The following is a 56489-nucleotide window of genomic DNA, read 5'->3' as shown; positions in this document are numbered from 1 at the left end:
AACAGACCTGCCGTTCGTCGCACAAAATGCCACCGCTCCAAGCGTCGCAAGCCCCGTGCCTACGGCTTATTGCGGCTTGAGGGGCGACACTTGCTTCAGAGCAGGAGCGGGCGGCCAGCCTTACGCTGCTGGCATGAATGCAAAGAAGTCAGGCAAGAGGCCTGACAACTACGGCCCCTTGAGTGGGCCGCGAGAGCTTAGGGGGTGGCAGTTGGCGGGGTGCTGCCTTGCGGCCACAGGATCCAGATGCGCCCCTGCTGGCGCATGCGGCCGGCCTGGGACCCGGCTTCCGCGCCGAAGCCCCAGTAGAAGTCTGCACGCACGCGGCCAGTGATCGCGCCACCCGTGTCTTGCGCAAGCATCAGGCGTTGCATTGGCTTGCCATCGGGCATGTTGAACGACAGGAACATCGGCGCGCCTAGCGGGATGGTTCTTGGATCCACGGCAGTCGAGCGCATGGCGGTGAGCTCTACCCCTTGCGCGCCCTGGACTCCATCGCCAGAAGAGACGTCTTCGCGGAAAAACGTGTAGCTTGGATTGGCGGAAATGAGTTCGAGCAAGCGTTTTGGGTTGGCGCGTGCCCAAGCCTGTATGCCCTGCATGCTGGCCTTGTCCAAGGTCAGTTCCCCCCTGTCGATCAGCCAGCGGCCAATGGACTTGTAAGGGTGACCGTTCTGGTCTGCATAGGCGATGCGTACGCGGCTGCCGTCGCTGAACTTGGCAAAGCCCGAGCCCTGAATCTGCAGAAACATGAACTCGATGCTGTCCTCTACCCACATCAGCGGTTTAGACGGGAGTTGCTGAGGATCGGTTATGGCCGCGAGTTGACCGTTCGACCAGTACGGCACCAGCTTGTGTCCGTCGAGCCTGCCACGCACTCGTTTGCCTTTTAGTTCGGGATAGAGCTCGCCCAGATCTACCGTAATAAGATCATCGGGGACGCCTAATACCGGCGTGCGAAAACGATCGGTTTGTGTGCGGCTGGCTTGAATCAACGGTGCGTAGTAGCCGGTGATGAGGCCTGTCTCGCTGCCGTCGACGTTGATGAGCTGCCACGGCGTAAGGCGTGCCTGAAGGAACTGGCGGACCGCCGCATCGCTGGCTTGCGGGCCCAACTCACGAGCCGCATCGCAGGTTGCGGACCATGCTTTCAGCATGTCGCTGCGCAGGGCCTTGCATGATGCCAGCAACGCGGGCCAGGCTTGAGCAGGCTTGTCTTGCTGCCAGCCCGGCAGCGCGGACCAGTCGGCGCTGCGCCAGGGAGCGGCGGGCGGTTGCACGGGAGGTTTGGGTTCCGGGCCGGGGCAGACGACAGGTGCGGGTAGAACGGGCGCAGGGCAGTTGGCGGCGGGCGTGGGTTCCTGCTCGCGAACCGGCGCCGGCGTGGTCGTCGAGCACGCGGCCAGCAACGCGCCGAGTGCGGCACACAGGAGAGCTGTTGCGGCTGGCCTATACTGCCGGTCTTGTTTGAATGGATTGAGCGCTGGAGCGGTTATGGACGATGGTTTGTGGGTCATTTTGCTGGAGGCATTGCTGGCGTTATGCATGTTGCTGGGGATTGTGTGGGCAACGTGGCCTAAAGGAAAGCCTGAGTCGTCTTCGTCGCAAGCTGCGGACCCGAAGGGCCCCGCGACACCGGCAGAAACAGAGGAGCCCAAATGAGTCCCGCTGATATTGAACGTCTCGTTGCGCGTGCAGAACATCTCATGGCGCGTTTCGAAGCCATCTTGCCGCCGGCCCCGCCGCTGCCGGACTGGAGCGCACTCGCACAACGCTGGCGCACGCATCAGGGGCGTGGCTGGCTGGAGCCCTTGCACAACCTGCAGCCGATCCATCTCGCCGACCTGCAGGACATCGATGACCAGAAAGGGCGCGTTGACGCCAACACGCGTCAGTTCGTGCGTGGGCAGCGTGCCAACAACGTGCTGCTGACCGGCGCGCGCGGCACGGGCAAGAGTTCCATCGTGCGCGCCGTGCTGACCGAGTATGCGAGCGAAGGGCTGCGCGTCATCGAAGTCGACAAGAGCGACCTCGTCGATCTGCCGCACATCGTCGACCTGGTCCGCAAGCGTGCCGAGCGCTTCATCATCTTCTGCGACGACCTGAGTTTCGAGGATGGCGAGCCGGGCTACAAGGCGCTCAAGACCGTGCTCGATGGCAGCTTCGCATCGGTGCCCGACAATGTGCTGATCTATGCCACCAGTAATCGCCGCCACCTCATGCCGGAGTACTTCGCCGACAACCTGGGCACGAAGCATGGCGACGATGGCGAGCTGCATCCGGGCGAGGCGGTGGAGGAGAAAGTTTCGCTGTCAGACCGCTTCGGCCTGTGGGTGTCGTTCTACAGCTTCAATCAGGAAGCCTATCTGCAGATCGTTCGTCACTGGCTGGGCGTATTCGGTGTCGATCTGACGGACTGGGAAGACAGCATCCGCCGTGAAGCCCTGCAGTGGTCGATGATGCGCGCCTCGCGCAGTGGCCGCGTGGCCTGGCAGTTTGCGCGAGATTACTCCGGCAAGAGTGTGAAGTAAGGCGATGCGTAGCCCGGAGGAAGGCCGCAGGCCGGAATCCGGGACTACGAATCCAGGGATCAGCGCCGTGTCGCCAGCCTGGCTGACAGTGCAATCGCATCGGCCGCCAGCGCGTCCTCCGGAAAGTGGCTGACCAGCGCGCCGAGGAGCGCCTGTGCCGCGCCATTCTTGCCCAGGCCGCCGAGTGCCTGGGCTGACATGAAAAATGCCTTGGGAATATCCGGGTGCGCCGGGTGGCGAGCGTCGAAGTGTTTGAGCAGGCGTAGCGCGGTGGTGTGCCGGCCGAGCATGATGGCGCTACGGGCAAGGCTCAGCGAATCGTCCATGGGCGGGTAGTAGCTTGCATCCATTCGCATGCATTCTTCCGCGACGTTGAGTGCCAGATCATTGCGATCCGCCTTGCGCAGGGCGACGATGAGGTCTTCCGCATGCAGCATCAGCGCCAACTGCTGTGTCTCGTCGTTACGCAGGCGGTTGTGCAGGGCGAGGCGCGCGGCGATGTTGTTGGGTTCGCGCAGGACAAGATCACGCAGCATGCGGTGCGCCGGGCTGACCTGTTCGAGTGCGCTCGACAGGCGCGTGGTAAGGCCGGTCTGGGCGAGGCGTGGCCCCGCTTGCGGACGCGGGCGTGGCGCCGTTTCGATGACCATCTCGGTCATGGCGTTGTGCAGTTCCGCTTCCAGCGCGCGTACCGCCTGTTCCTTGCTGCGCGCCAGATTGCTCAGCGCCTGCCACAGGCCGACTATCAGCAGGGCCTGCGAGATCTGCGCCAGCAGTTCGCAGGTGGCGCTATCAATGCCGATTGCATGGGCAATGGCGCCGGCGTGACCGGGCAAACCGCCGCGCGTCAGCAGCAAGGTCAGCAGCGCAGCGAGGATCAGCCATTGGCCGTGAATGCCGAACGCGGGCACGCTGCGCAGCCTCCGCGTCATGCGGATCAGGGCTGCTGCGAAGACCGCAACGAGCGTCAGTTGCAGCCAGCTCGCGCCGATGAACAGGTCGTCGCCGAGCAGGTTGATACTGTTCTGCATCAGCGCGGTGAGCGCCAGCCAGAGCATGATCACAGTGCGCCCTCCGCGTGCTCGCTGGCCGGTTGGGTCTGCACGGCGACGAGGCAGAAGAGTGCGAACAGGGCCAGCCGCAGGACCGCAGCAAGGGTGTCGCCGGCCTCAAGCGGCAGGGGCGTCAGCGTTTGCGTCAGGGGTAACAGGCTTACCAGCAGGCCGCAGCCAGCGAAGGTGTGCAGCCATGCCGGCGAACCGGCATGGCGACGGCGAAACTGGGTCAGCCAGGCCAGGGCTGCGGCACAGGCAAGGGCCAGCGCGACGGCGAGGAGGCTTGCCTGCGTGGCTGGCATCCCGGTCAGCCAATCCAGCGGTCCGGCGAAGGCCATGGAGAACATGCCGGTCATGCCGAGGGTGAAGCTCAGGGGTTTGAATGACTTCATGTTCAGTTTGACGCGCGCCGGAGGCGCTTTTGCCCGCTCGCTGGCAGGTCTGGATGAAGAGCAGCAGTATACCCAGCCCGCCGCGAGCCAAGCTTGGTTCGGGCGTGGGGCGCGGGTATTCTTCGTCAAGACTCCGTCAAAGGCGTCATGACTCGACGCAAATTTCCTGCGCTTCCCTCATCTATCTTCGTCTCGTACCCGGATCTCATGGTTAAACAGGTTGCAGTGGCCGCCGCCGTCATTACCCGCCCCGATGGCAGTTTCCTGCTCGGGCAACGTGCCGCCGACACGGTCTATTCCGGCTATTGGGAGTTTCCGGGTGGCAAGGTCGAGGCCGGCGAGACGCCGCGTGACGCGCTGGTGCGTGAGTTGTCGGAAGAGCTGGGCATCGTCGTCGATCTGGCCTGTCCGTGGCTCATGCGCGAGCATGTCTATGAGCACGCGCATGTCCGCCTGCACTTCTTCGAGGTGCCGCAGTGGCACGGCGAGCTGCAGCCCAACGTGCATGCTGCGATGACCTGGCAGCAAGCCGATCAGCTCGACGTCGGGCCGATGCTGCCGGCCAACGGTCCCATCCTCAAGGCACTGCGCCTGCCGCGCGTGATGGCGCTGACGCATGCATTCGAGATCGGCGTTGACGCGCAACTGGCGGCGCTGGATCAAGCCCTGGCGGCGGGGCTCAAATGCGTGCAGGTGCGTGAGCCGGGCATGCCGCCTGATGCGCGCGATGCTTTTGCACAAGCCGTTCTGGCGCGTTGCAAGGAGCATGGGGCGCTGGTCCTGTTGAATGGCGATGCTGCGCGAGCCGCGGACCTGGGCATGGATGGCGTGCATCTCTCTGCGCAGCAATTGCTGGCCTTGCATGAGCGACCGAAGCTGGAGTGGGTGGGTGCGTCCTGCCATAACCGCGCGGAGCTCGAACATGCCGCGAAGCTGGAGCTCGACTACGCTGTGCTCGGCGCGGTCAAACCAACAGCCAGCCACCCGGGCCAGCCCGCCATTGGCTGGCAGACGTTTCATGACCTGACGCGTGAGCTATCGATTCCCGTCCTGGCGATCGGCGGCCTGGCACCGCACGATCTGTCCGAGGCGAAGCAGGCTGGTGCCCACGGCATTGCCTGCATCCGTGCGGCATGGGGTTCCGGAGCATGACGTCGCCTGGCGAGATCGAGGCTTATCTGAAGTATCTCGCCACGCAGCGGCGTGCCAGTCCGCACACGCTCGACAACTACGCGCGCGATCTGGCGCGCTTGCAGGAGCTTGCCGCGACGCGTGCGCTGACTTCGCTCAATGCGCATGACATCCGGCGTTTTGTCGCGAAGCTGCATGCCGGTGGGCTGCAGGCGCGCTCCATCGCACGCACGCTGTCGGCATGGCGTGGCCTGTATCGCTGGCTGGTGCGGCAGGGCAGGGCCGAGGCCAATCCTGCGCTGACCGTGCGGCCGCCACGTGCGCCCAAAAAGCTGCCACAGGTGTTGTCGCCGGATCAGGCCGCGACCTTGCTCAATGCGCAGCCGGAAGATGCGCTCGAAGTGCGCGACCATGCAATATTCGAGCTGTTCTACTCGTCAGGATTGCGCATCGCTGAACTGGCTGGACTGGACCTGTCCGGCACCTACAGCGTGGCCGATGGCGAAGTCACCGTGTTCGGCAAGCGCGCGAAGACGCGTCGCGTTCCGGTGGGCAGCAAGGCGCTGGATGCGATCGCGGCATGGTTGCCGATCCGCGCGCAACTCGCCGCAGCGGGTGAAGAGGCCTTGTTCGTCAGCCAGCGCGGCACGCGCCTGTCGATGGGCATGATCCGCAAGCGACTCGAGCGTTGGGCGCAGTTGCAGGGCATGCCGGTGCACGTCTATCCGCACATGCTGCGCCACAGTTTTGCCAGCCACGTGCTGCAATCGTCAGGCGACTTGCGTGCCGTGCAGGAATTGCTCGGCCACGCCAGCATCAGCACCACCCAGATCTACACCCATCTCGATTTCCAGCATCTGGCCAAGGTGTACGACACGGCACATCCACGCGCCAAGAAAGGCTGAGGCGCCGCTCCGCGACCGGGTCAGTCGCCGTTATGCGCTTGCAGCCAGTCCAGCCATTGCGAATGCAGCGATGGGTTTGCGCCGAGCACCACTGCGTGTTTCTTGCGCGGCTCGGCCACCACCGCATTGCCATCGAGCAGGCTGCTCGTACCACCCGCTTCGGCGAGGATCAGGCGGCCTGCCGCGTAGTCCCATAGCGCTTGTCCGCCATGCAGGTACACGTCGAGCCGACCAGCCGCTACAAAACACCATTCCAGCGCGCTGGAGCCGAAGTTGCGTTGCGAGTAGACGGGTTTGTGCGTGACTAGCGCCGCAGCCAGCCCTGGCGGCAGACGCTTGAAGTCGACGCCGGCGACGGCGCCCGCGAGCTGTTTGGCGGGCTTGCGCAAGGGCAGGCGCGTGCCATTGAGCCATGCTCCCTGACCCTGGCTGGCGTAGAAGGCCTCGTCGGTGACCGGGTTGTAAACCACGCCGAACTGTGTCTCGCCATTGACCATCCAGGCGACCGATACGGCAAACAGCGGAATGCCATTGGCAAAGTTGGTGGTGCCGTCGATGGGGTCGATGCACCAGATGCCTTCGGCGCCGTTGCGCCAGCGCTCACGGTGCTGGGCGGGGCTCATTTCCTCACCGATGATGGGCGCGTCACGGATCTCCGGCAGGCGCGCGATGAGGGCTTTCTGCGTGAACAGGTCTGCTTCCGTGAGCGAGCTGCCATCACTCTTGTGCTGGCGTACTGCCTTCATGAAGCGCGGCAGGATGACGTCGCGTGCCACATCGCGGACGAGGGATTCGAGTGCCCGTGCTTGCGCCAGTTGGGATGATTGAATGCCCGAAGATGCCATGCCTCAGCCATTCCTCCACTTGATCGAACAGCCCATGCTGGGTGTCTGCTCCGCCGGGCCGCGACCGCTCCGGGCGATCTGCAGCATGGCGTCGAACAGTTCGCGCGCTGCGCCATCGGGCGCCGCTTCCTTGCGCGAAGCATCGAGGCGGCCGCGATACTGCAGTTGCAGGCCGGCATTGAAGCCGAAGAAGTCCGGCGTGCACACGGCACCGTACTCGTGCGCCACGCGCTGGCTCTCATCGATTACATAAGGAAAGGGGAAATCCAGCGTGTCGGCCAGTTGCAGCATGTGCTCGGGACCATCCTCCGGATAGTCCTCGACCGCGTTGGGCATGATGGCGATGCTGCCGATGCCGTGTTGCGCCAGTTCGCGGCAGTCACGCACGATGCGGGGCAGGACGGCTTTCACGTAGGGGCAATGATTGCAGATGAACATCACCAGCAAGCCCTTCGGACCACGTGCGCTATCGGGGGTGTGGATGATTTGCCGGCCGGGAGTGTGGCGCAGGTCGGGCAGGGCGAAGTCCGGTGCCGGGCGGCCGAAATCGCAGATCGGGGTATTCAGGCTTACCATTGGCTCCTAACGTACCTTCCTCGAGCACCTGTTTTCAGCGTCTTTGCTACGTACGTCTATTACGTCAATTGCCGTCGCTTACTTGCGCCCCACATTGATGCAAAAACCGGGGAAAATGCCCGTTTGCAGTCTTGTTCCCCAACGGGCTCTTGCCCGTCCGTCATCAATACTGCCGCCTCCGGAAAATGACAGGCACTTCCTGCCAGGCCCGGAGTCTTCAAAGATCATAGCCCATGCTTCCTCGCTTTTATTGCCCCATGCCCTTGAGCGTGGGTGCCGAAGTCACCTTGCCGCGCGAAATGGCACATCACGCAGGTCAGGTATTGCGCTTGCGAGAGGGCGATGAGCTGGTGCTGTTCAACGGAGAAGGCGGTGAATTCCGGGGCAGCTTGCAGGGGGCTGGGCGTGAGCTTCGTGTAAGTTTGCAGGAATACGCTGCGGCAGACCGTCTGGCGCCGCTGGACGTCACGCTCGTGCAAGCGCTGGCGGTTGCCGACAAGATGGACTGGATCGTGCAGAAAGCGGCCGAGCTGGGTGTGCGCTGCGTGCAGCCCGTTTCTGCCGAGCGCAGCGTACTGAAACTAGCCGGAGACCGCGAAGCCAAACGCCTCGCGCACTGGCGCCAGGTGGCCGTGTCGGCAGCCGAGCAGTGTGGTTGCAACCGGCCTTTGCAGGTGGGGGCACTGCAGAGCCTGACTGGCTGGTTGGGCAGGAATGTTGAAGCGGGCGCGCAGCGCTGGATACTGCACCCTGAAGAGGGGCAAGCGCTGTCGTCGCTGCCACGTCCGGCAGGGCCCGTCGCATTGCTGATCGGGCCGGAGGGGGGCTGGAGCCCGGCGGAAATGGCGGCGGCGCAGCGCGCCGGATGCTTGCCGGTGGCGATGGGGCCGCGCGTGTTGCGCACTGAGACGGCTGGGCTGGCGGCAATGGCTGCGATGCTGGCCTTGTGGGGTGATTTCTGAGCGCGAATCCTGTGAGGGATTCTGCGTGTGAGTTGCATTGAAGGGGTAAGTCTTGAACGCAAGCAGCAACGGGGCAAACGATCCGGTCGATATCGGGCCTGACGGCACGGCAGACAATCATTCGAAAGGCTTGTCTGCCAGCGGCCCGCGCGTGTTCCGTGAGGGCGTCGCAGCGGCAACCCGCATGGCCAATGACGAAGCCATACGTTTCGTCGACTGGGTGCGCGGCGCGGCGCCGTACTTCCATGCCTTCCGCGGCAAGACCTTCGTGCTGGCCTTCGGCGGCGAAGTGGCGCAGGGCGAGCTGCTGCAAGACCTGTGTCACGACGTGAACCTGCTGGCCGCGCTTGGCGTGCGCCTGGTGCTGGTGCACGGCTCGCGCCCGCACATCGAGCAGGAAGTGGCGCGTCGCGGTCTCGAGTCGAAGTATCACAATGGCCTGCGCATTACCGACGTACGTGCCCTCGAAGCCGTGAAGGCCGGCATGGGTATCACGCGTATCGAGATCGAGGCCTGTCTGTCGCAAGGCTTGCCCAACACGCCGATGGCAGGCGCATGGATGCGCGTCACCGGCGGCAACTTCATTACGGCGCGCCCGATCGGTGTGGTCGATGGCATCGACTATCAATTTACGGGGTCGGTGCGCAAGGTCATTGCCGACGAAATCGCGGCTGACCTCGATCAACAGAACGTCGTGCTCATTACCCCGCTGGGCGTGTCCCCTGCGGGTGAGATCTTCAATCTGGCGATGGAAGAGGTCGCCGAGGCGGTGGCGGTCGCGCTCAAGGCCGAGAAGCTGATCTATCTGTGCGACGCGCCGGGGCTGCTCGACGATGAAGGCCGGCTCATTGAAGCGATTACTGCCGATGAAGCCGAACGCATGTTCACTGCCGGCAAGGGGCTGACAGAGGACCTGCACCTGTTCCTGCCACGTGCCGTGCGTGCTGTGCGCAAGGGTGTGGCGCGCGCCCACCTGATTGATCGCGACAAGGACGGCGGCCTGCTGCTTGAGTTCTTCACACGCCAGGGCGTGGGCACCATGGTCACGCGTGATCCCTTGTATCGCTTGCGCGAGGGCAACAACGAGGACGTGGCCTCGCTGGTGTCGATGATCGCACCGCTGGAGGCCGACGGTACGCTGGTACGGCGCCCGCGCGAACTGCTGGAGCAGGAGATCGAACGCTTCACGCTGGCCGAGAACGATGGTGTCGTCGTCGGATGCGTGGCGCTGTATCCCTTCGCCGAGGACGACATGGCCGAGATGGCCTGCCTGGCAGTCACCGGCGAGTATCGTCGTGCCGGGCTGGGCGAACGGCTGTTGCAACACGTCGAGCAGCGCGCACGTGCGCAAGGCCTGAGCAAGTTGTTCGTGCTGACCACCCGGACAGAACACTGGTTTCGCGAGCGCGGCTTCGCCGAGGTCGGGCCCGATGCTTTGCCCGGGCGCAAGCGTGATCTCTACAATTTCCAGCGCCGCTCCAAGGTGTTGATGAAGTCTCTCTGAGCCGCGATGATCGTCCCCTTCCTGTTCGACAAGTCAGGCCACCAGGCAGCGATGCAATCGCCGCTGCGTTGGCGCATGGCGCGCCGGATCTATGCGGGGGGCGCATCACTGCTGGTCTGTGCAGTGACGGCCTGGGCCAGCGAAGGCAGTGTGCTGCACATCGTGACCCTGTCGCTGTCGTTGGGCGGCCTAGTATTGCTGGCCGTGTTGCTGGCATTCCGCATGGCACGCGGCACTTCGGTGGGGCGTGTGCAGGAGTTGCGCGAGAAAGTCGACATGGCCATCAAGCTGCAGACCACACCCGTGCTGCCGCACGGTGGCTGGTCTGCGTTCGACGAGCTGGGTGACACGATTGCGCTGTGGGCGCAGGGGGCTGAGCAGCGCGCCGAGAATCTGCGGGAAGAGGTGGCCTGGTACCGCCGCCTTGCCGAGGATTCTCTTGGCATAGAGGCGTACTTCTCGCGCGGTGGACGCCTGCTGTGGCTGAATCCTGCAGCCGAGCGCGTCACGGGCTACGCGCTGCACGAATGTTTCGAGTCGACCGACCTGGTGGACCTGTGGGTCTACGTCAAAGACCGGCCGCTCATGAAGGAGTTGGCGCGGCGCGGTCTGGCGGGCGAGGCGCGCGAGGATCACGAGTTGCGCATCCAGCACCGCGACGGCAGCCTGCGTTGGTACGCGTGCCGCTGGAACGTCAATCGCAACCGTGAAGGCGAGATTGTCGGCGTGCGGTTCTCGGCGCAAGACATCCAGCGCCGCAAGGACGTCGAACTCAAACTGCTGGAAACCGTCGCGGCCTTGCGTCGTGCGCAGGCACTGAAGGAGCATTACCTCAAGCGCAGCAATGACGAGAAGATGCGCCTGTCCTCACTTCTGGATACGGTGGAGCAGGGCATCCTGTTCGTCGACCGCGACCGGCGCATCGTCTACATCAACCAGCCCTGCATCGAGATGTGGCAGCTGTCCTCGCGTGAGGCGATCGTCGGCACGCGCGACATGCTGTTGATCGAACGCACGCAGAACATGCGCGCCAACGATGCCGAATACATGCGGCACATCGAGGAGGTGATCGCCTCGCGCCAGAACAGTCTGCAGTTCGACATCCTGCTGAGCGATGGCCGCATCGTCAGCGAGGTCTCTGCGGTCGTGCCTTCGGCTGATGGCTCCAAGCCGATCGGTCGCGTATGGGTCTTCGAAGACGTCACCGAAGCGCGCTACGCCGAGCAGCGTCTCACCGAGCTTGCCGAGCGAGATCCGCTCACCGGGCTCTATAACCGCCGTCGTTTCCTTGAGGAGATGGAGCGGCATCTCGCCGATGGTGTGCGCCGTACCGAGCAGGTTGGCCTGATGAGTTTCGACCTCGACGGCTTCAAGGCCATCAACGATACATTCGGTCACCAGGCGGGTGATGAGGTGTTGATCCGTCTCGCCGCCGAGATCGGCAGCATCGTGCGTCGCAATGAAATGTTCTTCCGCCTCGGCGGTGACGAGTTCGCGATTCTCGTCGCCAACACCTCGACCGAGCGCATGGAGCAGCTGGCGCGTCGCGTGCTCGATAAGGCGGGCGGCCTGATCTTCAATTTCGACGGTACGCTGGCCAGCGTGACGGTGAGTGTCGGCATCGCCATCGCACCAGATCACGCGCAGACCGTCGATACGCTGATTGCAGCGGCCGACCGCGCCATGTACCAGGCCAAGATGCAGGGCAAGAATCGTTGCGAAATCGCTACGCCGCCCGCCGCACCTGTGTGACGCTGCGCGAGCGCAGCAGAATTTCCAGAATATCTGATCTGAATATCATGAGCAGCACTGACGAAACTCCGAAGAAACCCCGTTCCGTAAATTGTCCGACCTGTGCCAAGCCCGTCGTATGGGAAGCAGCCAGCCGCTGGCGGCCCTTCTGCTCGGAGCGTTGCAAGCTCATCGATATCGGTGCCTGGGCTTCGGAGACCTACAGAGTGCCAGGAGCTGAACCGGATCCGGGCGAGGGCAATGAGGATGTGCCGCCGCTGTGAGGCAGCCGTGAAGTGAATCCTGCAGGTCGGGTGCTGCTGGCCGACCTGCGTGGCGTCAGCCGATGTGCCGCAACACCGCGGCACTCACCAGATCACCGATCCGTTCGACATACAGCGTGCCCATTTCCGGGAAGAAACGTTGTGCGTCCTCGCTGCCCAGCGCGAGCATGCCGAAGACCTGTGCGTCACGGCGCAACGGGATCAGCGCCCATGAGCGCAGCTGCTCGGCGGATTCGCCGAACCATGCCTGCACCTCGGCTTGTTGCACCGGGCCACACAGTGGGCGTTGCAGGTCGGCAGCAAAGAACAGCAGCTCTTCGCTGACTTCGACGAACTCGGGCAGCGGACGCTTGAGGATGCTGTTCCAGATGCGCAGTTGCACATGCGGCACAGCGAACCCTTCGGTGAGGTGCGTGTACAGCGACTGGCTGACTGACTCGAAACTCTCGGCAATCAGCAGCGACAGCGTGAGGTGGTGCACCTTGGCCGAGATCGAATCGTTCTCTTCGCCGAAGCCGACCAGCTCGGACAGCTTGCCCTGCACCTGTGCGAGCTTTTCACGCAGCGTCGATACCTGACGCTCGGTCAGCGAGATCGCCTGTCCGCCGGTGTGATGCGGCACGGTGATCTGCGTCAGCACGTCCGGGTTGTCTTCGAAGAACGATGGATTGTCTTGCAGGAAATTGATGACGTCTTGTGCGTTCATGGTTTTCTTCAGGATCAGGCTGGATCGGGGGAGGCGGACGGTGTCTTGATGCCGCGTGTTTTCATTTCAGCAACGATGCTGGCCGGCATGGGACGGCAACTGCAGTGAGCTGCGTGGGCGAGATGCCATTGCAGGCGTTGTTCGAGACTGGCGTTGCGTGGCATGCGATGCGCTTCATGCCACTGTCGATTCGTCTTGCCCATTCAGCTCCTCGCATCAGGCGGGTTCAGTCCTGCAGGGTAATTTCGCTCTCGAAAACCGACACGGCCGGCCCCGTCATCATGACCGGCGTGTCGATACCGTTCCATGCGATTGTGAGGTCGCCGCCGCGTGTCTGCACGCGCACAGGCGAGCTCAGCAAACCGCGCGAGATGCCCGCTACAACCGCTGCACAGGCACCCGTGCCGCATGCCAGGGTTTCGCCCGAGCCGCGCTCGAATACGCGCAGGCGGATATTGTGGGCATCGACGACCTGCATGAAGCCGGCATTCACGCGCGCCGGGAATCGCGGGTGGCGCTCGATCAACGGGCCTTGCGTCTCGACGGGGGCCGTGTCGACGTTGGCGACAAGCTGCACGGCGTGCGGATTGCCCATCGAGACGGCGGTGATCGCCACTTCTTCTCCCGCCACATCAAGCGGCTGGATCAGCGCGTTCGAGTCGGAGATGAAGGGGATGCGTGCGGGTTCGAAAACCGGCACCCCCATGTTTACCGTCACCTCGCCGTTGGCTTCGATGCGCGGCGCGATGATGCCGGACTTGGTCTCGACACGGATTTCCTGTTTGTCGGTGAGGTGCTGGTCCAGCGCAAAACGTACGAAGCAGCGCGCGCCATTGCCGCACTGTTCCACCTCGCTGCCATCTGCATTGAAGATGCGATAGCGGAAGTCGACACCCTCCTGCGTCGCGCGTTCGACGATCAGGATCTGGTCCGCGCCGACGCCGAAATGGCGATCAGCGAGAAAGGCTGCCTGCTGTGTGGTGAGCTGGACGGGTTGGCGCACCGCGTCGATGACGACGAAGTCGTTGCCCAGCCCGTGCATCTTGGTGAATTTGATCTTCATGCTTTTCATTATCGCAGCGGGGGCGGCCCAAGACCACCCTCCGGCCGATGAAGTCTGGCTATTCCAGCGATTGCAGCAAGCGCCTGACAGGTGCCGGCAAGCCGACCTTGTCCAGCGCATCGAGATCGATCCAGCAGAGCTGGGGCTCGTTCAGCGCAGCGGGAAGCTTCTTCAGATCGACCTGCCAGGGCTGGATGGTCAGGACGAAATGCGTGAACACATGGCGTACAGGAGGCAATGCACTGGCCGATGTCTTGAGTGACAGGCCGAAGCGCCTCTGCATCAGATTCGCAGCGTCTTCGCCCTCTTCCATTTCGGGCAGGCTGAACAGCCCGCCCCAGATACCGCTGGCCGGGCGCTGTTCGAGCAGCACGTGGTTCTGCGCACGCAGCACCAGCATCGCGCTTTCTCGTTGCGGTACAGCCTTACGTGGCTTGGGTGTGGGCAGCTCGGACTGGCGACCTTCACGACGCGCCACGCAGCTTGTCGTGACAGGGCAGTGCAGGCACAGCGGCTTGCTGCGCGTGCAGAGGGTTGCGCCGAGATCCATGATGGCCTGCGGGTAGATTTCGACGCCGCGCTCTGGCACCAGCGTTTCAGCCAGCGCCCACATGTCCTGCTCGATGGCGCGCTCACCGGGAAAGCCTTCTATGCCGAAATGGCGCGCCAGCACGCGCTTGACGTTACCGTCGAGAATCGCGACGCGCTCGCCGTAGCAGAACGAGGCGATGGCGGCTGCGGTCGAGCGGCCGATGCCGGGCAGCTTGATGAGCTCCGCCGCTGTAGCAGGGAACACGCCCCCGTATTCGTCCATCACCATCTGCGCCGCGCGGTGCAGGTTGCGCGCGCGGGCGTAGTAGCCCAGCCCGCTCCATAGCGCGAGCACGTCGTCCAGCGGTGCAGTCGCGAGTGCGGCAACGTCGGGAAAGCGTTGCAGGAAGCGCTGGTAGTAGGGGATGACGGTGTCGACCTGGGTCTGCTGCAACATGATCTCGGAGAGCCAGACGTGATACGGCTCGCGATTCTGTTGCCAGGGAAGATCGTTGCGGCCGTGACTGGCCTGCCATTCGACAAGGGTGACTGCAAACTCGCTCATGCAGCCAGTGTACCGGCTCGCGGGCTAGTCGGCTTTGTCGGGGCGGCTATCGTGCCAGCGCCCGATGGCTCCGCTCAGCGAATCCACCGATACAGGCTTGGTGATGTAGTCGTTCATGCCGCTTTCTAGCGCGTTGCTGCGGTCCTCGGCCATGGCGTCAGCGCTGACGCCGACGATGTAGCTGGTCGAGCCAGTTGCGCGCAGCGCGCGGGTCGCTTCGATGCCGTCCATGACGGGCATGCGCGTGTCCATGAAGATCAGGTCGAAGTCCTGCGCTGCGCAGCGGGCGAGGGCCTCGCTGCCGTTGACTGCGCTGACGATCTGGCGTGCGCCGAGCTTGCGCAGCAGATTGGTCAGCACCATCTGGTTGACGGCGTTGTCTTCGACGATCAGCAGGCTGTCTTCCTCGTTCAGGCGCGAGGCTGCGGCTGAGCTGACCACAGTGTGCTGCGACGGCAGGTCGAGCGCCAGGGTGACGGTGAACCAGAACTCCGAGCCCTTGCCCGGTTCGCTATTGACGCCGATCTTGCCGCCCATCATCACGCACAGCATGCGGCAGATGGACAGGCCCAGGCCGGTACCGCCGAAACGGCGGGTCGTCGACATGTCTGCCTGCTCGAACGGCGTGAAGATGTGTTCGAGCTTGTCGTGTGGAATGCCGATGCCGGTATCGCGCACGCTGAACAGCAGCTCCGTCTGTTGCTGGCGCGCCGCGCTGGCGTTGAGGTTCATGCTCACGTTCAGGCTGATCGCGCCTTGCTTGGTGAACTTGAAGGCATTGCCGATCAGATTGACGAGAACCTGGCGCAGCCGCACCGGATCGCCGCGCACATTGCGCGGCACTTCCGGCGACAGGGTGATGGTGAAGCTCGGGCTATTGTCGTGGCGCTGCACAGAGAACAGCTTGCGCAGGTCATCGAGCATGGCCGACAGGTCGAAGCCGGTGTTCTCCAGCGTCAGCTTGCGCGCCTCGATCTTCGAATAGTCGAGGATGTCATTGATGATCTGCATCAGCGCCTCGCCGCTGCTGCGCATGGTATCGACGTACTCGCGTTGCTCGGCGGGCAGGTCGCTCATCTGCAGCAACTGCGCCATGCCGATGATGCCGTTCATGGGCGTGCGGATCTCGTGCGACATCATGGCGAGGAATTCGCCCTTGGCGCGACTTGCTGCATCGGCGATATCTCGCGCCGAGATCAAGGCCAGCTCGGCGTGGTGGCGTTCCGTGACGTCGGTGACCGAAATGACGCGCCCGATGATCTGCTCGGCATGCCTCGCCGGGCGTGACTTGCATTCGAATACCCGATCGTCATTCAGATGGAGCGTGCTGAAATGCTCCTGCTCATCGTCGCCATCGCCGAGTGGCGCGAGCACGGCCAGGCTTTCGCGATGCGCTTCGCTGTTCTCGGGATCGTCCTTGAGCTGTGCTTTCAGGAAGGCGAACAGGCGCTTGTCGTCATGACGTAGCAGCAGTTCCGAGGGCAGGCTCCACAACTCGGCGAAGCGCCGGTTCATGTTGGCGATGTCGCCATTGCGATCGAGCATCAGAATGCCGTCGGCCGTCGCCTCCAGCGTGGCACGCAATTGTGAGGCGGTGTGTGCCAGTTCTTCTTCGGCGTGTTTTTCGGCGGCGATATTGTGCGCGCGCACCACCAGCCAGCCTTCAAAGTTCTGGCTGCGCAGCACGCTCTTGCGTGCCGTCAGCGTGCTGCCGTCCGCGCATTGATACAGGCCTTCGACATCGGTGACTTCGGCATTGCCGCCATTGCGCACTTCTTCCCAGAAAAACACATCGGCCAGCGCGCATTCGATCTCGGTGATCGGGCGGCCGATGAGCTCTTCACGCTTGTAGCCCAGCTGCCGGCAGGCCGAGATATTGGCCGATACGATGTTGAGGCTGCTTTGATCGACCAGCAGCAGGATCTCCTGCGCGAAGTTGAGCAGCTCGGCAAGGGATTCGGGGATGATGATCTGCGAGCTCATGGCGTTTTGGCCCCGCTGCCGGAGCCGGCATCGAAGTAGTACGTCACGCGCTTGCGCGGGCTCAGGTAGTCGTAGACCGCAGCGGGAATCTGGATAGGGCGGATGGCCTTGATGATGTTGAGGTCCGGCTCTTTCTCGAGATCGATGGAGAGCGCTTCTTCCTTCGGGATCTCCGGGTCATAGACCAGCACCCAGGGGCGTAGCGGCTTGGCCGGGTTGACCGACTGCACCAGCGCGATCTTGTCGTTGGAGAGCTTGACCAGGCTGCCCGGCGGGTAGACGCCGAGGCTGCGTATCATCAACTGCAGCGAGCGCGCCTCGAACTTGGCGCGGCGCTGCGAGAACATCATCGACAGCGCCTCGTGCGGCGTCAGCGCGCGCGTCAGGTCCGTCGGATTGCACAGGTTGTCGTAGTGATTGACCAGCGACACGATGCGCGCCAGCGGGTGGATCGCATCGCCCTTGAGGCCCTTCGGATAACCCGTGCCGTCGGCCAGCTCGTGGTGCTGCCAGATGATGGCCTGCACGACATCCGGCAGGCCGACCTTCTGCGCGATACGCACACCGTATTCCGCATGCAGCTTGCGCAGCTCGCGCTCGGAGTGGTTCAGCTCCTCGGGATTCTTCTTCAGGATCTTGTCCGGCACATCCATCAGGCCGATGTCGTGGAACAGCGCACCCAGGCCCAGCATGCGCGTCTCTTCTGCCGACAGCCCCAGGTCACTGGCCAGCATCATCGACAGCACCGCGATGTTCAGGCCATGAAAGTAGACATCCTCGCCGCCGGCCTTCTCGCCCATCACGTGCAGCGTGATCTCCGGTTCTTCGAGGAAGGCTTGCACCATCTGGTCGACCAGCGCGCCGACTTCCTGCAGACACTCGCGCGGATTCGATTGCAGGCTGCGATTGACGTTGCGCATGATGCTGCCGGCCTTGAGGAAGGCTTTTTCGACCTGGGCCTGCTTTTCCTTGCGGATCTGCAGCTGGCGGGCGCGCTCACGGCGTTCGATCTCCGCCGGGTCGAGTGGCGCATCCTCCGGCGCAGTCGCTGGGCTCACTTCGCTGGCGGCGTGTTTCTCGGCTGCCGCGGCAGGTGGTTGCACGTCGCTGCGCGCCGGATCGATACGGAAACGGGCGACGCCGAGACCGCGCAAGGTCGCGATCTGGTCAGCCGAACGGATCTTGAAACTGCTGAAGCTGAAAGGGTGGCTGAACCACGGCAGATCGATATGTACGTAGAGCCCGATGCACAGCTGGTCGGGCGTGACCGACGCATCCACCGCTTTTTCGGCTGACAGGGGTTGGTTCATGAAGGTTTCTTGCGTAGCTGGGTGGGCGAGGGCTTGGCCGGGTCGAGCCGGCGCCCCGTTTGTGCGCTTGAATGCTTGGTTTCAGGGGTAACGGCAGGCAGAGAGACATGTTTAGCTGCAAGGCGCCTCCGCTTGCGTTGCAGCGAAAGTAACAAAAGTCGCCTTGCGCTGAGAGCTGTTGATGGCTATAATGCGCAGCTCATTTGGCCTGGTAGCTCAGTTGGTAGAGCAGCGGATTGAAAATCCGCGTGTCGGTGGTTCGATTCCGCCCCAGGCCACCAAAGAATTCAGACGGGTGCAGTGCAGGCCCGCGACCACGGGCCAAGCGATTGGCCCGTTTTCATTTGTGCTTCGGCATTGGGTCAGCCACGCATCCGCAGCGAGCAATGCCCTGGAGCATGTCCAAAGTCGGCCAATCTTGTTATAACCGCAACGGTCAACCTACCGCTGGCAGATTTGCCATAACCGCAAGCCTGCTTCGACGCAGCCCATGCAACTTGTCGCTCTCGGCCTGAATCACCATACCGCGCCCATCGCCATTCGCGAGCGTCTGGCGTTCCAGCCTGAGCGGCTGGCGGCGGCTCTGGGTGAGCTGGTCGGGCTGCCGGCGGTGCAGGAGGCGGCAATCGTGTCCACCTGCAACCGCACCGAGTTGTACTGCGCGACGCAGGATCCGCAACAAGCGGCTGACTGGCTGGCGGCGTATCACCGCCTCGCCTTGCCGGATATTTCCCCTTATCTCTACAGCCTGCCTGACAACGAGGCCGTGCGCCATGTGTTCCGCGTGGCCAGTGGCCTCGATTCGATGGTGATAGGCGAGCCACAGATCCTCGGCCAGCTCAAGGAGGCGGCGCGCCTGGCCGAGTCTGCGGGTTCGCTGGGCAGCACCCTGCACCGCCTATTCCAGAAGAGCTTTTCCGTCGCCAAGGAAGTACGCTCGACCACGGCGATCGGCGAAAGCGTCGTCTCCATGGCTGCTGCGGCTGTTCGCCTGTCGGAGCGCATCTTCGGCGACATGCGCGAGACGCGTGTGCTGTTCGTGGGCGCGGGCGAGATGATCGCGCTGGCGGCCGCGCACTTCGCCGGCTCCGCGCCGCAGCGTATCAGCATTGCCAACCGCACTCTGGCGCGCGCTGAACAACTGGCCGAACGCGTGCGTGGCGAGGCGATTTCACTGGCTTCGGTGGGCGAGCGGCTGGCCGACTTTGACGTGGTGGTGTCCTGTACTGGTAGCCCGTTGCCGGTCATTGGCTATGGCATGGCCGAGCGCGCACTGAAGGCGCGGCGCCAGCGCCCGATGGTGATGGTCGACCTGGCCGTGCCGCGCGATGTCGAACCGGAGGTCGCCAAGCTGTCCAACGTATTTCTCTACACCGTCGATGACCTGGTGCAGATTGTTTCCGAGGGCAAAGCCCTGCGTCAGGCCGCCGTGCAGGATGCGGAGGCCATCATCGATCTGGGCGTCCTCAATTTCGTGCAATGGGTGGACGGCCGTGAAGCGGTGCCGACCATTCGTGCCCTGCGCAGCCATGCCGAGTTGATGCGTCAGGAAGAGCTCGCCCGTGCCATGCGTGCCATTTCGCGCGGCGAGGCGCCGGAGCAGGTGCTCGAGCAGCTCTCGCGTGGCCTGACCAACAAACTCTTGCACGGCCCCTCGCAGTTCCTCAACCGTGCTGACGTCGACACGGCTGCGCACGCCTCCGAGACCATCCGGCATGTCTTCGGGCTCGATCCCGTGCGTAGCGACAACAAAGAAAAAGAATGAAACAGAGTATCCGCAACAAACTCGAGCAGCTTGCCGAGCGCCTCGAAGAGCTCGACGCGCTGCTGGCAACCGAGACCGCCACGGCCAATATGGATCAGTACCGCAAGTTGTCGCGCGAGCATGCTGACATCGGCACGGTGGTGGGGCTGTGGAAGGGTTTCCTGCAGGCCGAAGCCGACGAGCGTACGGCGCAGGACATGCTTTCCGACCCGGAGATGAAAGAGCTGGCACTCAGCGAGCAGGCCGACGCACGTGCGGCGCAGGCGCGCATCGAACAGGAGCTGCAGATCGCGCTGTTGCCCAAGGATCCGAACGATGATCGCAACCTGTTTCTGGAAATCCGCGCAGGCACCGGTGGTGACGAAGCGGCGCTGTTTGCAGGTGACTTGCTGCGCATGTACACGCGTTTTGCCGAGCGCCAGGGCTGGCGTGTCGAGATCGTCTCGGTCAGCGAGTCTGACCTTGGCGGCTACAAGGAAGTCATCGCGCGCGTCGTGGGTGTCGGCGCCTACTCCAAGCTCAAGTTCGAGTCCGGCGGTCACCGCGTGCAGCGCGTGCCCGTGACCGAGACGCAAGGCCGCATCCACACGTCGGCATGCACGGTGGCCGTGATGCCGGAGGCCGATGAGGTGGCCGAGGTGAACATCAACCCGGCCGACCTGCGCATCGACACCTTCCGCGCAAGCGGTGCCGGCGGCCAACACATCAACAAGACCGATTCGGCAGTACGCATTACGCATATCCCGACCGGCATCGTCGTCGAGTGCCAGGACGACCGCTCGCAGCATCGCAACAAGGCGCAAGCCATGAGCGTGCTCGCTTCGCGCATCATGGATGTGCAGACGCGCGCGGCGCAGCAGAAGGAAGCGGCGACGCGCAAGAGCCTGATCGGCAGCGGCGACCGCTCCGAGCGCATCCGCACCTACAACTTCCCGCAAGGCCGCATTACCGATCACCGCATCAACGTCACGCTCTACAAGCTGGATTTCGCCATGGACGGCGACATCGGCGAGCTGATCGACGCGCTCATCACCGAGCATCAGACCGAGCTGCTCGCGGCACTGACGGGCGAGGCGTAAGACGTGAGCTTGCCTGCAACGCTCGGTGAAGCGCTGCAGTTGGCGCGTGGTCGTATCGAGAGTGTCGATGCGAAGCTGCTGTTGCGTGAGGCGAGTGGGTGTTCGGCGGCGACGCTGATCGGTTTTCCGGAGCGTGCGCTGGATGTAGTCGCTGCGCAGCGGTTTGTGGATTGGCTGGAGCGTCGTGAGCAGGGCGAGCCGGTTGCGCATCTGTTGGGGCAGCGCGAGTTTTTCGGGCGCATGTTTCGTGTTACGGCAGATACCTTGATTCCTCGGCCGGATACGGAATTGTTGGTTGAGCTGGTGTTGGGTTTGGTGGCGCTCGAGCCCCTCTCCCGGCCCTGCTTTACAGCTGGTGAAGCCACTCGAAGCTCCCCTCCCTCTTCAGGGGAGGGGCTGGGGGAGAGGGTGCAGCAGGCGGCTGGGGCGAATGACCAACATGTGTCGCGCGTTGCAGTTCCCTCTTCACTAGGGGCAGAGCGAGGGTTTCGTGCGGCATGCCGCACGCTCGCGGAGCCGGTTGGCAATGCAGTGCCAGCCGTGGGGCGCGGAGCGGGGTGGCCGGAGGCCGGGAGAGGAGAACGCGAGGCACCCGCCCCGACCATTCTCGACCTCGGCACCGGCACCGGCGCCATCGCCATATCCATCGCACTCGAACGCCCGCATGCCAAGGTCACTGCCGTCGACGCGTCCGTCGCCGCGCTGGCCGTGGCGCAAGACAACGCGCAAAAACTCGATGCACCCGTGCGCTTCCTGCATGGCAGCTGGTTCGCCCCCGTCGCTGGCGAGCGCTTCGAGCTGATCGTCTCCAATCCTCCCTACATTGCGGCCAACGACGAACATCTCGCCCAGGGCGATGTCCGTTTCGAACCACTCTCGGCGCTGGTTGCCGGCACTGACGGGCTCGACGACATCCGCGACATCATTGCGGCCGCACCCGCGCATCTCGTGTCGGGCGGCTGGCTATTGCTCGAGCATGGCTACGATCAGGCCGCAGCGGTGCGGGCCTTGCTCGCAACAAGCGGCTTTGTCGAAGTTCAATCCTGGAAAGATCTCGCCGGCATCGAGCGAGCGAGCGGTGGCCGAGTAGCCTACTGATCGGTCGAACGCGGGCGCCTGAGGCTGTGCGCGAGCGCGTCGTTCGCCGCCGGAATCTTGGCGCTGCTCGTTGCGAAGAGAAAACCACCGCCACGTTGCTTGATGGCATACATGGCGATATCGGCCGCCGCCATCAGGCTGGTGAGATCGTCGCCGTTGTTGGGGAAGAGCGCGGCACCGACGCTGACGCCCAGTTGCAGCTTCAGGTCGCCGATTTCGATCGGCGTCGCAAACAGCGACACGACGCGCCGACAGAGCGCATCGGCCTGGTACTGCTCCTGCAGGCCTTCGAACGAGATCAGGAATTCATCGCCGCCGAGTCGTGCCAGTACGTCCGACTGGCGACATATCTGCTGCAGGCGTAGCCCCATGGTTTGCAGTACGCCGTCGCCGACGGCATGGCCGTAGGTGTCGTTGATGTGCTTGAAGCCATCGAAGTCGAGCAGGATCAAGCCTAGTGGTGTGCGATGGCGGCGCGCCTGTTCGATGCGGCGCTCGAGGTAGGGCATCATGAACGCGCGGTTGGCGAGGCCCGTCAGCGGATCGGTGCTGGCCAGTTTGCGCAATTCCTCTTCCAGCTCTTTGCGGCGCTCGATGTCGTGCGCCAGATCGGCATTGACGCGCTCCAGCTCGGTGGTGCGTTCCTGGACGGCGTGTTCGAGTTGCTCATTCTGTGTCAGCAAGTCGCGGCGCGCCTCCAGCAGCCGCTGCACCAGTCGCGAGAAAGCACGGTACAGGCGGCCGATGTCGTCATTGCTGTCGAGGTCTGGCAGGTGAGGAATCTCCACCAGCTTGTCAGGCTGGATGCTGTCGGCCGTACGCACCAGGCTGGCCAGCGGGCGCCCCACGGCACGCCAGAATATGCCTTGCTGGATGATCAGGCCGGCCACGAAAAGCGCGGCTGCGCAGGCCACCAGCCAGCCGACATTGCGCAGGGTGGCCTCCATGACAACGGCGTCATTGATGGCGACGACGGCAAAGCCCAGTACCTCGCCCTTGCCGCGCACGACGGGGTTGAGCACGAGGATGCCGCTCGGTGTGGTGACGGTCTGCGTGTCGTCGGCTTCTGGTAGCTGCGCGTATTCGGGCCAGATGATGGTGCCGCTGCCGCTGTGATATTGCTGAGCGCCGTGCGTGTCGAAGAGGGCTGCGTCGCGCAGCATCGGATCATTGCGGATCACCGCCGCGCATTGCTCGTCGAAGCCGAGGAAGTCGGCGAAGCCCATGTCGAAGGCAATCAGGCGGCTGGCGCGCGTGGCCAGTTCATCGGCGGCCAGCGTGGCGCGCGCAATGGCGTTGTCGCGCTCCTGGTGATGCAGGAAGAAGCCGCCCAGCGCGGTCAGCACCGATGCGACCAGCGCCGCAAAGATCAGCGAGATCAGGTTGATGCGCAGCGGGAGGGATACGGACATTGCTGGGGACCTCGGGGCTGTCATGAACCCCAGGCGAAGCGCGGCAACACCTGGGCGTTCAGCAAAACACTGCTCTTGATAGGCAGGCCCAGCTTGCGGGCGCGCGCCAGCGAGATCATCGGCTGGCCCTTGGCGGTCGCTTCGGGCGGAATGCTGGCCGGTGAAACCTTGTCGACGAGGATGCGTCGCGCCATGCGGCCAGCCAGACGCCCTTGCTCGACGCCAGAGACAGTCACCGCAAGCAATGTGCCGCGTTCGACGCGCGTATCCCAGAAGGAGAAGTCCATGAGCCCGCTATTGTCCGCAGTCCAGTGCAGCACTTCTTCGTAGTCGGCGTATCCACCACCTGGCTTCGTGAAGCGGAAAACGCCCAGCAGGCCGACCGCATCGACCTTGCCTTGCAGCGCCAGCATGCGGCTCTTGTATTCTTCGAAGGTCTTCGGTTGCAGCCATTCAACGACCTCTACGTCCTTGCGCCTTGCCAGTTCGGCGCGAATGCGACTTGCCACGCCCACCCAGGTGGGGTCGTCATCGAGCACGATCGCCAGTCGCAGGTTGCGCACCGGCTTGATCTCGCGCAGCAGGCTCAGCGTGCCGGCAAAATGCTCGCGTTCCAGCACGCCCGTGACATTGCCGGCCTTGTCGAAGCCATAGTCCCTGTGCTCCTTGTTCACGCCGGAATACACGAAGGGAATCTTCGAGTTGATGAACTTGACCGAGACCTCTGCCTGGGCGACGTCATCGTTGGTGTAGACCAGATCAGGCTGCCAGTTTTCGATCAGGTCGATGGCCTCCTTGGCTGCCGCTTTCAACTGCGTCGCATCCTTGTGCTTGGCATCAAGCTCGACGACGCGAATGATCGCGTCGGTCATGCCCAGGCCTTCGCGAAAGCCACGCAACTGGTCCTGGTTCCAGGCCCAGTCGCTGCTGTAGCTCATGACATGCACGATCTTCAGGGGTTCGCCCTGCACCCATGCGCTGAGCGTCACGAGGCCCATGGCAATGGCGTAATGCAGGCAACGGCTGAGTCTCATTCCTGAGGATCCGGTCAAGATTGTGCTGTACTGAAATATCGCCCAGAACGCAGCCGGGCTTGAAGGCAAAAGTCACACGGCCCGGACGTATGTCCAGGCCGTATCTTTTGATTCAGCGCCGAGCAACGAAAATTTTCGTTGGTCAGAACGCAGTGTTTGACGGGTAGTTTTCAGTGAAGTTGTTGTCCCACCGGAAGTTGGTGAAGGACACGGTGACAGAAACGTCGAGACCTTCGACGAAGTGCCAGCAGCCCACTGGCAGGAACAGGATGTCGCCCGGCCCGATGATGGCTTCGAGCACGCGTGCATTGCGCATCGCCGGATAGCGCTCATAGTCGATGCCACGGCCATCGACATGCGTGAAGCAGTGCTCGTGGTTGTAGATCTGATTGACCTCGTACGCAGGCACCATCAAGACGCGCTTGCGGCCAATGACCTGGGCCATGAAGTTGTTGGTCAGGTCGTGGTGGAAAGGCGTCACCGTGCCGGCCGGTCCGAACCAGAAGAAGCCGCCAGGCGCGTCCGGCGTGAGGTACTCGGGGATCTGTACGATGTCTTGCCACAGGCCTGACAGCGCCACGCGATTCTGTGAATCGTTGTTGGCCGTCATGTAGAAGTCGTTGGTCTTGCCTGCGTTGCGCACCAGATCGACATATTCGCCGAAAGGCATCGTCTTCTGGTGCTTGAGCTTGTTCAGCTCGTAGTGCTCGTCGGAGTTGCGGCCGAACTGCACTTGCACTTCCTTGTCGCCGAAGTTGTTCTTGAAATAATCGAAGTCCCACTTCTGGCGTGCCGGCCAGTCGTCCATCATGCCGGTGATGACAACGGGTTGCCCGACGGCATAGAAGTCGTTGAGGAAGGCGTCGGCCGACAGCTTGTCGAGGCGCGGCACTTCGGGGGAACGCAGCTGGCCCATGCGGCGCTGGTTGTCGAGAATCCAGTCGTGCTTGGCGAGGCGGTTCTTCAAGCGCTGTGCACCCGCGATATAGGGACTGGAGAGCGCGGCGTTGACCTCGTGGTGCGCATCGGCGACCGACACGCCGGCGCGCACCAGTGTCTCGAACAAGCCTTGTGGGTGGTTATCGAGAATGAGATTTTCCGCGAGCCAGCGACGCCATTCGTCAGTCATGCGCATGGCGCCTACGGGGTTCGATTTTGCGTACATTGTTGTCTCCGTTCCTGTTCCGTCTTGTGTCCGGCTGCGCTTATGTCTGCGCGGCTCGTAACCGGCCTTGCTAGCCGTATGGCCGTTGCCGCATCCACTTGGTCATGATCCACTTCTCGCCCGCCTGTACCGGCGCGCCGCCATGCAGGGTCATCGGATCGATCTGGCCATTTGCATTGCAGTAGCGGAAGTAAACTGCCGAGCCTTTCTGCGGCGTCACCGAGATGCCTGCATCGGGGAAGATCGTCTCGCCACCGGCCTCGACATCGCTCAGGTACATGATCATGGTGCTGACGCGCTGGCCGCCCACTGCAACGTGAGTCGTGCTGCCGACTTCGTGCGGTGGGAAGTAGTCGAAGTGCGGACGGTACTCGCCGCCCACGCCGTAGTGCAGGATCTGCAGACCCTCGCCGTGGGTCAGGGGCCAGTTCATCAAGGTGGCAACGCGATTGTCGATGCGCGTGATGAACTCGTCTTCACAGCGATCGAAGAAAGTGCCTTCGCTGGTGCGGTTGGCAATGACATCGTGCTCGCCGGTGATCGGGTTGACCGTGGTCGAGCGCTTCAGCTTGTCGCGCGAGCGTTCGATCAGCTCGTCACATTCTTCATGTGACAGGACGTTGTTGAAGACAACGATCTGCGGGCGCTCCGAGCGCAGGACGACATTGACGAAGCGGTCGCCGACGTCGATACGGTTACCGGCAGCGATCGGCATTGCATCGTACTGGTAAGGATTGACGGCGCGGCCAGCTGCTGAAAAAGCCGGAATGAAGGCGGGCGCCGGGGGCTGGACGGGCAGGGGTACGTCGGGCGCCAGTGCCTGCGCTACCTTGAAGGTGGCTGTTGCGGCGTCAATGCCGGCGCCGACCATGGCGCTGATCATGGATTCCGGCGAGCAGCCGCGCTTGATATTGTCATTCAGCCAGCTCTGCCAGCCGGAGTCGAACTGTGGCATGTGGAACGCCCTTGCGTGCAAATGAGTAGAGGAAATGGCCGCTGGAAACCTGCGCAGCCATCCGGTTCGGCGGGAAATCTACTACCCATTATGAAGTTTGTGGATACAACAAACCTCGTGCACTGCAACACCGGCGTGCGCTTCCGCTCCTGTCAGCGGGCGCGGCAAATCAGAACTGCGAGCCGAGCGGGAAGGTCTGGTCCAGGGCGGGACCGAACGACTCCACGGGCACCGGGCGGCCGGTTAGATAGCCTTGCAGGAGCTTGAAGCCTATGTCGCGGCAGACGTTAGCCTCGGCTTCCGTTTCTACACCTTCGGCCAGCGGGATGGAGCCGAGGTCGAGAATCAACCGCACCAGGTCGCCAACGACGCGGCGCTTGCGCTCGCTGGCGCGGTCGATCTCGCGGATCAGCGCCATATCGAACTTCACGAAGTGCGCGGGAATCTCGCCCAGCTCGTTGAGACGGGCCTGGCCCGCGCCGAAATCGTCGTAGGCGAAGCGCGCGCCGATGTCCTTGAGGCGCTCGGCGAGCACGCGCATTTGCGCAGTTTCCGTGACGGCGGTTTCGTGGATTTCCACGACCAGATTCATGTGTGGAAAGTCTTTCAGCACGTTCCTGATCGAGCGGTAAAACTCTTCCGTGAAGGTTTCCTTGGGGTGCGTATTCACGAAAACTGCATGGCCATTCAGATGCGGTGCCATGGCGCGCAGGCCATATTCACGAAAGGCGACGCTCAATTCGACTTCGCGATGCAGCGAAGCGGCCAGCTCGAACAGGCGTATCGGGGAGTTCGGCAGGGGCGGCATCTTGGCGCGTCCCAGCAGTTCGTAGGCGAACAGGCTACCGTCTGCAGCATGGACGATGGGTTGTGCCGCGCCGGTCAGGCCACGGCCACGCAGCAGTTCGATGAACTCTTCCTCATGCGCGACGAAATACTCTGAAAGCATGACGTCGGGCGAGATCACCATAGTGTGCGTCGGTGGCGGCGCGATGTTCTCGTCACCGATCTCGAGCGCCTTGAGACGGAATTCGGCCGTGCCGAAGTGGATGATGTCACCTACCTTGAGCAAACAGGAGCCTTCAATGCGCTCACGATTGACGAAGGAGCCGTTGGTGCTGTCGAGGTCGGTAAGCTTGAGAGAGGTGCTGACGTCGAGGGTCAGATAGGCATGTTGGCGGCTGAGCCCGACAGCGGCGATGGCGAGATGGTTATCAGGGTCGCGGCCGATGCGATAAGGCAGCTGATCAATGTTGCGCGTGACGATAGAACCGTCCGCAGCGACGGATTCCAGAAACCATTGTCTTTCCACGACAGGCCGCCCCCTACAGCTGAATGCGTGCACATGTGTCGCTGCTCGATTGCTCCCGATCAGCTTATGGCAATTATTGCGCGAGTCTAGACGAAGAGCGAGCCCTGCGCGCACTTGCGTGCCCGTTTAGCCCCTGTTTACCGGGGGCCTGGGGCAAGACTGCGCTGGAGTCCATCGCGCTCCGTCGAAGCGTGGGCGTATGACGAGTCTCCGTTATTGAACCCTTCCTCGTCGAGGCCGGGTCGGCGCTCATGGCCGCGTCTGCGCTCACTGCTCTTCAGGTATTTCGGCGAAAACCGTTCAAGTCTGAAGCCTGCGATCTGTAAAAGATGTTCGCTGTCACTGCAGGGGCTTCAGGGTGAGCGCCGCCGGATGGGGCCGCGCCCGGGTATGTCAGTACAGGCGGGGCTCGCCAGGCGGGCGAGTCTTGAAGCGTTTGTGCACCCAGTAGTACTGCGCCGGGATCTTGCGCACTTCGCTTTCGATCCAGGCGTTCATGCGCGCAGTGTCTGCCTCCACACTCTCGCCGGGAAAGTCTGTCCAGAGCTCGCCGAACTCACCGACGTAGCCACGGCCCCAGGGCTTCATGCGCACGACAAGCGGGATGACGACCGCATTGCCGAGGCGTGCAATGCGCGGCAAGCCCGGAATGGTGGCCGTCTGTACGCCGAAGAAGGGCGCAAAGATAGACTCCTTCGGACCGTAGTCGAGATCGGGCAGATAGTAGAAAGGGCGCCCCTGCTTGATGGCGCGCACGGCGCCGCGAATGCCTTCCTGGCGAGACAGCAGGATTTGCGATCGAAAGCGTGTGCGGCCATGCAGCAACATTTTCTCCAGCACCTTGTTGAGCTGTGCGGCATACATGCTCACGCAATCCAGCTCCATGGCCATGCGGGCGCCTGCCATGTCGAGGCCGACGAAATGCGGGACCAGCATGACGACGCCCTGACCGGCGGCGTGTGCGGCATGTACTTTTTCAACGCCGGGCAGCTCCACCAGACGACGGATGCGCGCTTCGCTGGCCCACCAGATCACGCCGCGCTCCAGCATGCTGCGCGTTACCGCCACGAAGTTCTGGCGTGCCAGACGGCGCCGCTCGCCAAGGCTCAGCTCGGGAAAACATAGTCCCAGATTGATCATCACCACACGGCGGCGCGGCACGACGAGCACGTACAGCACATGCCCCAAGGCCCAGCCGAAGGCGGCCTGTAGCGGCAGTGGCAGCCAGTGCAGCAGCCACATGAATGCGAGGAAGATGCGGGTGAAGAGTTCGATCACTGTGCGGGCCGTTGTGGCGTTGCCGAAGCAGCGCTGGATGCAATGTCTGCGGAGGCGTCCGGTGCTGCCACGCCCGCCGGTACCTTGTAGCGGTTGTAGCCCCACAGGTATTGCGTCGGGCGGCGCTGGATGACTCTTTCGATATTGCGGTTGATGAGGTGCACGCGTTCTTCCAGTGTGCCGGTTATGGCCTCGTGTGGCTCAAGAACCTGGATGCGCCAGCCTCGGCCGATGATGCGCTCGCCCCAGAACAGCAGGACGGCAGCATTCTGGACTTCGGAGAGTCGGGCGGCCAGGGTCATGGTGTAAGCCGGCTTGCCGAAGAAAGGCGACCATTGACCCTCGCCATTGCCCGGCGCCTGGTCTGGTAGCAGGCCCGTGGCTTCGCCCTGGCGCAAGGCCTTGATGAGGCGTCGCACGCCGCCGAGATCGGCCGGGGCGAGCTTGATGTGACCTTGTTCGCGCCCGGCACGCAGGATGGGTTCGATGACGCTTTGCTTCGGCGGGCGGTAGAGAACGGTCATCGGCATGCGTTCGCCGATGTAGAGCGAAATGATCTCGAAACAGCCCAGGTGAGGCGTCAGCGCGAGCACCGCGCGGCCTTCTGCTCGCAGGGCTTCGACTTTCTCCCAGCCCTCGACCTCGATGACATGGCCGAGCACCTTTGCCAGTGGCTGCTGCCAGATGTACGGCAACTCGAACATCATGCGGCCAGTTTCCATGGCGGCTTCGCGCAGTTCGCCGGACGTAGGCGGGCGCTGCAAGCCGAGCGCCATATTGTCACGCATGCGCAGGCGGTAGCGACCCGAGAAGCGGTAGGTCAATAGACCGCCGATGGCTCCCAGACGATGCAGGGTGGGAAGCGAGAAACGGCCAAGCCAGCGGAACAGGCTCGAAATCAATGCGGATGAGTGCGTGGGCAAGTGCGGTGCAGGGGCAATGAGTGTCTGGTTCGTCTCGGGCGCTTGCTGGCTGGCGAGCAATCGCTGCTGAGGCATTTTAATTCAATGGCGTGCCACGGTAGCCAACTGATTTCAGGCGCCTTGCGTTGGCGCAGGGCGGCGGCTTGAGCAGCATATCGACGCCGGGGTACAATTCGCCCTCGCCGAGTTAAAGACAACTTGCAGGGCGTGGGCCGAGCGGCCAGACTCATTGTTGAACATGAGGTCTGACTGGTCATGCCGAAATGCTGCTAAAGCGTCGTCCGCTCGAACCCCGGAGTCGGCCGCGCCGATGATTCCGGGGTTTTTCGTTTCAGGAGCAGACATATGAGCAATGAATTCCTCTTCTCTTCCGAGTCGGTCTCGGAAGGCCATCCAGACAAGGTTGCGGACCAGATTTCCGATGCGGTGCTGGACGCGATTCTCGCCGTCGACCCGCGCGGCCGTGTGGCCTGCGAAACGCTGGTGTCCACCGGCCTCGTCGTGATCTCGGGTGAAATCACCACCAATTCGCACATCAACTACCGTGAGATCGCACAGGACACCGTGCGCCGCATTGGCTACGACAACTCCGATATCGGTTTCGACTACAAGAGTTGCGCGATCCTGACGGCCATCAATCGCCAGTCCAGCGATATCGCTGCGGGCGTCAACGAAGGCGAGGGCATCGATCTCGACCAGGGCGCGGGCGACCAGGGCCTGATGTTCGGCTACGCCAGCAACGAGACCCCCAGCCTCATGCCGCTGCCGATCTACTATGCGCACCGCATCATGCAGCGCCAGGCTGAAGTGCGTAAGGACGGCCGCCTGCCATGGCTGCGTCCGGACGCGAAGAGCCAGCTGACGGTCAAGTATGTAGACAACAAGCCGGTCGCCATCGACACCGTTGTCGTGTCGACCCAGCACAGCCCGGACGTTTCGCACGCTCAGCTGTCCGAGGCGGTGATCGAAGAAATCATCAAGCCGGTGCTGCCGAAGGAGCTCATTACCGGCAACGTGCGTTACCTGGTTAACCCGACAGGGCGTTTCGTTATCGGCGGCCCGCACGGCGATTGCGGCCTGACCGGTCGCAAGATCATCGTCGACAGCTACGGCGGCATGGGCCGTCACGGCGGCGGCGCGTTCTCGGGCAAGGATCCATCGAAGGTGGACCGTTCGGCTGCTTATGCTGCGCGTCACGTTGCCAAGAACCTGGTCGCAGCCGGAGTGGCTGATCGTATTGAAGTACAGGTTGCCTACGCCATTGGCGTGGCCAAGCCAGTGTCGCTGTCGGTCAATACTTTCGGTACGGGCAAGATTGCGGACGACAAGATCGTTGCCCTGATCGAACGCCACTTTGATCTGCGTCCAAAAGGCATCATCCAGTCGCTCGATCTGCTGCGTCCGATTTATTCGAAGACTGCCGCGTATGGTCACTTTGGCCGTGACGAGCCCGAGTTCACCTGGGAAAGCACGAACAAGGCGGCCGCGATTCGCGCTGACGCAGGTCTCTAAGACCGGGAAGGGCAGATGAAGTCGTGTCACGAGGAATCGACACGAAACACTCTGCAACAAAAAAGGCCGCTGCAAGCGGCCTTTTTTACGTGTTTTCACCTGTTGGACCCGCCGTGTCCGGTCAAGTTCGGGCCGGCGTCGCCGTTATGAACAAAGGGATGCGCGGCATGCTGCGGGGTATGTGCTGCGCCCACATAATCTTGTTCAATCGGGGCCATGCTCAAACGCATCAGGGTCGATCAGCTTCGCATCGGTATGTATCTCCATGAGCTTTGCGGCTCCTGGCTCGAACATCCGTTCTGGCGTTCCTCATTCCTCATTGCGCAGGAGAAGGAGCTGGACCGCATCCGCAAGAGCGGGGTGCGCGAGGCTTGGATCGACACCAGCGCGGGGCTCGACGTCGAGCCCGAGGCCGAGCCGCAGGCGCTGACCAAGCCCGAGTCGGACCGCGTTACGGACCAGGAGCTGGCTGCCATTGATGACGGCGCCCTGTCGCTCGAGCGCTGTTCCATGGCCGAAGAGATGCAGCGCGCCGCGCGCATCTGTGACCGGACGCGCGACGCGGTCGCAACGATGTTTTCCGAAGCGCGCATGGGGCGTGCCCTCGATGCAACCGGAGCGGTGTCCCTCGTCGAGGAAATCTCGGCCTCGGTCTTCCGCAACCCTGGGGCCCTGATCAGTCTCGCTCGCCTGAAAACCAGCGACGACTACACCTATATGCATTCCGTTGCAGTGTGTGCACTGATGATTTCGCTGGCGCGACAACTGCGCCTCGACGATACACAGGTGCGCGACGCCGGCATGGCTGGCTTGCTGCACGACATAGGCAAGATGCATATACCGAACGAGATTCTCAACAAGCCCGGGCGTCTGACCGATGGTGAGTTTGATGTCGTGCGTGCGCATCCCGAAGCAGGCTATCGCATGTTGCTCGAAGGGACTGGCGTGAGCGAGGCCGCGCTGGACGTCTGTCTGCACCATCACGAGAAAATGGACGGCTCGGGCTACCCGCACAAGCTGGCGGGCGAGCAGATCAGCCTGCTCGCGCGCATGGGCGCGGTGTGTGATGTGTACGACGCGATCACCTCGAATCGCCCTTACAAGCGCGGCTGGGATCCGGCCGAATCACTGCGCAAGATGACGGAGTGGTGCAAGGGGCATTTCGACGAGTCCGTATTCCATGCCTTTGTGCGCAGCCTCGGCATCTACCCCATCGGCTCGCTGGTGCGCCTGCACTCGGGCCGCATTGCTGTCGTTGCCGAGCAGTCGCAGAGCTCGCTGCTGGCGCCCATCGTGCTGGCCTTCTACTCCACCCAGCGCAAGGCGCGCTTCGAGCCCCTGCGCCTCGATCTGTCAGACAAGACGACGGGTGACGGTATCGCCAGCCGCGAAGATCCGGACACCTGGAAGTTCGCCGATCTGGATTCGTTGTGGATGAACAGCGCTGGCGTGCCGGCCTGAGCGTCCTTAGCTTCCCGATGCCTGTGTAATCCGCCGCAACAGCGGCTTCACAGTTTCCCCGCCGCCCACCTGCGGCTCCGACGGCGTCAGTCCTTCTGCTTTCTCACGCTCGGCAATGGCTTGTTTTGCCATGTCGAATGCTTCTTCGAGCGAGCGCGTCTTGCGCAGCGCTTCATCGAAGAAAGCGCGTCCGAAGAAAGTCCAGTCCGCTTCATGGCTGCAACCGTGCGAGTTGCGATCGGCGCGCGCCGCCGTCATCACCCAGGTGTTGGCATCGGCCAGCGGCGGTACGAAACCGCCCGAGTAGCACGACGACACGATGACTACGCGATGACGGATGCCGGCCTTGTCCAGCGCCGTCTTGAGGCGTTGCGGCGTGAGATCGTCGAACTTGAACGGCCACATGCTGATGTCGAAGCGGAAGTCATCGCCGCCATGTGAGGTCATGAACAGCAGCAGGACGTCCTCGTCGCGATTCATGCGCTCGCCGATGCCGTGCAGGGCTTCGTCCAGTGCCGTCACGCTGGCCAGCGGATATTCATTCAGGGTAGTCGGGTTGTTGAGCAGTACGGCGCTGTGGCCAGCCGTGCCGAAGCGCTCCGCAAACAACTGGTTCACGCTCTTCACTTCGCGCATGAACACGTCCTGGCTGCCATGTCCGCCAAGGGACAGCAGGAACAGTTCGGGCTTGCCCGGCTGACCGGGTTTGACCTGTGCCATCGCTTCGGCGAGCAGGCGCGGCTGGCTGTAGAGGATGGCTTCGCGGGTCGGCGCTTCCCAGCGCTCGCGCTGTTCGGCGGTGGATTCCGGCTCGTGTTCATTGGCGACCCACATCGGCTGGTTGCGTGGCACCAGGAACATCGGCAGGGCCAGCAGGCACATGACGATCAGGATGGCGCCTACGCGTTGCTCCGGCGGCATGTCAGTACTGCGCACCAGTGCCGGCACGGTCGCGAACATGCCGTATGCAAACGGAAACCACCAGACCAGCATCGCAGCGCTGCCGAGCGTCTGCCAGGCAGTTTCCGGCAGGAAGCCGAGGCCCTGCGCAAGCACCGCCATCCAGCACCACATGGCCTGCACGCCGACTGCGGCGCGCAAGGCGGTCGATGGATTGTCGGCAATGCGTGCGGCAAGCCACGCAGCCAGCAGCAGCCAGGGTGGGCCATACAGGCTGCCGGTCAAGGCGTAGCCATTGAAGCTGCCGTCCAGGCCCGCGCGCAGCAGGTCGCTCGCCAATCCTGCGAGGATGGGGATGGTCACCAGCCCCACCAGCTGTGGCACTGATGCGTGCAGGTGACGCGTCGCGCTACGCCGCAGGCAGAGCAGCAGCAGGCCTGCGAGCAGGTTGTCGACGAGGGGGCGGAAGAACGAGGTTTGCGTGGGCTCGACCGCGACCGGGGCAGCGGTCACATGTGTGGCTGTCGTTGCGTGCTGTCCGAGCGCTGCGACAAACTCCTCGCGTGCTGCTTCGCTGGCGAAGCAGCGATGCGGGATGGACAGGCCGTGATAGTTGCGCAGGAAAATCAGGGTTACCTGCACACGCGATTCGATGCTCTCTACGGCAGACCACGGAATGCGGCTATCGCCGTTGTCGCTCGTCAGGAAGAGCCCGTCGGGCTGCACGGCGATGCGATATTGCGCAGCCGTCTTGCGCGCCAGCAGCAGGAAGCGCTGGCGGCTGGCCAACAAGACCGTGACGAGGACGCCCGCGAGGATGATCACCATGCCGAGCATTGGCCAGGTTTTGAGCTGGCTGATGCCCCCGCCGATCACGGCCCAGCACAGCAGCATGACCAGCAGGTTCTGCGGGCGCAGGCCGCTTTCCCCGGTCGGCTTCAAGCGTGCGCCGCTTGCGCGCAAAAGCGCTACGCGTTCTTCGAGGCTCGTGTCTACTTCGACAACCAGCTCTGCGGGGCCGGTCGGAGATGCCAGATGGCTGTGTGTAGTGTTGTCTTGATCGTAATCGGGGTCTGTCACGAAAAACTCCGGGATTAGGGGCGCTGGGCAACGTTCTGCAGCTCGCGACTATAGCGCCCTGCATTCCGTCAGCCCAGCGGGCCAGCTTGGCGCCGCCAGGCAGGGGTACTCCGGGGGTGCCAGCCGGGCACTTTCTCCGTATAATCCGCATCTCTCCGAGGGGCGCTGCGAGATGTCGTTCAGGCATTCCAGGCTCGGAACCCGGCAGTTTATTTGCTCAATGAGTTTGCTCAATGAGGCCGGCAAGATTCAACTGCGCTCACCTGTTCAACCGTGCCGGACACGGGAAGACGGTGAGAAGTGCACACCTCTCCCTCCGGCCATACGTTCAAGGAGCTAACAATGAACGCTGTGGCAAATCCATCTTTCAATGATTACGTCATTGCCGATCTGAAGCTGGCCGACTGGGGCCGCAAAGAGATCAAGATCGCCGAAACCGAAATGCCGGGCCTGATGGCCATTCGCGAAGAGTTCGCGAAGACTCAGCCGCTCAAGGGCGCGCGCATCACCGGCTCGTTGCACATGACCATCCAGACCGCCGTGCTCATCGAGACGCTGACGGCACTGGGCGCCGAAGTGCGCTGGGCATCGTGCAACATCTTCTCGACACAGGATCACGCCGCTGCTGCCATCGCTGCTGCGCAGATCCCCGTCTTCGCCGTCAAGGGCGAAACCCTCGTCGACTACTGGGACTACACGCACCGCATCTTCGAATGGGCTGACGGTGGCTACTCCAACATGATCCTCGACGACGGCGGCGACGCGACCCTGCTGCTGCACCTTGGTGCCAAGGCCGAGAAGGATCTGTCTGTTGTCGCCGATCCGAAGTCGGAAGAAGAGACCATCCTGTTTGCCGCCATCAAGGCCAAGGTCGCGACGGACCCGACCTGGTACTCGACGCGCCTTGCGCAGATCAAGGGCGTGACCGAAGAGACCACCACCGGCGTGCATCGCCTGTACCAGATGCATCAGCGCGGCGACCTCAAGTTCCCGGCCATCAACGTCAACGACTCGGTCACCAAGTCCAAGTTCGACAACCTGTATGGCTGCCGCGAATCGCTGGTTGACGGCATCAAGCGCGCTACCGACGTCATGATCGCCGGCAAGATCGCCGTGGTCGCTGGCTATGGCGACGTGGGCAAGGGCTCGGCACAGGCGCTGCGCGCACTGTCGGCGCAAGTCTGGGTCACCGAAATCGACCCGATCTGCGCGCTCCAGGCCGCCATGGAAGGCTACCGCGTCGTGACCATGGAATATGCGGCTGACAAGGCCGACATCTTCGTGACGACCACCGGCAACTTCAATGTCATCACCCACGATCACCTCAAGGTGATGAAGAACAATGCCATCGTCTGCAACATCGGTCACTTCGACAACGAGATCGACGTCGCCTCGCTCGAGAAGTACCAGTGGGAAGAGATCAAACCACAGGTCGATCACGTCATCTTCCCGGACGGCAAGCGCATCATCCTGCTGGCCAAGGGTCGCCTCGTGAACCTCGGCTGCGGCACGGGCCACCCGAGCTACGTGATGTCCTCGTCGTTCGCCAACCAGACCATCGCGCAGATCGAGCTGTTCACCAAGACCGGCGAATACCCGGTCGGCGTCTACACGCTGCCGAAGCATCTCGACGAGAAGGTCGCACGTCTGCAACTCAAGACGCTCAACGTGCAACTGACGACGCTGCGTCCGGATCAGGCTGCCTACATCGGTGTGCCGGTCGAAGGTCCGTACAAGGCTGATCACTACCGGTATTGATGGATCGTGAATACGCGCGCAGTGATGCGCGCGTATTTGCTGACGGAAGCAAGACATGAACAACAAGATACCTTTCAGCATCGAGTTCTTTCCGCCTGCGACGCCTGAAGGCATGACCAAGCTTCAGGGCGTGTGCGAACAACTCGCTACCCTGGGACCGGAGTTTTTCTCGGTGACCTACGGTGCAGGCGGCTCAACCCGCGACCGCACCTTGCAGGTCGTTCGTGAGATCTGCGCTGCAGGCCATGACGCTGCGCCACACCTTTCGTGTATCGGCGCAACGCAGGACAGCATCCGCGATCACCTCGCCGAATTCCGCGAGATCGGCGTTAAGCGCATCGTCGCGTTGCGTGGCGACCTGCCTTCGGGCATGGCCGATCCGGGCGAGTTTCGCTATGCCAACGAGCTGGTGGAATTCATCCGCGAGGAGTCCGGTAGCGAGTTCTTCATCGAGGTCGCCTCCTACCCTGAGACGCACCCACAGGCACGCAATGCAGACGCCGACATGGCGGCTTTCGTGAAGAAGGTGAACGCCGGCGCCAGCTCGTCGATCACACAGTACTTCTACAATGCCGATTCGTACTTCTACTTCGTCGATGCAGCACGCAAGGCCGGCGTGACGATTCCCATCGTCGCCGGCATCATGCCGATCGCCAGCTTCACCAAGCTGTCGCGTTTCTCCGAGTCTTGTGGCGCGGAAATCCCGCAATGGATGCGTCGCAAGTTCGAAGGCTTCGGCGACGATGCCGAGAGCGTGCGTGCATTCGGGCTGGATGTCGTGACTTCGCTGTGCGAACGTCTGATTGCGGGCGGCGTGCCGAGTCTGCATTTCTACACGCTGAATCAGGCGGGGCTGACGACGGCGCTGGTGCAGCGGCTTGGTCTGGTTTGATGTTGTACGTTCGAAAGTAAAAAGCCTCCGTACGGAGGCTTTTTTATTCTCTGGAATGGAGAGTCATGGGAGCGGGTGACGGCTTGCTTTCTGAATGCTCATGATATGGAGATCAAAGTACAGAGCTCCTTTCTTCACGGCCTTGCGCTTGACTCCTTCGCGCTCAAAACCAAAGGCTTCGTACAGGTGAATGGCGGGGGCGTTATTGCTGATAACTTCGAGTTCGATACGCTCTAGCACTGACACTGTGTCAAACCATGAGAGCGCAGCTTGAAGCAACGCCTTTCCAATCCCTTTGTTTCGCTGGCCGTGCCTGACGTTAAGTCCGAGCCCGATGGCATGGTTAACATGCGGACGCCCGAAGCGCGTGAGGTTGATGGTGCCAACTAGGTCGCCCCGGCTCTCGGCAACGAAGATTATGGAGCTTTCACCCGTGTGTGTAGCCATCCAGGACCGCACTTGCTCCAGCGTTGGCGATTGTGCTCTCGGGCAGAGTGTGTCGAGGTTCTCTGCAAAAATGTCCGTCATGAAGCTCTCGTACAGCTTCGCGTCATCCAGGGACGCGGCACGGATGAGAACGGCGTCGGACATCTATTGATGTAAGACCAGATATGCCACAAGCACGATCAACACGACAAGACTTGCTGTCAGCAGCGTGCTGATACGCCGCTGCGAACGTATCTGCATCTCGATGACGGAGAGTTGTAGTGCTACCTGATCACGTCTCGAATCATTCAGGGTTTGATGTAGCAGCCGTGGAATCTGCGGCAGTGTGGCAGCCCAGTTCGGCGCTTCTTCCTTGACGTGGCGCAAGAGTGCGCGCCAGCCCATCTGGTCGTTCATCCAGCGCTCGAGGAAGGGCTTGGCGGTGTCCCAGAGGTCGAGCTCCGGATCGAGCTGGCGGCCGAGGCCTTCGATATTGAGCAGGGTCTTCTGCAGCATCACGAGTTGCGGCTGCACTTCCATGTGGAAGCGGCGCGCGGTCTGGAACAGGCGCAGCAGGGTCTTGCCGAAGGAGATCTCTTTCAGCGGCCTGTCGAAAATCGGTTCGCAGACAGCGCGGATGGCGCTTTCGAATTCGTCGACGCGTGTGTCGGCAGGTACCCATCCGGCATCGAGGTGGGCTTGCGCGACGCGCTTGTAGTCGCGCTTGAAGAAGGCGAGGAAGTTTTGCGCGAGGTAGGCTTTGTCGCGATCGGTGAGCGTGCCCATGATGCCGAAATCCAGCGCGATGTACTGGCCGCGTCTTGGCAGCTCGGTGTCGACGAGGATGTTGCCGGGGTGCATGTCGGCGTGAAAGAAGCCGTCACGGAAAACCTGGGTGAAGAAGATCTCGACGCCTGCACGTGACAGCGCTGACAGGTCGACACCCTTCTCGCGCAATACGTCGATCTGCGAAATCGGCAGGCCGTGCATGCGCTGCATGACCATCACGGCCGGACCGCAGAAGTCCCAGTAGACCTCGGGCACGGCAAGCAGTGGCGAATCCTTGAAGTTGCGGCGCAGTTGCGAGCAGTTGGCGGCCTCGCGCATCAGGTCAAGTTCGTCCTGCAGGTGCTTGGCGAACTCGGCGACGACTTCGCGCGGCTTGAGGCGACGGCCGTCAGCCCACAGCTTTTCGATGATGGTCGCGGCGACGTCGAGCAGGCCCATGTCCTTGGCGATGATCTTGTCGATGCCGGGCCGCAGGATCTTGATGGCGACTTCGGTACCGTCCGGCAATGCGCCGAAGTGCACCTGTGCGACGGAGGCGGAGGCAACCGGCGCCAGGTCGAAACGCGAGAACACTTCATTGACGGGCCTGCCGTACTCCGCCTGCAGGCGCGCCAGCGCGAGTTCGGTAGGGAAGGGCGGCACGCGGTCTTGCAGCTTGGCCAGTTCGTCTGCCAGTTCGGGGGCCAGCAGGTCGCGTCGCGTGGACAGCATCTGGCCAAACTTGACGAAGATCGGGCCAAGCGATTCGAGCGCGAGGCGTAGTCGTACTTCTGGCGACTCGGCGAAGCGCCGCCGTGGCAGCAGGCGCTGCAACCAGGCGCCGATGCGGGTCGTGGCGGCATGGTCGAGGATCATCTGATCCAGGCCATGGCGAAAGCCGACGAGAGAGATACGGGCGAGGCGGAGTAGACGCACGGGGTTTGCGGGAGCGGGCAAAGGCGGGATGTTAGCGCAAGGGTGGGCGACTGTCCGTCAATACGCGACGGACCTGGCGCTCACAGCTTGCCGAGGAAGCCCAGCAAGGCCGCATTGAAGGCCTCGGGCGTCTCGATCTGCGGGATGTGGCCGGCCTCTGGCAGGATCTGCAACTCGGCGCGCGGTAGCAGGCTCGCGAGGTGCCGACCCTGCGCCAGCGGCGTGACCGTGTCGCGCTCGCCCCAGATCAGCAGAGCCGGGATGTCCAGCTTGCGGTAGGCCGCTGGGTTGGCACTCAACAGGCCCTCGGTGGCTTCGCCGAACTGCATGGCCCAGCGCCCGAAGGCCGCCGTCGTGCCCTGGCGCGCAAAGGGCTGTCGGTAGAGGTCGACGCGCGCAGGGGTGAGGGCTTCATGGCGCGTCGTGAATTGCTCGAGAAAGAAGCGCGTCAGCGCCGGATTGGTCGCTGTCGTGGCGATCAAGGTATTGCGCAGCGCCGACCAGCGCAGCGGCCATGGCGACTGTGCGTAGGCATGGGGTGGTGTGTCGACGGCCAGCGCGGCGTCGACCAGGGCGACAGCGCGCACGCGCTGTGGCGTGCTAAGGGCGACCTGCATGGCGGCGCGGCTGCCGAAGGAATGGCCGACGAGGATCGCATCGCGAATGCCGAGTGCATCCAGCAGGCCGAGGATGCGCTGTGCCTGACGCGGCGTGCTGTAGTCCTGGTCGGCAGGGCGCTACGAGTAACCGAAGGGTGGCAGGTCAGGTGCGATGACGCGATAGCCTTTGGCGGCGAGCGCGTTGAGCGTGTCGCGCCAGGTCTCGCTCCAGGCGCCGGTGCCGGGGATGAATACCACCGGCACGCCATCAGCGGGGCCGGACTCCTGCACGAAGAGTTTGACGTCAGCGCTGATGATGAAGCGGCCTGTGGGTGGCACGCCTTGACCGTCGGCAAGCCGTTCGCGGAAGTGCGCCGCGATGCGGAACCCGATCGGCGTGACAACTCCGATCACGATGACGATTGCCACTAGCCAGAGGGCCGTGCGCGCGGCACGCCGTGGCCAGGACGGTGCGTTGCTGTGAAAGAGTTTTTGCATGAAGCGGACTGTCTCCTCGCTTGGTGCGGCGCACGAAGTATGCATCAGGGTTGTTCGCCTTTGGCCGCCTGTCGCGTCGGCGAAAAAATGTGCGTGCAGCCGGCCTTGCAGATGGCGGTGCGCGTGGCACAATCGCGCAGCAAGGCTGGAGCGGGCACCAGGCCTTGCTGCCGGTGACGGTAAAAAATCGGGTAAATAGGTCGGGCACTCAATAGACGCGGAGAGCGCATGTCAATGTCGTCGGGACGGCTGTACCTCACACTCTCTGGGCGCATTCCGCGTTCCACCTTCAATATTTCCCTGCTGGCCCTCGCGGCGGGTTTCTTCATCCTCTATGTGTTCATGCAGACGGTCTTCGGCTTGCAAAGCACGCTTCTGCTCTATCCCTTTTTCGCATGGGCGGCGCTGGCGATTGCCTGCAAGCGGCTGCACGACCGTGGCCAATCGGTGTTGTATCTGCTAGTGCTGCTGATCCCCCTGCTCGGTCCGCTGTGGGTCTTCGTCACGTTGTGCTGTCGCGCTGGGTCGGAAGGTGAGAACCAGTACGGCGAAGACAGTCTGGCGCGTCACGCTGACTACCTGACGGTGAGCTAGTCGATATGAGTAACGAACAGATCATCGTCAATGATGCGACCGGACTCAATCCGGTTTCCGTGTGGGCCGTTTCTGCACCCGTGACTGTCGAGGATGTGCAGGAGGCAGTGCGTCGCACCAAAGTGCCGATTTCGGTGGGGGGCGGTCGCTTCAGCATGGGCGGGCAGACTGGCAGTCCGGGCAGCCTGCATCTCGACATGCGCAAGCTCAACAAAGTGTTGTTCTTCGCGCCGCAGGAAAAAATCATCCGCGTGCAGGCGGGCGTGCGCTGGTGTGACATCCAGCGCTTCATCGATCCACATGATCTGTCGGTCAAGATCATGCAGAGCTACGCCAACTTCACGGTGGGTGGCTCGCTGTCGGTGAATGTGCATGGCCGCTACACGGGCCTTGGCCCGCTGATTCTTTCCGTGCGGTCCATCCGTCTGGTGCTGGCGAACGGTGATCTGGTCGACGCGACGCCGACACTCAACGCCAGGCTGTTCTACGCGGCCATTGGGGGCTACGGCGCGATCGGCGTCATCGTCGAGGCTGAGCTGGAGCTTGCCGACAATTGCCGGGTCGAGCGTTTTGCCGAGAAGATGCCCAGCACTAAATATGCTGAGTGGTTTGCGAAGAAGGTGCGTAACGCACCGACGGCGGTCTTCCACAATGGCGACATCTATCCGCCGCACTATTCGAGTGTGCGCGCGGTCACCTGGGTTGAGACCAAGCGGCCCGTCACTGCGCCCTATCGTCTCCAGCCTTTCCGTCGTCGCTACGCCTTGCAACGCCTGATGCTGTGGGCTGTGTCGGAAACCCGCTTCGGCAAGTGGCGCCGGGAGCATCTCTACGATCCGGTGCTGTATTTCCGTCGTCCGGTGCATTGGCGTAATTTCGAGGCAGGCTATGACGTTGCGGAGCTGGAACCGCCGTCACGCTTGAAGACGACCTACGTGCTGCAGGAGTATTTCGTACCGGCCAAGCGCTTTGACGAATTCGTGCCCAAGCTGGCGGAAGTGCTGCAGCGTCACCGCGCGAACGTGCTGAATATTTCCATTCGTCATGCGGCCGCCGACCCCGGTTCCCTGCTGGCCTGGGCGCGTGGCGAGACCTTTGCGTTCGTGCTGTATCACAAGCAGCGTACGCGGGATAACGCGCGTGAGCGCGTGGCGGTGTGGACGCGCGAATTGATCGATGCCGTGCTGAGCGTGGGCGGCACCTACTACCTGCCGTACCAGCCACATGCCACACCGGACCAGTTCCATCGCGCCTACCCCGGTGCGCGCGAGTTGTTCGCGCTGAAGCGCGAATTCGATCCCGATTACCGCTTCCGCAACATCCTGTGGGACAAGTACTACGTGCCGACCCTGCATGAAGGCGAGGCGCCGGTGGAGTTGCCTGATTCGGAATTTCATCGCGTGTATGCCGATGTCAATCAGCGCGACAGTTTCTATCGCTTCCTGCAGAACATCTTCCACCTGTATCCGGAAGACCGCTTCCATGCGCTGATCCGTCAGGCGTGTCGTGCGCATGGCGACGACTCGTCGATCTATCGTCAGGTGCAGCAGATGCTGCCGCAGATCAAGCCTTTCCTGTCGGAGCTCACCTACGCCTTGCCGGCGCTGAAGAAGCAGAAAAAGGAGATGCTGCGCCAGACACTGGAGTTACTGGGCGACAAGCGCAGCATCAGCGGCTACATCGAGATCGGCAGCACAGGGCGCTACATCAGCGCGTTGAAAGGGCCGATCCGCTTTCGCGGCGACATCGTGCTGATCAACGACGTGGCGCCGACCAACTCGCCGGCCGACATCATGGAGCGGGGCGGTTTGTCGCAGATCGGTCGCTGGTTGCCGCTGGACATGTACGCGCCCATCAGTGAAGACGATGTGCGCGATCACAGCGTCGATCTCGTCACCTGCTACATCGGCCTGCATCACATCGATCCACCAGACCTGCAGCCCTTCCTCGCGTCGATCCACCGCGTGCTGCGTCCGGGTGGCCTGTTTATCCTGCGCGACCACGACGTCACGAATCAGGAGATGGACGATTTCGTGTCGCTGGCGCACACCGTCTTCAACCTGGGCCTCGGCGCATCGTGGGAAACCAACTTCGCCGAGCCGCGCTTCTTCGCCTCGATCGATGACTGGGTGGCGCGCCTCGCGGCGGCTGGGTTCAAGGACAGCGGCGAGCGCCTGCTGCAGGACAACGACCCGACGCGCAACGTGTTGATGGCATTCACCAAGCAGGGCCTGGGCGGGGCAGCCTGATGCGCGGGGTCGTACTGCGCCGTATCCTGAGTGCACTGGTCGCGATGTGCTTCGTCGTGGCGTGTGGCATCGCGGCATCCAGCACCAGGGATGTCCAGAGATCCCTGACGCCTGTCGAGCACCACCGCGGTGAAGAGCAGACCTGGCTGACCTTCCCCGAGTGGTATCTGGTGCATAGCCCGGCCGAGTTTGCGCGCTACATGGCGGCGCAGCGCCCGCCCAGCGAGTTCCCGTTCCTCGGTCATGTCGGGCAGCTGTGGTCGAGCTACGGGCAGGTCATCAAGGCGACGCGCGACCGCACATTCAATGCGGGCTATCACGTGATGATCGTCGTCATCGCGACCAGTACGACTATCGAGTACGGCCTGCGCGAAGCCTATGAAGTGCTGATCGGCCGGCTGGGTGAATTGACGCGGCGACATGGGCCGACAGCCGAGGAAAAGCTGGCTGCCAAGGTCGCGCAGGACTACGTCGATTTCGTTCGCGTGTCGCCCTGGTATGACTTCGATTTCTGGACGCCGCTGCGTGCGGTGTGGCGCGATACCGGCTGCGGCGGTGACGACGTCGTGCGCAAGTGGGAGCGCAAGTACGCGCTCAGCACCGAGTATCTCGCCAAGGGACTTTACGGCTGGGTCATTCGCAAAGCGACCCACGCCAGTTACGAAGCGCCGCTACTGACGACGGCCGTGGTCGTCGATCGCTGGGTCGATCGCATCTCCGGTAGCTGGCCCGAGATGAAGCGCGTCAGCAGCTTCCGCGATGGCGGCGAACTGGTCCTGTTGCCGCGCTACGAGGCGTTCAAGGGCGTGGCGACTGCACTGGCACGCAGCGGCGCCAACTTCGTCGAGATCGCCGGCAACCCGCGCGATGCGCTGATCCTCGTCAGCGTGCTGGTGAGCGACCAGTGGCAGCCTGATGCGCGCGGGGTGCATACCCTGTTCGAGCAGCCGGTGCTGACCGAGCCTGGCCGCAAACGTGCCGTGCTCGAGGTGCGGGTGGGGGAGCTGGCACAAGTGCTGCGTGAGTTCGACGGCATGCAGGTCACCGTGGAGCACGCGTACGACTATTGATGTCCTGCGCGCCTGCTGCAGGAGCCGTATCCGTCTCCCTGCCCAGCCGCGTGCGCTGCTTCGATTGCGCCGGGGCTGATCTGCGTGTGGCGTCCGGCTTGGGTTGGCGCGCTGCTGCTCGGCCGGGTCTTGTCGCTCTCCCTGTTTCGGGTCGCAAACCTGGCAGATCCGTGCGGTCGGCGCCGCGTTTTTCATGTGGCGCAAGTAGCTGCGCAGATCAAGATCGATACAAGATCAAGGTGCAGAACCCCTTGTCTTGATACTTTCTGTGCAAGACGCGAAATTCATTAGCCGCCCCAATTTGCCAGCGTTACAATCCGCCTCCCGATCCGACATGGGGTGATGTGCGATGAGCCGTCCCACCAACGACACCCTGCTGCGCGCACTGCTGCGCGAGCCCACCGATTACACGCCTGTCTGGCTCATGCGCCAGGCCGGCCGCTATCTGCCCGAGTACCGCGAGACGCGTGCGCGCGCAGGCAGCTTTCTCGATCTGTGCAAGAACCCGGGCTTCGCGACGGAAGTGACGCTGCAACCGTTGGCGCGCTTTCCGCTCGACGCGGCCATCCTGTTTTCCGACATCTTGACCGTGCCTGATGCGATGGGGCTCGGCCTGTACTTCGCCGATGGCGAGGGCCCGCGCTTCGAGCGTCCGCTGCGTACCGAAGCCGCCATTCGCGAGCTGAGCGTGCCGGGCATGGAGTCGCTGCAATATGTCTTCGATGGCGTCAGCGAAATCAGCAAGGCGCTCAAGGGCAGCGTGCCGCTGATTGGTTTCTCCGGCAGCCCGTTCACGCTGGCCTGCTACATGATCGAAGGCGGCGGCTCGGACGACTTCCGCAATGTGAAGGCGCTGATGTACAGCCGCCCGGACCTGCTGCATCGCATTCTCGACATCAATGCGCAAACGGTCGTGAAGTACCTCAACGCGCAGATCGAGCGCGGCGCGCAAGCCGTGATGGTGTTCGACACCTGGGGCGGCGCGCTGTCCACGCATGCCTACCGTGAATTCTCGCTGCGCTACATGCAGCAGATCGTCGATGGCGTGACGCGTACCCGCGATGGCGAAATGGTGCCGCTTGTGTTGTTCACCAAGGGCGGCGGCCAATGGCTGGAAGACATCGCGCAGACCGGTTGCGACGCGGCCGGGCTCGACTGGGCGACCGATCTCGGCGTGGCGCGTGCGCGCGTCGGTCATCGCATCGGCCTGCAAGGCAATATCGATCCTGGCGTGCTTATGGGCAGCCCGCAAGGCGTCGAGGCCGAAGTGAAGCGCGTGCTGGAAGACTTCGGCCCGCACTACGGTCACGTCTTCAATCTGGGGCACGGCATCTCGCAGCATGCCCCGCACGACAATGTGCGCGTGCTGGTTTCGACCGTTCACGAACACAGCCGTCGCATGCGCGCCGAGCAGCCATTTGGCGAATCCGCTGCACCGGTCGAGGACTGGGTCAGCCCCATCATTCAGCTCTGAGAAAGCGTGTTTCAGGGGTGACGTGGGCGATCTGGAAAACCTCATCGCCCGGAGCGCCCCGGTGTGGTGCAATTCACGTTCCTGACTCGCCCAAAAGCCTTTATTGGTGCGGTTCTCCATGCATGACATTTGCGTGAATGGGGGATGTGGCCGCTCCCCGGGGCTTGACTTATGCACACACAGCCGTTCCATCGCAGCGTAAGAGGCCGGGCGCTTTTTACAATTTCGTGAATGCTTATCAAGTCTTTGTTTTAAAAAGACTATTGTGTATATTTCTGTGGCTAGCATGAAACAGAATGCTTGTGCAAGCTGCTTTATACAAACTGTCGAAAGAGTCTTTCCCACATTTTTATCCACAGCTTCTGTGGACAAGGAAATTTGGAATTCACCGGCAACGGCTTGCAGGAAATAGCTCATCTTTTGCCTCATCAATGTGTCGCAAGTTAATGATGTCACTACCTTTTCAAGCCGGCCTGCCTCGCACGAAGCGCGCATGCCCCAAGATGAGCCGGAGCGAATAGGGTGACGTCGCCCGTTTCGCCGGAAAACGGGGGCGTTGGCGCGGCCCGCCGTGTGGCGCTGCGGGTGGCTCGCATTGCGCTGCCTTTGCCCAAACCCCGCCTGTTCGATTACCTCGTGGAAGACCGCGATGGGCTCTCCGTTGGCCTGTGTGCCCGCGTGCCTTTCGGCCCTGGCGAGAAGACTGGCGTGATCGTCGCGCTCGACCCGGCGGATGCCATGTCGCACGATAAACTCAAGCCGCTGCGCGAACTGCTCATCGATGTTCCACCCTTGCCAGGCCCCTGGTTGGCCATGGCGGAGTTCGCCGCGCGCTATTACCAGCACCCGCTTGGCGAGGTGATCGCGACAGCGCTGCCGCCGGGGCTCAAGCGCGCGGTGCGCCTGCCGCGCGAGGATGATCCGCTGCTCGCCGCGACGGCAGAAGGGCGCGCAGCGTTGGCGGCGGCGAAGAAACTCACGCGGGCCTTGGCGGCCGTGAGTCTCGTCAGCAGCGCAGGACCCATGCGCCGCAGCGCCATGCTGGAACAGCTCGACGAGGGCGCGGCGACGGGCCTGCGTGATGCGCGCAACAAGGGTTGGCTCGAGGTGGTCGCAGTCAGTGGTGACGTCGCCATGCTCGACGCCATGGCGCTCAATCCCCAGCAGGCGGCAGCCGTGGCCGCCATGAGCGCTTCGCTCGGGCGCTTCGAGAGCTTCCTCCTGCATGGCATTACCGGCAGTGGCAAGACCGAGGTATATCTGCAGCTCATCGCTGCGACGCTGGGGCAAGGCAAGTCCGCCCTCATGCTGGTGCCCGAGATCGGGCTGACGCCGCAATTGCTCGAACGTGTCGCCGGGCGCTTCCCCGGCGCGCGTCTTGTTTCCCTGCACAGCGGCCTTGCCGACGGCGCGCGCTCGCGCGGCTTCGTGCAGGCGCTGCGTGGCGAAGTCGACATCGTGCTGGGCACACGTTTGTCCGTCTTCGCGCCGTTGCCGAATCTCGGGCTGATCGTCGTGGACGAAGAACATGACGCGTCGTTCAAGCAGCAGGAAGGTCTGCGCTACTCGGCACGTGACATGGCCGTGTGGCGGGCGCGTAACGAAGGCATTCCCATCGTTCTGGGTTCGGCAACCCCTTCGCTGGAGAGCTGGTTGCATGCCGATGCAGGGCGCTACACCCGTTTGTCATTGACGCAGCGCGCCGTCGCCGAAGCGCCGCCTTCAGTGAGGCTCATCGACACGCGGCGCATCAAGCTCGATCAGGGGCTCTCCCCGCATCTCGTCGAAGCTCTGCGCGAACGTCTGGAGCGTCGCGAGCAGAGCCTGGTATTCCTGAATCGTCGAGGCTACGCGCCTGTCATTACCTGCCCGACCTGCAACTGGGTCAGTGCCTGCAAGCACTGCTCGGCGAACATGGTGTTCCATCAGGCCGACGCCATCCTGCGTTGCCATCATTGCGGGGCGGAAGAAAGAGTACCGCGTACCTGTCCGGACTGTGGCAGCCATGACGTGCACGCCTTTGGCCGTGGCACGCAGCGCCTTGAAGAGCGCCTGGGTGAGTACTTTCCGACCGCGCGCATCCTGCGCGTCGACCGCGACTCGGTGAAGACGCCGGCGCAGTGGGCCGCCGTGCGCAGCCAGATCGACTCGGGCGAAGTGGACATCCTCATCGGCACGCAGATGCTCGCCAAGGGGCACGACTTCCCGCGCCTCACGCTGGTCGGCATCGTCGGCTCCGACGCCTCGCTGTATTCCTCCGACTACCGCGCACCCGAGCGTCTGTTCCAGCAGCTCATGCAGGTTGCCGGTCGGGCAGGGCGCGCGGAATTGCCCGGCGAGGTCTTGATCCAGACCGAGTTCGTCGATCACCCGCTATTCCGCCACCTTGCGTCACAGGACTTTCCTGGTTTCGCCGCCATGCAACTCGGCGAGCGCAAGCAGGCCGGCTTTCCGCCCTACAGCTATCACGCCGTGCTGCGCGCGGAAGCGCCGGAGCTGAAGGAGGCTGTCGAGTTCCTCAGGATCACGCGCATGGCCGCGCAAATGATCACCACCGAAACCAGCCTGCCGGTACGCCTGTTCGATCCCGTGCCGATGCGTCTCGTGCGCCGCGCGCGCCTCGAGCGCGCACAACTTGTCATCGAGGCTGATTCGCGCGCCATGCTGCAAACGCTGCTGACGAGCTGGGTCATGGGCCTGCATGCCATGCGACTGCCACGTGACCTGCGCTGGCATCTGGACGTGGATCCGGGCGATCTCTAGCGGTACGCGTGGGGGCGCGGGTTTCGCCCTAAGCGCTGGCAGCCCTGCCGGCTGCAGCATTGATGTCTCGCACTTCCATGATGGATTGCGGCGCGCCCTGTCGCGCAACGGCAATCATCGCGCGCGCGACCTGTTCCGACGTGCTGACCGACTGCGGGAACGCAGCCAGCATGACGCCCCACAGGGGGCGTGTCAGCGAATACAGCAAGCGATAGCTGCGTGTCTTTGACTGGATCCCGTGCATCGGAATGATGCCGCCAGGACGGAACATCACGGCTTTGAAGGGCAGCATCAGCAAGGCGTTCTCGGTTGCGCCCTTGACCCGTGCCCACATGCTGCGTCCGCGCTCACTGCTATCGGTTCCCGCGCCGGAGATGTAGATGAAGCTCATGCCCGGATTGAGCCGGGCAAGTGGTCTTGCGGCGGCCAGGGTCAGATCAAATGTGATGCTGCGATACGCCGCTTCACTCATGCCGGCTGAAGAGACGCCGAGGCAATAGAAGCATGCGTGGTAACCGATCAGATCCTCTTCCATTGCGGAGAGGTCAGAGAGATCGGGCTGGGTCTTCTCTTCGAACTTGAGGTGCTTGAATCCGCTCGGGCTGCGCGCGATCGAAAGCACTTTTTCGATGCCGGAATCATTCATGCACTCACGCAGCACGGCTTGCCCGACCATGCCGCTTGCTCCGAACAGAATCACCTTCATGGTCTTCTCTGTGAAAACGGCTCAGGGGTCGGTGCTCTTCGGTGGGTGCTCTGCAAACCATGCCGCGATGCCGGGCATGGCCTGCTCGAAGTCTCCCGGGATGGAGAGGTTCAGCACGGCCGCGCGTTCGCCTGTCCTGTTCTCGAAGTCGTGAAGCGTGCCGCCGGGGACGAGCACGAACGAGCCTCTGGTTGCGTGGGTCCAGTGTTCGCCGATCAGCACGCTCATGGTTCCTTCGATAACGTAGAAGATGTCGTCCTCGTCATGCGAGTGCGGCCCCGGGCCTTGCGTGTGTGGTTCGAGGCTCCACTCAGAGATGGAGTAGCGGCCTTGCGTTTCCGCGCCATCCGCCTTGAATACGGCGGCAATGCGACCCATCGGGTAGGCGCGCCCCTGGCCCGGTTCAAGGATTACGGCATCACGCGGAGAGGTTGATTCAGAGGCGTTCATGGTGCGCTCCAGTTGGTAGGGGCAATCGCGGATGTGTGGGCTTACCCGGGGTGGCCGGGCTCATTCCGCGACGGTGTCGGAGGCAGCGTCGCCCGGCCCGTCCAGACGACGCACGCTGACCTGCACGTCCATGCCGGCAAAGTCCTCTGCAGCGCCGAACCATGCGCCCGATACCGGCGCGGCCTGCTCCGGTTTGCGCGTATACGCCACGCGGATCAGGTCCGTGCCGCCCACGAGTGTGTTCGTCGGGTCGTAGGGAACCCAGCCTGCGCCGGGCAGGAAGACATGCAGCCAGGCGTGCGTAGCACCGGCGCCTTGCACCGGCACTTCATCGCGGCTTTCGATCTGGCGCGTGCCTTGTTGCAGGCTGCTGTTGCTGATCGCCGGCGTGGCGGGCGTGTCCAGTGTCATGTCATACAGGTAGCCCGACACGAAGCGCGCGGCGAGCCCCAGGCTGCGCACGGCCTCCATCATCAACAGGGCGAAATCGCGACAGGTGCCCTGCCTGGCGTTCAGGGTCTCGGCCGGGCGTTGTGTGCCCATGGCGTCACGCGCCTGGTAGTGGAAATCGCTGCGGATCGCGGCGTTCAGGTTGGCGAGGATGTCGCGGGTGTGGATGGTGCCGCGCCGGGGCAGGAACTGCGCCACCCACTCGAGTAGCTGTGCCTGATCCTCGGGGTACTGTGGTGGCAGGAAGGCGGCGAGATCGCGACTCTCTTCCGCGCCGTACTGGAAGGGGTAGTTCTCAGCCTCAGGCGCCAGCGGCAGTTCGAGGTTCTGCACGCCGAAGTGCTCGATCACGAAGCGCGCATGCAGCGTCAGCCTGTCTGCTTCGATCAAGGGCTCGACAACGGCTACGGAGTTCGAGAATACGTCCTGCACCCAGTACTGCTTGCTATGGGGCGAGACATCCAGCGTCGCCCGCAGGACCCGGATGTCATGCGCGGCGCGCGGCCGGAACATCAGGCGATGCGGACCGAAGGCAACGGGCTGGTTGTAGCGGTAGGTCGTGACGTGCTCGACTTCCAGGAATACCGACATACCCCGCCTCCCGTATGCTGGCCCTGCCTTGCGGACGTCGCAGGGCAACGGCACAGAAAGATGACGGTCATGCGTGACCGTCGCCTGCGGCAGCATTGCCGCCCTGAGCACTGTAGCGGTCCGGCGGGCATCGTGAAAGAGGGGCGAAGAAACGGCCGGGCAGCTCCGGCCGTGTCAGTGCGAGGATGGCCGGTGCCTATGCCGTAGCAACCGGCACCCGCATGCCGACGCCGATGCGGTTCCACGCATTCATGTTGGCGATCGCCATGGTGACCTCTGCGATCTCCTGATCAGAGAAGTGGGCCTGCAGCCCGGCGAAAGCGGCGTCCTGCAATTCGTGTTGCGAGCGTGTCAGCGCATCGACCCAGCCCAGCGCAGCGCGTTCGCGCGGCGAGAAGAAGGGCGACTCCTGCCAGGCTGCCAGCGAGTTGAGGTGACGCGCGTCGCGGCCTTGCTTGACGAGGTCTTGCCAGTGCGAGTCGATGCAGTATGCGCAGCCGTTGATCTGCGACACGCGCAGGAAGATCAGGTCGACGAGGGCGACGCCGATGCTGCTCTCCTTGACGGCGCTGCTGAAGGCGATGAGGGCCTGCGTCTGCTGCGCGGCGAGTTTTCCGTAAGGCAGGCGTGGAGCGGTATGGGGTGTGCTCATGATGAGTCAGTCCTTGTGTGCAGTGGATTGGAGAATGCATGCCACGCCGGGGGGGCCGCCCGATCAATGCAATCGGGCTCAAGGGATCTTCGTCGTTCCCGCTTTCACGAGAATGACGGATCACCGACCTGCGTGCGGCCTGCAAGCTGTCTGGTTGATTCGTGCAGCGCTTCATGGAGACCTTGCTGCACACCCACAAGACGCAGGGCTCAGTGCCTTTGTGACAGCCCCGCTGAATTACTCAGGTAAATTTTCTCGTCGAGATAGGCAGCCGGCACATTGGCGAGTTTTTCCGGGTTGCGCAGGATGTAGCAAGCGAGGATCTGCTCACCATCGGTGATCAACGTCATCACCGCATCCAGCTTGCCGTCCCAGTAACGCAGCAAGCCCGGCTCGCCATTGATGAGTGCGTGCTGGTAGCTCAAGTGCTCACCTGCACGGCGTGCCACCACCTCGAAGAAACGCACGATGCGCTCGGCGCCATGCAGCGCCTTGAGCACCGACAGCACCTTGCCGCCACCATCGGCAACGAACTGCGCATCCGTCGCGAACAAAGCCTCCAGCTTTGTCCGCTCGCCAGTGCGAGCCGCATCCCTGAAGCGATCCAGCAAGGCCCTGTGCGCCTCGCGATTCACCGTGATGCGCGGTCGCTCGTCATGCACACGGGTCTTCGCACGATGCACCAGCTGACGACAGGCCACCTCGTTGCGTTCGAGCATCTCCGCAATCTCGTCGTAGTCGAAATCGAAAACCTCGCGCAGCAGGAAGGCAGCACGCTCGTCCGGCGACAGGCGTTCCAGCACCGCGAGGAAAGCCACTGACAAATCACTCGCCAGTTCCACCATGTGCTCGGGTGTCGGGTCCGGTGAAGCAAGCTCGAAGAGGCTGGCGTCGAGCGTAGGCTCCGGCAACCACGGCCCGGTGTAATGCTCGCGCTCAGTACGCAGCGTACGCAGGCGGTCGATACACAGCCGCGTGGTGATCGTCATCAACCAGGCCTCGGCTGAGCGCAGGTCGGGCATCTCGGTCGCCTGCCAGCGTAGCCAGGCCTCCTGCAAGACGTCTTCCGCGTCGGCACGTGTGCCGAGCATGCGATACGCCACTGCCATCAAGTGACGGCGGTGGGCATTGAATGTTTCGAGTTTGTCGGTCATGTCGGTCAGTTCATGTGTCCGCTGAGGGCAGCGTATCTGACCAGACGGATGAGGCGGTGAGTTTGTGACAATCCGCCAAGGAGGTTTGCTCCCTAGGCTTCGCCTGGGTGAATCTGCAAACGGGCGCCCGAGTAGTACCACAGGGGAGTCACTCGCGGAATGACCTTCTCTCCTGTCTTCAGATCGATGAACTTGGTCAGCATCAACAGAAAGTCTAGCGGCCATGGGTTTGGGCCGGTTTCACTTGCGGGATCATTGAACCAGAAAATGCTTTCCTGCTTGTCCGGGTCGTACCCGGCCCCTGAAATTACAAGAGCATGATTGGACTTCCATGAGAACTGATTGGTGAAGACGCCACAGAAAAGTGGGCCCAGCTGCTGCAGGGTGGTTTCAAGGTCCGTTGCGCTGCATTTTTCCGGGCCGAACATGGACAGTGGGACCGGGGAGAAATTGTAGTCCTTCAACTTTTCAATCTCGTCCGAACTCAAGCCACCCTCTGGTGACTTGAAAACCAGATTCATCCGCTTGAGCGCGATATCAATCTCACTCTTGTCAGCCAGGTTGCGGTGGTAGTGCTTTATCATTTTTATGGCCCACCACCAGCAATTCTTTCCGTCCTGCTGCATGTGCGGGATCACATATATCGGCATCTGAAATCTCCTTGGCAAGGTGGTGAGGGTTCGGGGTGGCGTCGGCGCGTAGCGACAACCAGACGAGGAGGATTCGCAGGCCGCTTCAGTGTGCGACAAGTAACGCGAAGCCCAACACGCCCCACATTGCGAACAGCACAAGGGTGCTCGAAACATAGACCAGGAAACGGTGCATGACCCGGTTGTAGGTGCAGTGAATAAAACTATGTAGGGCCCGCAGCATTGCATACGTCCACGCCAAGGCGACCAATGCTGTGCTCTCTGCATGAGCGGAGAAAGCCAATACGCAGCAGACATGGAACAGGACTGGCACCTCGAAAAGGTTGCGGAAATTGTCGGACGCCTGCGTATCGCTCAAGAGCGAGGCCGCTTGAGTTGAGCTTGCAATCTGCTGCGGGCGAATGCGCTTGGCGCGCATCTCCGCAAGACGCACAACGTATAGACGCACCCATACGAGCATGGTGACGAGAACCATCGCAAACATGGGAGGGAGAATCGCAGAGTGAGTCATGGACATACCTCGAAGCAGACTTCGGTGGGTAGAGGGAGGAGCGCAGCGACAATCCACCTGGAGAACGCAAGCACATGGTGGCTTGCTGCGCAGGGCGACATCCTTGTTGAATGCCCACCCGGAACGCAGGTGCTAAGGATGGAGTTTCTCGCCGTTGGCCAACATCTCGATGAACTGCGCGATCTTCCTGGCACGTGTCTCCGCCTTCTTGACGTTCTGGATCCTGAAAAGAATGGCGTATCGGTTCTGGCTATTGAGCGTGGCGAAAAACACCCTGGCCTCCGCGTTGGCATCGAGGGCGGCTTGCAGGTCATCGGGAATGGTCGATTTACTCGCCGATGCATACGCTCTCTCCCAGCGCCCGTCCTGTCTGGCGCGCTCGACTTCCTTCAACCCGGCAGCTTGCATCCTTCCCGCAGAAATCAGGGCCTCAGCTTTCGCTTTGTTGACCTGTGACCAGATACTTCTGGGAGTCCGGGGCGTGAATCGCTGGAGCCAGAAGTGATCGCTCTCCGTCTGTTTCTTGCCATCAATCCAGCCATGGCAAAGCGCACTTTCGAGTGCTTCGGCATAGGAAACTGTCTGCTGATCGGCGCCTTTCTTTGCAAGGCGAAGCCACGCACCGGATGTCGTGCTCCCATTGCGCGCAAGCCAGGACTCCCACTCAGCTTGATTCGCAAAGGTTAGCGTTGGATCGCTCATCGAATCTGTGACGGGACGGACGTGGAGGTGAAGGGAACCCGGAAGCGCAACCTGTGGAAGATCTCTCGACGGAGTGGTTAGGAGTCACGCTCGCTCCCAAGTGCTTTCCAGCGCTCCACGACAGCAATTCGTTGTCGTTCGGCTGACGCGTAATACCAGCGGGTGACGATAATAAAAAACGCTGATGCGGCAAACGCTATTAAGCGGTTTGCCAATGAAGTATTAGGCGCAGTGCTGGCGAGTATCAGCAGAAATCCGAAATAAGCAAAAAATATTAGTGCGAAGACATAATAAAGCGCGGCGTTCAGCACAAGACTAAGCAGCGCGAGTCTTGGACGCTCAACGGGAAGTTGAAGTGAACGCGAGGCGGTACGCAAGGCTTCGCCACTGAGGTTCTTCACCACATTCAGTGCTGATCGTATTTCTGGTGATTGCAGCTTCTTGAGTATTAGGTGAATTGCCTGAAGAACCACATAAACTCCAAGCAAATTGACGACCACTAGCTTTGCCCAATCAGGAAGGATCGGGATGTTCTTCAGAAGGGCTTGAAGTTCCGTCATGATTCGTGGCGTGTAAGTAAGGGGGAACGTGTGACATGAGCTGCGTGACCCGACTTGCCGGGGCACGTTAGCTCGCTGGAAGGGCTAAGCCGCATTATTCGCCTCACACTGACCTTATCTTGGAGTGGAAAATGTCTATGTACTGCGATCAGTTACTGAGAAGGCTTCCATCAAACCAGACGTCTTCGTAACCGCCTCCATCTATCTGAAAACGATAGCCCGGGGGGAGATCAAGGTACGGAGTGACCTGCGATAGGTGCTTAGCCACATGTTCTATGTGAAGTGAAGCAAAGAACTCAGGGTCTGCTGACATCTCGCCGCCGCACCATATGTACCAGCCGTTTGTGCCGCTGGTTGGCATCAAACGCAGACCGTTAATTGGTAGCGCTCCAATAGTTTGAATCGCGATGCCCAGTTTTGAGCCGAGTTCCGGCGCTACTGGCTTCGCATTGACTCGCTCGCTCACAGACTTAGGTTTGTCGATAGACATAGTTTGATGCGGTCCAACTTTTGATCTATGGACTCCGCCGATAAGGCAAGACAGTTTTGGATAAGTGAAGCCTGCATCAATCTATCCGGTCTTCCTGTGCAGCCGTCGGCTGCGGCCCTGATAACTTGCATGTCGCGAGCGCCTCATTAAGTGAAAAGCCTTCGTTGGGGCCTTCGACGTTATCTGGCTGCTGTTTGCGTGAGGCTGGCACCTACCCGTGCATCAAACGTCTCGCTTGCAATGGCTGGGAATCGTTAGTCGGGATGGATCGGTTGCTGCTGCACCCCACCAGATCGGAATGACAGGCAGCAACGAGTCGATACGGCAAGAGCATACGACAAAAGGCTGCGAGCGGCGGCTTCGGGTCTTGGGCTGTTGGTCCGGTTGAGTTCCGCATGGCAAGTTGCCGGGCAGGCCACAGGCGCAGGAGTCGGGGGCGCGCCGGACTGATGCAGGTCAGATCATTCGTTTGACATTCCCCCGCCATGGCAAGGTATC

General features: G+C 62.4%; 51 protein-coding genes, 1 tRNA gene, 1 pseudogene and 1 riboswitch (1 of these 54 only partly in view). Of the genes and pseudogenes, 20 read left to right on the top strand and 33 right to left on the bottom strand.

What is annotated here, in order from left to right; genetic code table 11:
- Positions 1 to 197: 197 nt before the first annotated feature.
- Positions 198 to 1517, bottom strand: coding sequence for a murein transglycosylase A (gene mltA, locus VVD49_RS02220; RefSeq protein WP_327597492.1), 1320 nt, complete (start codon positions 1515 to 1517; stop codon positions 198 to 200).
- A 141-nt stretch (positions 1518 to 1658) separates the two neighbouring features.
- Here mltA and VVD49_RS02215 point away from each other — a divergent pair, with 141 nt between their 5' ends.
- Complete coding sequence (locus tag VVD49_RS02215; protein ID WP_327597491.1) at positions 1659 to 2531, top strand: ATP-binding protein; 873 nt, start codon at positions 1659 to 1661, stop codon at positions 2529 to 2531.
- Between the two features lie 59 nt (positions 2532 to 2590).
- Here VVD49_RS02215 and VVD49_RS02210 read toward each other — a convergent pair whose 3' ends face one another.
- Both VVD49_RS02210 and VVD49_RS02205 read right to left on the bottom strand, forming a co-directional pair.
- On the bottom strand, positions 2591 to 3595 hold the full coding sequence (locus tag VVD49_RS02210) for a tetratricopeptide repeat protein (RefSeq protein ID WP_327597490.1): 1005 nt from the start codon (positions 3593 to 3595) through the stop codon (positions 2591 to 2593).
- A complete protein-coding gene (locus tag VVD49_RS02205; protein WP_327597489.1) occupies positions 3592 to 3978 on the bottom strand; it encodes a hypothetical protein in 387 nt (128 codons plus the stop codon). The genes VVD49_RS02210 and VVD49_RS02205 overlap by 4 nt, the downstream gene beginning before the upstream one ends.
- Positions 3979 to 4185: 207 nt before the next feature.
- Between VVD49_RS02205 and VVD49_RS02200 the strand changes: the two genes are divergently transcribed.
- Positions 4186 to 5130 (top strand): Nudix family hydrolase, encoded by a 945-nt coding sequence (locus tag VVD49_RS02200; RefSeq protein ID WP_327597488.1) that lies wholly within the window; start codon positions 4186 to 4188, stop codon positions 5128 to 5130.
- Positions 5127 to 6014, top strand: a complete 888-nt coding sequence (gene xerC, locus VVD49_RS02195; protein WP_327597487.1) for a tyrosine recombinase XerC — start codon at positions 5127 to 5129, stop codon at positions 6012 to 6014. Before VVD49_RS02200 ends, xerC begins: the two co-directional genes overlap by 4 nt.
- A 20-nt stretch (positions 6015 to 6034) precedes the next feature.
- Here the strand turns inward: xerC and VVD49_RS02190 are convergent, their stop codons facing one another.
- Both VVD49_RS02190 and VVD49_RS02185 read right to left on the bottom strand, forming a co-directional pair.
- Complete coding sequence (locus VVD49_RS02190; RefSeq protein WP_327597486.1) at positions 6035 to 6859, bottom strand: inositol monophosphatase family protein; 825 nt, start codon at positions 6857 to 6859, stop codon at positions 6035 to 6037.
- Positions 6860 to 6862: 3 nt separating this feature from the next.
- Positions 6863 to 7435, bottom strand: coding sequence for a thioredoxin family protein (locus VVD49_RS02185; RefSeq protein ID WP_327597485.1), 573 nt, complete (start codon positions 7433 to 7435; stop codon positions 6863 to 6865).
- Between the two features lie 233 nt (positions 7436 to 7668).
- Between VVD49_RS02185 and VVD49_RS02180 the strand changes: the two genes are divergently transcribed.
- The 4 genes from VVD49_RS02180 (at position 7669) to VVD49_RS02165 (ending at position 11916) form a co-directional block, all read left to right on the top strand.
- Positions 7669 to 8397, top strand: a complete 729-nt coding sequence (locus tag VVD49_RS02180; RefSeq protein WP_327597484.1) for a 16S rRNA (uracil(1498)-N(3))-methyltransferase — start codon at positions 7669 to 7671, stop codon at positions 8395 to 8397.
- Between the two features lie 184 nt (positions 8398 to 8581).
- Positions 8582 to 9901, top strand: a complete 1320-nt coding sequence (gene argA, locus VVD49_RS02175; RefSeq protein WP_327598932.1) for an amino-acid N-acetyltransferase — start codon at positions 8582 to 8584, stop codon at positions 9899 to 9901.
- Between the two features lie 6 nt (positions 9902 to 9907).
- A complete protein-coding gene (locus VVD49_RS02170; RefSeq protein WP_327597483.1) occupies positions 9908 to 11653 on the top strand; it encodes a sensor domain-containing diguanylate cyclase in 1746 nt (581 codons plus the stop codon).
- A gap of 47 nt (positions 11654 to 11700) precedes the next feature.
- Complete coding sequence (locus VVD49_RS02165; protein ID WP_327597482.1) at positions 11701 to 11916, top strand: DNA gyrase inhibitor YacG; 216 nt, start codon at positions 11701 to 11703, stop codon at positions 11914 to 11916.
- A 55-nt stretch (positions 11917 to 11971) separates the two neighbouring features.
- Here VVD49_RS02165 and VVD49_RS02160 read toward each other — a convergent pair whose 3' ends face one another.
- The 6 genes from VVD49_RS02160 to VVD49_RS02135 are packed head-to-tail and all read right to left on the bottom strand — an operon-like array spanning position 11972 to position 18074.
- Positions 11972 to 12622 (bottom strand): DUF484 family protein, encoded by a 651-nt coding sequence (locus tag VVD49_RS02160; protein ID WP_327597481.1) that lies wholly within the window; start codon positions 12620 to 12622, stop codon positions 11972 to 11974.
- A gap of 14 nt (positions 12623 to 12636) precedes the next feature.
- Positions 12637 to 12825, bottom strand: a complete 189-nt coding sequence (locus tag VVD49_RS02155) for a hypothetical protein (protein WP_327597480.1) — start codon at positions 12823 to 12825, stop codon at positions 12637 to 12639.
- 23 nt (positions 12826 to 12848) lie between these two features.
- The gene (dapF, locus tag VVD49_RS02150; RefSeq protein WP_327597479.1) at positions 12849 to 13685 is read right to left on the bottom strand and encodes a diaminopimelate epimerase; all 837 of its coding nucleotides are present in this window, start codon (positions 13683 to 13685) and stop codon (positions 12849 to 12851) included.
- Positions 13686 to 13743: 58 nt separating this feature from the next.
- Positions 13744 to 14781, bottom strand: coding sequence for an A/G-specific adenine glycosylase (mutY, locus tag VVD49_RS02145; RefSeq protein WP_327597478.1), 1038 nt, complete (start codon positions 14779 to 14781; stop codon positions 13744 to 13746).
- Between the two features lie 24 nt (positions 14782 to 14805).
- Positions 14806 to 16764 carry a PAS domain-containing hybrid sensor histidine kinase/response regulator gene (locus VVD49_RS02140; RefSeq protein WP_327597477.1) on the bottom strand — a complete coding sequence of 653 codons (1959 nt, stop codon included), beginning with the start codon at positions 16762 to 16764 and terminating at the stop codon, positions 14806 to 14808.
- Complete coding sequence (locus VVD49_RS02135; RefSeq protein WP_327597476.1) at positions 16761 to 18074, bottom strand: HD-GYP domain-containing protein; 1314 nt, start codon at positions 18072 to 18074, stop codon at positions 16761 to 16763. Before VVD49_RS02135 ends, VVD49_RS02140 begins: the two co-directional genes overlap by 4 nt.
- A gap of 205 nt (positions 18075 to 18279) precedes the next feature.
- Here VVD49_RS02135 and VVD49_RS02130 point away from each other — a divergent pair.
- The 4 genes from VVD49_RS02130 to prmC all read left to right on the top strand — a co-directional run bounded on the left by VVD49_RS02130 (position 18280) and on the right by prmC (position 22016).
- Positions 18280 to 18355 (top strand) — tRNA-Phe (locus tag VVD49_RS02130).
- A 209-nt stretch (positions 18356 to 18564) separates the two neighbouring features.
- A complete protein-coding gene (hemA, locus tag VVD49_RS02125; RefSeq protein ID WP_327597475.1) occupies positions 18565 to 19839 on the top strand; it encodes a glutamyl-tRNA reductase in 1275 nt (424 codons plus the stop codon).
- Complete coding sequence (prfA, locus tag VVD49_RS02120) at positions 19836 to 20918, top strand: peptide chain release factor 1 (protein WP_327597474.1); 1083 nt, start codon at positions 19836 to 19838, stop codon at positions 20916 to 20918. The genes hemA and prfA overlap by 4 nt, the downstream gene beginning before the upstream one ends.
- Before the next feature lie 3 nt (positions 20919 to 20921).
- On the top strand, positions 20922 to 22016 hold the full coding sequence (prmC, locus tag VVD49_RS02115; protein WP_327597473.1) for a peptide chain release factor N(5)-glutamine methyltransferase: 1095 nt from the start codon (positions 20922 to 20924) through the stop codon (positions 22014 to 22016).
- On the opposite strand, the gene VVD49_RS02110 is transcribed toward prmC, so the two are convergent.
- The 7 genes from VVD49_RS02110 to VVD49_RS02080 form a co-directional block, all read right to left on the bottom strand.
- A complete protein-coding gene (locus VVD49_RS02110; RefSeq protein WP_327597472.1) occupies positions 22010 to 23428 on the bottom strand; it encodes a diguanylate cyclase domain-containing protein in 1419 nt (472 codons plus the stop codon). The genes prmC and VVD49_RS02110 overlap by 7 nt on opposite strands.
- 20 nt (positions 23429 to 23448) lie before the next feature.
- The gene (locus tag VVD49_RS02105; protein WP_327597471.1) at positions 23449 to 24462 is read right to left on the bottom strand and encodes an ABC transporter substrate-binding protein; all 1014 of its coding nucleotides are present in this window, start codon (positions 24460 to 24462) and stop codon (positions 23449 to 23451) included.
- 142 nt (positions 24463 to 24604) lie between these two features.
- Positions 24605 to 25627, bottom strand: a complete 1023-nt coding sequence (locus VVD49_RS02100) for a cupin-like domain-containing protein (RefSeq protein ID WP_327597470.1) — start codon at positions 25625 to 25627, stop codon at positions 24605 to 24607.
- Positions 25628 to 25697: 70 nt separating this feature from the next.
- Positions 25698 to 26582, bottom strand: a complete 885-nt coding sequence (locus VVD49_RS02095) for a 2OG-Fe(II) oxygenase (RefSeq protein ID WP_327597469.1) — start codon at positions 26580 to 26582, stop codon at positions 25698 to 25700.
- A 169-nt stretch (positions 26583 to 26751) separates the two neighbouring features.
- A complete protein-coding gene (locus VVD49_RS02090) occupies positions 26752 to 27894 on the bottom strand; it encodes an EAL domain-containing protein (RefSeq protein ID WP_327597468.1) in 1143 nt (380 codons plus the stop codon).
- Positions 27895 to 28287: 393 nt separating this feature from the next.
- Positions 28288 to 29169 carry a lysophospholipid acyltransferase family protein gene (locus VVD49_RS02085; protein ID WP_327598931.1) on the bottom strand — a complete coding sequence of 294 codons (882 nt, stop codon included), beginning with the start codon at positions 29167 to 29169 and terminating at the stop codon, positions 28288 to 28290.
- On the bottom strand, positions 29169 to 30170 hold the full coding sequence (locus tag VVD49_RS02080) for a lysophospholipid acyltransferase family protein (protein ID WP_327597467.1): 1002 nt from the start codon (positions 30168 to 30170) through the stop codon (positions 29169 to 29171). The genes VVD49_RS02085 and VVD49_RS02080 overlap by 1 nt, the downstream gene beginning before the upstream one ends.
- Positions 30171 to 30440: 270 nt before the next feature.
- Between VVD49_RS02080 and metK the strand changes: the two genes are divergently transcribed.
- Together metK and VVD49_RS02070 are read left to right on the top strand one after the other, a co-directional pair.
- On the top strand, positions 30441 to 31607 hold the full coding sequence (metK, locus tag VVD49_RS02075; protein ID WP_327597466.1) for a methionine adenosyltransferase: 1167 nt from the start codon (positions 30441 to 30443) through the stop codon (positions 31605 to 31607).
- Between the two features lie 216 nt (positions 31608 to 31823).
- Complete coding sequence (locus VVD49_RS02070; RefSeq protein ID WP_327597465.1) at positions 31824 to 33068, top strand: HD-GYP domain-containing protein; 1245 nt, start codon at positions 31824 to 31826, stop codon at positions 33066 to 33068.
- 6 nt (positions 33069 to 33074) lie between these two features.
- Here VVD49_RS02070 and VVD49_RS02065 read toward each other — a convergent pair whose 3' ends face one another.
- Positions 33075 to 35048: a C13 family peptidase gene (locus VVD49_RS02065; protein WP_327597464.1), complete on the bottom strand. Its 1974-nt coding sequence runs from the start codon at positions 35046 to 35048 to the stop codon at positions 33075 to 33077.
- Between the two features lie 151 nt (positions 35049 to 35199).
- A riboswitch (S-adenosyl-L-homocysteine riboswitch) is annotated at positions 35200 to 35316 on the top strand.
- 74 nt (positions 35317 to 35390) lie between these two features.
- Here VVD49_RS02065 and ahcY point away from each other — a divergent pair.
- Both ahcY and metF read left to right on the top strand, forming a co-directional pair.
- Positions 35391 to 36806, top strand: a complete 1416-nt coding sequence (ahcY, locus tag VVD49_RS02060) for an adenosylhomocysteinase (RefSeq protein WP_327597463.1) — start codon at positions 35391 to 35393, stop codon at positions 36804 to 36806.
- Positions 36807 to 36861: 55 nt separating this feature from the next.
- Positions 36862 to 37698: a methylenetetrahydrofolate reductase [NAD(P)H] gene (gene metF / locus VVD49_RS02055; protein ID WP_327597462.1), complete on the top strand. Its 837-nt coding sequence runs from the start codon at positions 36862 to 36864 to the stop codon at positions 37696 to 37698.
- A gap of 63 nt (positions 37699 to 37761) precedes the next feature.
- On the opposite strand, the gene VVD49_RS02050 is transcribed toward metF, so the two are convergent.
- The 3 genes and pseudogenes from VVD49_RS02050 to VVD49_RS02040 form a co-directional block, all read right to left on the bottom strand.
- Positions 37762 to 38289: a GNAT family N-acetyltransferase gene (locus tag VVD49_RS02050; RefSeq protein ID WP_327597461.1), complete on the bottom strand. Its 528-nt coding sequence runs from the start codon at positions 38287 to 38289 to the stop codon at positions 37762 to 37764.
- Complete coding sequence (gene ubiB / locus VVD49_RS02045) at positions 38290 to 39828, bottom strand: ubiquinone biosynthesis regulatory protein kinase UbiB (protein WP_327597460.1); 1539 nt, start codon at positions 39826 to 39828, stop codon at positions 38290 to 38292.
- Between the two features lie 80 nt (positions 39829 to 39908).
- Positions 39909 to 40925, bottom strand: a pseudogene (locus tag VVD49_RS02040) (alpha/beta fold hydrolase).
- A gap of 228 nt (positions 40926 to 41153) precedes the next feature.
- Between VVD49_RS02040 and VVD49_RS02035 the strand changes: the two are divergent.
- From VVD49_RS02035 to VVD49_RS02015, 5 genes are all read left to right on the top strand, one after another.
- Positions 41154 to 41519 (top strand): DUF805 domain-containing protein, encoded by a 366-nt coding sequence (locus tag VVD49_RS02035; protein ID WP_327597459.1) that lies wholly within the window; start codon positions 41154 to 41156, stop codon positions 41517 to 41519.
- Positions 41520 to 41524: 5 nt separating this feature from the next.
- The gene (locus VVD49_RS02030; RefSeq protein WP_327597458.1) at positions 41525 to 43768 is read left to right on the top strand and encodes an FAD-binding protein; all 2244 of its coding nucleotides are present in this window, start codon (positions 41525 to 41527) and stop codon (positions 43766 to 43768) included.
- A complete protein-coding gene (locus VVD49_RS02025; protein ID WP_327597457.1) occupies positions 43768 to 44838 on the top strand; it encodes a hypothetical protein in 1071 nt (356 codons plus the stop codon). The genes VVD49_RS02030 and VVD49_RS02025 overlap by 1 nt, the downstream gene beginning before the upstream one ends.
- Before the next feature lie 349 nt (positions 44839 to 45187).
- Positions 45188 to 46312 carry a uroporphyrinogen decarboxylase gene (gene hemE, locus VVD49_RS02020; protein ID WP_327597456.1) on the top strand — a complete coding sequence of 375 codons (1125 nt, stop codon included), beginning with the start codon at positions 45188 to 45190 and terminating at the stop codon, positions 46310 to 46312.
- A gap of 579 nt (positions 46313 to 46891) precedes the next feature.
- On the top strand, positions 46892 to 49075 hold the full coding sequence (locus tag VVD49_RS02015; protein WP_327598930.1) for a primosomal protein N': 2184 nt from the start codon (positions 46892 to 46894) through the stop codon (positions 49073 to 49075).
- A 28-nt stretch (positions 49076 to 49103) separates the two neighbouring features.
- Here VVD49_RS02015 and VVD49_RS02010 read toward each other — a convergent pair whose 3' ends face one another.
- From VVD49_RS02010 to VVD49_RS01960, 11 genes are all read right to left on the bottom strand, one after another.
- A complete protein-coding gene (locus VVD49_RS02010) occupies positions 49104 to 49781 on the bottom strand; it encodes a Rossmann-fold NAD(P)-binding domain-containing protein (protein WP_327597455.1) in 678 nt (225 codons plus the stop codon).
- A gap of 21 nt (positions 49782 to 49802) precedes the next feature.
- Positions 49803 to 50231 (bottom strand): cupin domain-containing protein, encoded by a 429-nt coding sequence (locus VVD49_RS02005; protein ID WP_327597454.1) that lies wholly within the window; start codon positions 50229 to 50231, stop codon positions 49803 to 49805.
- Positions 50232 to 50291: 60 nt separating this feature from the next.
- On the bottom strand, positions 50292 to 51272 hold the full coding sequence (locus VVD49_RS02000; protein WP_327597453.1) for a transglutaminase family protein: 981 nt from the start codon (positions 51270 to 51272) through the stop codon (positions 50292 to 50294).
- Positions 51273 to 51468: 196 nt separating this feature from the next.
- Positions 51469 to 51924: a carboxymuconolactone decarboxylase family protein gene (locus VVD49_RS01995; protein WP_327597452.1), complete on the bottom strand. Its 456-nt coding sequence runs from the start codon at positions 51922 to 51924 to the stop codon at positions 51469 to 51471.
- Positions 51925 to 52133: 209 nt separating this feature from the next.
- A complete protein-coding gene (locus tag VVD49_RS01990) occupies positions 52134 to 53078 on the bottom strand; it encodes an RNA polymerase sigma-70 factor (RefSeq protein WP_327597451.1) in 945 nt (314 codons plus the stop codon).
- A gap of 92 nt (positions 53079 to 53170) precedes the next feature.
- Positions 53171 to 53728 (bottom strand): papain-like cysteine protease family protein, encoded by a 558-nt coding sequence (locus tag VVD49_RS01985; RefSeq protein WP_327597450.1) that lies wholly within the window; start codon positions 53726 to 53728, stop codon positions 53171 to 53173.
- Between the two features lie 85 nt (positions 53729 to 53813).
- Positions 53814 to 54239, bottom strand: a complete 426-nt coding sequence (locus VVD49_RS01980; protein ID WP_327597449.1) for an MAPEG family protein — start codon at positions 54237 to 54239, stop codon at positions 53814 to 53816.
- A gap of 132 nt (positions 54240 to 54371) precedes the next feature.
- Positions 54372 to 54941, bottom strand: coding sequence for a YdeI/OmpD-associated family protein (locus VVD49_RS01975; RefSeq protein WP_327597448.1), 570 nt, complete (start codon positions 54939 to 54941; stop codon positions 54372 to 54374).
- A gap of 77 nt (positions 54942 to 55018) precedes the next feature.
- A complete protein-coding gene (locus VVD49_RS01970; protein ID WP_327597447.1) occupies positions 55019 to 55501 on the bottom strand; it encodes a hypothetical protein in 483 nt (160 codons plus the stop codon).
- A gap of 148 nt (positions 55502 to 55649) precedes the next feature.
- Positions 55650 to 55991: an immunity protein Imm33 domain-containing protein gene (locus VVD49_RS01965; RefSeq protein WP_327597446.1), complete on the bottom strand. Its 342-nt coding sequence runs from the start codon at positions 55989 to 55991 to the stop codon at positions 55650 to 55652.
- Positions 55992 to 56447: 456 nt separating this feature from the next.
- Positions 56448 to 56489, bottom strand: partial view of a LysR family transcriptional regulator gene (locus VVD49_RS01960; protein WP_327597445.1) — the end only. It continues 903 nt past the right edge of the window; the window shows 42 of its 945 coding nt (coding positions 904-945); its start codon lies beyond the right edge, outside the window; its stop codon occupies positions 56448 to 56450.

This window comes from Uliginosibacterium silvisoli (genome assembly GCF_036017035.1).
Lineage (GTDB): Bacteria > Pseudomonadota > Gammaproteobacteria > Burkholderiales > Rhodocyclaceae > Viridibacterium > Viridibacterium silvisoli.
This window is presented reverse-complemented; position numbering and strand designations above follow the sequence as displayed.

What these genes read in the sequence shown, in the direction of transcription:
- mltA (WP_327597492.1), bottom strand. Translation starts at nt 1,517, where the DNA reads ATGACCCACAAACCATCGTCCATAACCGCTCCAGCGCTCAATCCATTC.
- VVD49_RS02215 (WP_327597491.1), top strand. Translation starts at nt 1,659, where the DNA reads ATGAGTCCCGCTGATATTGAACGTCTCGTTGCGCGTGCAGAACATCTC.
- VVD49_RS02205 (WP_327597489.1), bottom strand. Translation starts at nt 3,978, where the DNA reads ATGAAGTCATTCAAACCCCTGAGCTTCACCCTCGGCATGACCGGCATG.
- VVD49_RS02200 (WP_327597488.1), top strand. Translation starts at nt 4,186, where the DNA reads ATGGTTAAACAGGTTGCAGTGGCCGCCGCCGTCATTACCCGCCCCGAT.
- xerC (WP_327597487.1), top strand. Translation starts at nt 5,127, where the DNA reads ATGACGTCGCCTGGCGAGATCGAGGCTTATCTGAAGTATCTCGCCACG.
- VVD49_RS02190 (WP_327597486.1), bottom strand. Translation starts at nt 6,859, where the DNA reads ATGGCATCTTCGGGCATTCAATCATCCCAACTGGCGCAAGCACGGGCA.
- VVD49_RS02185 (WP_327597485.1), bottom strand. Translation starts at nt 7,435, where the DNA reads ATGGTAAGCCTGAATACCCCGATCTGCGATTTCGGCCGCCCGGCACCG.
- VVD49_RS02180 (WP_327597484.1), top strand. Translation starts at nt 7,669, where the DNA reads ATGCTTCCTCGCTTTTATTGCCCCATGCCCTTGAGCGTGGGTGCCGAA.
- argA (WP_327598932.1), top strand. Translation starts at nt 8,582, where the DNA reads ATGGCCAATGACGAAGCCATACGTTTCGTCGACTGGGTGCGCGGCGCG.
- VVD49_RS02170 (WP_327597483.1), top strand. Translation starts at nt 9,908, where the DNA reads ATGATCGTCCCCTTCCTGTTCGACAAGTCAGGCCACCAGGCAGCGATG.
- VVD49_RS02165 (WP_327597482.1), top strand. Translation starts at nt 11,701, where the DNA reads ATGAGCAGCACTGACGAAACTCCGAAGAAACCCCGTTCCGTAAATTGT.
- VVD49_RS02160 (WP_327597481.1), bottom strand. Translation starts at nt 12,622, where the DNA reads ATGAACGCACAAGACGTCATCAATTTCCTGCAAGACAATCCATCGTTC.
- VVD49_RS02155 (WP_327597480.1), bottom strand. Translation starts at nt 12,825, where the DNA reads ATGGGCAAGACGAATCGACAGTGGCATGAAGCGCATCGCATGCCACGC.
- dapF (WP_327597479.1), bottom strand. Translation starts at nt 13,685, where the DNA reads ATGAAGATCAAATTCACCAAGATGCACGGGCTGGGCAACGACTTCGTC.
- mutY (WP_327597478.1), bottom strand. Translation starts at nt 14,781, where the DNA reads ATGAGCGAGTTTGCAGTCACCCTTGTCGAATGGCAGGCCAGTCACGGC.
- VVD49_RS02140 (WP_327597477.1), bottom strand. Translation starts at nt 16,764, where the DNA reads ATGAGCTCGCAGATCATCATCCCCGAATCCCTTGCCGAGCTGCTCAAC.
- VVD49_RS02135 (WP_327597476.1), bottom strand. Translation starts at nt 18,074, where the DNA reads ATGAACCAACCCCTGTCAGCCGAAAAAGCGGTGGATGCGTCGGTCACG.
- hemA (WP_327597475.1), top strand. Translation starts at nt 18,565, where the DNA reads ATGCAACTTGTCGCTCTCGGCCTGAATCACCATACCGCGCCCATCGCC.
- prfA (WP_327597474.1), top strand. Translation starts at nt 19,836, where the DNA reads ATGAAACAGAGTATCCGCAACAAACTCGAGCAGCTTGCCGAGCGCCTC.
- VVD49_RS02110 (WP_327597472.1), bottom strand. Translation starts at nt 23,428, where the DNA reads ATGTCCGTATCCCTCCCGCTGCGCATCAACCTGATCTCGCTGATCTTT.
- VVD49_RS02105 (WP_327597471.1), bottom strand. Translation starts at nt 24,462, where the DNA reads ATGAGACTCAGCCGTTGCCTGCATTACGCCATTGCCATGGGCCTCGTG.
- VVD49_RS02100 (WP_327597470.1), bottom strand. Translation starts at nt 25,627, where the DNA reads ATGTACGCAAAATCGAACCCCGTAGGCGCCATGCGCATGACTGACGAA.
- VVD49_RS02095 (WP_327597469.1), bottom strand. Translation starts at nt 26,582, where the DNA reads ATGCCACAGTTCGACTCCGGCTGGCAGAGCTGGCTGAATGACAATATC.
- VVD49_RS02080 (WP_327597467.1), bottom strand. Translation starts at nt 30,170, where the DNA reads ATGCCTCAGCAGCGATTGCTCGCCAGCCAGCAAGCGCCCGAGACGAAC.
- metK (WP_327597466.1), top strand. Translation starts at nt 30,441, where the DNA reads ATGAGCAATGAATTCCTCTTCTCTTCCGAGTCGGTCTCGGAAGGCCAT.
- VVD49_RS02070 (WP_327597465.1), top strand. Translation starts at nt 31,824, where the DNA reads ATGCTCAAACGCATCAGGGTCGATCAGCTTCGCATCGGTATGTATCTC.
- ahcY (WP_327597463.1), top strand. Translation starts at nt 35,391, where the DNA reads ATGAACGCTGTGGCAAATCCATCTTTCAATGATTACGTCATTGCCGAT.
- metF (WP_327597462.1), top strand. Translation starts at nt 36,862, where the DNA reads ATGAACAACAAGATACCTTTCAGCATCGAGTTCTTTCCGCCTGCGACG.
- VVD49_RS02050 (WP_327597461.1), bottom strand. Translation starts at nt 38,289, where the DNA reads ATGTCCGACGCCGTTCTCATCCGTGCCGCGTCCCTGGATGACGCGAAG.
- VVD49_RS02035 (WP_327597459.1), top strand. Translation starts at nt 41,154, where the DNA reads ATGTCAATGTCGTCGGGACGGCTGTACCTCACACTCTCTGGGCGCATT.
- VVD49_RS02030 (WP_327597458.1), top strand. Translation starts at nt 41,525, where the DNA reads ATGAGTAACGAACAGATCATCGTCAATGATGCGACCGGACTCAATCCG.
- VVD49_RS02025 (WP_327597457.1), top strand. Translation starts at nt 43,768, where the DNA reads ATGCGCGGGGTCGTACTGCGCCGTATCCTGAGTGCACTGGTCGCGATG.
- hemE (WP_327597456.1), top strand. Translation starts at nt 45,188, where the DNA reads ATGAGCCGTCCCACCAACGACACCCTGCTGCGCGCACTGCTGCGCGAG.
- VVD49_RS02010 (WP_327597455.1), bottom strand. Translation starts at nt 49,781, where the DNA reads ATGAAGGTGATTCTGTTCGGAGCAAGCGGCATGGTCGGGCAAGCCGTG.
- VVD49_RS02005 (WP_327597454.1), bottom strand. Translation starts at nt 50,231, where the DNA reads ATGAACGCCTCTGAATCAACCTCTCCGCGTGATGCCGTAATCCTTGAA.
- VVD49_RS02000 (WP_327597453.1), bottom strand. Translation starts at nt 51,272, where the DNA reads ATGTCGGTATTCCTGGAAGTCGAGCACGTCACGACCTACCGCTACAAC.
- VVD49_RS01995 (WP_327597452.1), bottom strand. Translation starts at nt 51,924, where the DNA reads ATGAGCACACCCCATACCGCTCCACGCCTGCCTTACGGAAAACTCGCC.
- VVD49_RS01990 (WP_327597451.1), bottom strand. Translation starts at nt 53,078, where the DNA reads ATGACCGACAAACTCGAAACATTCAATGCCCACCGCCGTCACTTGATG.
- VVD49_RS01985 (WP_327597450.1), bottom strand. Translation starts at nt 53,728, where the DNA reads ATGCCGATATATGTGATCCCGCACATGCAGCAGGACGGAAAGAATTGC.
- VVD49_RS01980 (WP_327597449.1), bottom strand. Translation starts at nt 54,239, where the DNA reads ATGACTCACTCTGCGATTCTCCCTCCCATGTTTGCGATGGTTCTCGTC.
- VVD49_RS01975 (WP_327597448.1), bottom strand. Translation starts at nt 54,941, where the DNA reads ATGAGCGATCCAACGCTAACCTTTGCGAATCAAGCTGAGTGGGAGTCC.
- VVD49_RS01970 (WP_327597447.1), bottom strand. Translation starts at nt 55,501, where the DNA reads ATGACGGAACTTCAAGCCCTTCTGAAGAACATCCCGATCCTTCCTGAT.
- VVD49_RS01965 (WP_327597446.1), bottom strand. Translation starts at nt 55,991, where the DNA reads ATGTCTATCGACAAACCTAAGTCTGTGAGCGAGCGAGTCAATGCGAAG.